54 protein-coding genes (1 of these 54 running past the window's edge) are annotated in these 57,671 nt (G+C 61.3%); 30 read left to right on the top strand and 24 right to left on the bottom strand.

The window, feature by feature from the left end; genetic code table 11:
* Positions 1–640 (top strand): GNAT family N-acetyltransferase (locus FEF26_RS06390; RefSeq protein ID WP_341805140.1); only part of this gene is annotated, 640 nt, incomplete at its 5' end.
* A 15-nt stretch (positions 641–655) separates the two neighbouring features.
* On the opposite strand, the gene FEF26_RS06395 is transcribed toward FEF26_RS06390, so the two are convergent.
* Positions 656–1,498 (bottom strand): NAD-dependent epimerase/dehydratase family protein, encoded by an 843-nt coding sequence (locus tag FEF26_RS06395; RefSeq protein ID WP_138252715.1) that lies wholly within the window; start codon positions 1,496–1,498, stop codon positions 656–658.
* Between the two features lie 120 nt (positions 1,499–1,618).
* Between FEF26_RS06395 and FEF26_RS06400 the strand changes: the two genes are divergently transcribed.
* Both FEF26_RS06400 and FEF26_RS06405 read left to right on the top strand, forming a co-directional pair.
* Positions 1,619–5,692 carry an ExeM/NucH family extracellular endonuclease gene (locus tag FEF26_RS06400; protein ID WP_138252716.1) on the top strand — a complete coding sequence of 1,358 codons (4,074 nt, stop codon included), beginning with the start codon at positions 1,619–1,621 and terminating at the stop codon, positions 5,690–5,692.
* A gap of 84 nt (positions 5,693–5,776) precedes the next feature.
* Entirely contained in the window at positions 5,777–6,988 is a 1,212-nt protein-coding gene (locus FEF26_RS06405) for a hypothetical protein (RefSeq protein WP_138252717.1), read from the top strand.
* Between the two features lie 8 nt (positions 6,989–6,996).
* Here FEF26_RS06405 and FEF26_RS06410 read toward each other — a convergent pair whose 3' ends face one another.
* Both FEF26_RS06410 and guaB read right to left on the bottom strand, forming a co-directional pair.
* Positions 6,997–8,130 carry a GuaB3 family IMP dehydrogenase-related protein gene (locus FEF26_RS06410; RefSeq protein WP_138252718.1) on the bottom strand — a complete coding sequence of 378 codons (1,134 nt, stop codon included), beginning with the start codon at positions 8,128–8,130 and terminating at the stop codon, positions 6,997–6,999.
* Positions 8,131–8,142: 12 nt separating this feature from the next.
* A complete protein-coding gene (gene guaB, locus FEF26_RS06415; protein ID WP_138252719.1) occupies positions 8,143–9,690 on the bottom strand; it encodes an IMP dehydrogenase in 1,548 nt (515 codons plus the stop codon).
* A gap of 354 nt (positions 9,691–10,044) precedes the next feature.
* Between guaB and FEF26_RS06420 the strand changes: the two genes are divergently transcribed.
* Both FEF26_RS06420 and FEF26_RS06425 read left to right on the top strand, forming a co-directional pair.
* Complete coding sequence (locus FEF26_RS06420) at positions 10,045–11,226, top strand: sulfurtransferase (protein WP_138252720.1); 1,182 nt, start codon at positions 10,045–10,047, stop codon at positions 11,224–11,226.
* Between the two features lie 77 nt (positions 11,227–11,303).
* Positions 11,304–12,551: a YeeE/YedE family protein gene (locus FEF26_RS06425; RefSeq protein ID WP_138252721.1), complete on the top strand. Its 1,248-nt coding sequence runs from the start codon at positions 11,304–11,306 to the stop codon at positions 12,549–12,551.
* A 90-nt stretch (positions 12,552–12,641) separates the two neighbouring features.
* On the opposite strand, the gene FEF26_RS06430 is transcribed toward FEF26_RS06425, so the two are convergent.
* Entirely contained in the window at positions 12,642–13,388 is a 747-nt protein-coding gene (locus FEF26_RS06430; protein WP_166432940.1) for a FadR/GntR family transcriptional regulator, read from the bottom strand.
* Between the two features lie 146 nt (positions 13,389–13,534).
* Here FEF26_RS06430 and FEF26_RS06435 point away from each other — a divergent pair, with 146 nt between their 5' ends.
* The 6 genes from FEF26_RS06435 to FEF26_RS16255 all read left to right on the top strand — a co-directional run bounded on the left by FEF26_RS06435 (position 13,535) and on the right by FEF26_RS16255 (position 19,506).
* Complete coding sequence (locus FEF26_RS06435; RefSeq protein ID WP_138252723.1) at positions 13,535–14,539, top strand: DctP family TRAP transporter solute-binding subunit; 1,005 nt, start codon at positions 13,535–13,537, stop codon at positions 14,537–14,539.
* A gap of 3 nt (positions 14,540–14,542) precedes the next feature.
* Positions 14,543–15,031, top strand: a complete 489-nt coding sequence (locus tag FEF26_RS06440; protein WP_138252724.1) for a TRAP transporter small permease — start codon at positions 14,543–14,545, stop codon at positions 15,029–15,031.
* Positions 15,031–16,509 (top strand): TRAP transporter large permease, encoded by a 1,479-nt coding sequence (locus tag FEF26_RS06445; protein ID WP_138252725.1) that lies wholly within the window; start codon positions 15,031–15,033, stop codon positions 16,507–16,509. Before FEF26_RS06440 ends, FEF26_RS06445 begins: the two co-directional genes overlap by 1 nt.
* Before the next feature lie 5 nt (positions 16,510–16,514).
* Positions 16,515–17,294 carry an SDR family NAD(P)-dependent oxidoreductase gene (locus tag FEF26_RS06450; RefSeq protein ID WP_138252726.1) on the top strand — a complete coding sequence of 260 codons (780 nt, stop codon included), beginning with the start codon at positions 16,515–16,517 and terminating at the stop codon, positions 17,292–17,294.
* A gap of 134 nt (positions 17,295–17,428) precedes the next feature.
* Positions 17,429–18,214 carry a PCC domain-containing protein gene (locus FEF26_RS06455; protein ID WP_166432941.1) on the top strand — a complete coding sequence of 262 codons (786 nt, stop codon included), beginning with the start codon at positions 17,429–17,431 and terminating at the stop codon, positions 18,212–18,214.
* Complete coding sequence (locus FEF26_RS16255; RefSeq protein WP_138252728.1) at positions 18,214–19,506, top strand: PucR family transcriptional regulator; 1,293 nt, start codon at positions 18,214–18,216, stop codon at positions 19,504–19,506. Before FEF26_RS06455 ends, FEF26_RS16255 begins: the two co-directional genes overlap by 1 nt.
* Here FEF26_RS16255 and FEF26_RS06465 read toward each other — a convergent pair.
* A complete protein-coding gene (locus FEF26_RS06465; protein WP_424991726.1) occupies positions 19,496–22,279 on the bottom strand; it encodes an FAD-binding and (Fe-S)-binding domain-containing protein in 2,784 nt (927 codons plus the stop codon). The two genes, FEF26_RS16255 and FEF26_RS06465, sit on opposite strands and share 11 nt — an antisense overlap.
* Positions 22,280–22,650: 371 nt before the next feature.
* On the opposite strand from FEF26_RS06465, the gene FEF26_RS06470 reads away from it, so the two are divergent.
* The 7 genes from FEF26_RS06470 to FEF26_RS06500 all read left to right on the top strand — a co-directional run bounded on the left by FEF26_RS06470 (position 22,651) and on the right by FEF26_RS06500 (position 30,372).
* Complete coding sequence (locus FEF26_RS06470) at positions 22,651–23,820, top strand: thiolase domain-containing protein (protein WP_138252729.1); 1,170 nt, start codon at positions 22,651–22,653, stop codon at positions 23,818–23,820.
* Positions 23,817–25,406 carry an AMP-binding protein gene (locus FEF26_RS06475; protein ID WP_208012854.1) on the top strand — a complete coding sequence of 530 codons (1,590 nt, stop codon included), beginning with the start codon at positions 23,817–23,819 and terminating at the stop codon, positions 25,404–25,406. Before FEF26_RS06470 ends, FEF26_RS06475 begins: the two co-directional genes overlap by 4 nt.
* Before the next feature lie 143 nt (positions 25,407–25,549).
* The gene (locus FEF26_RS06480; RefSeq protein WP_166432942.1) at positions 25,550–26,464 is read left to right on the top strand and encodes a PCC domain-containing protein; all 915 of its coding nucleotides are present in this window, start codon (positions 25,550–25,552) and stop codon (positions 26,462–26,464) included.
* Between the two features lie 38 nt (positions 26,465–26,502).
* Complete coding sequence (locus FEF26_RS06485) at positions 26,503–27,309, top strand: SDR family NAD(P)-dependent oxidoreductase (RefSeq protein WP_138252731.1); 807 nt, start codon at positions 26,503–26,505, stop codon at positions 27,307–27,309.
* Positions 27,310–27,576: 267 nt separating this feature from the next.
* On the top strand, positions 27,577–27,873 hold the full coding sequence (gene groES, locus FEF26_RS06490; protein ID WP_119901963.1) for a co-chaperone GroES: 297 nt from the start codon (positions 27,577–27,579) through the stop codon (positions 27,871–27,873).
* A 36-nt stretch (positions 27,874–27,909) separates the two neighbouring features.
* Positions 27,910–29,508 (top strand): chaperonin GroEL, encoded by a 1,599-nt coding sequence (groL, locus tag FEF26_RS06495; protein ID WP_138252732.1) that lies wholly within the window; start codon positions 27,910–27,912, stop codon positions 29,506–29,508.
* Between the two features lie 72 nt (positions 29,509–29,580).
* Positions 29,581–30,372, top strand: a complete 792-nt coding sequence (locus tag FEF26_RS06500) for a CPBP family intramembrane glutamic endopeptidase (RefSeq protein ID WP_138252733.1) — start codon at positions 29,581–29,583, stop codon at positions 30,370–30,372.
* Here FEF26_RS06500 and FEF26_RS06505 read toward each other — a convergent pair.
* Positions 30,364–30,948, bottom strand: a complete 585-nt coding sequence (locus FEF26_RS06505) for an arsenate reductase/protein-tyrosine-phosphatase family protein (RefSeq protein WP_138252734.1) — start codon at positions 30,946–30,948, stop codon at positions 30,364–30,366. The two genes, FEF26_RS06500 and FEF26_RS06505, sit on opposite strands and share 9 nt — an antisense overlap.
* A 7-nt stretch (positions 30,949–30,955) precedes the next feature.
* Entirely contained in the window at positions 30,956–31,474 is a 519-nt protein-coding gene (locus FEF26_RS06510) for a GNAT family N-acetyltransferase (RefSeq protein WP_138252735.1), read from the bottom strand.
* A gap of 183 nt (positions 31,475–31,657) precedes the next feature.
* On the opposite strand from FEF26_RS06510, the gene FEF26_RS06515 reads away from it, so the two are divergent.
* From FEF26_RS06515 to FEF26_RS06530, 4 genes are read left to right on the top strand one after another with little or no spacing between them, the layout of a single operon-like run.
* A complete protein-coding gene (locus tag FEF26_RS06515) occupies positions 31,658–32,503 on the top strand; it encodes an ABC transporter ATP-binding protein (RefSeq protein WP_208012855.1) in 846 nt (281 codons plus the stop codon).
* 12 nt (positions 32,504–32,515) lie between these two features.
* Complete coding sequence (locus tag FEF26_RS06520) at positions 32,516–33,157, top strand: ABC transporter permease (protein ID WP_138252736.1); 642 nt, start codon at positions 32,516–32,518, stop codon at positions 33,155–33,157.
* The gene (locus FEF26_RS06525) at positions 33,154–33,816 is read left to right on the top strand and encodes an ABC transporter permease (protein ID WP_243730454.1); all 663 of its coding nucleotides are present in this window, start codon (positions 33,154–33,156) and stop codon (positions 33,814–33,816) included. Before FEF26_RS06520 ends, FEF26_RS06525 begins: the two co-directional genes overlap by 4 nt.
* A 29-nt stretch (positions 33,817–33,845) precedes the next feature.
* Positions 33,846–34,763 carry an ABC transporter substrate-binding protein gene (locus FEF26_RS06530; protein WP_243730455.1) on the top strand — a complete coding sequence of 306 codons (918 nt, stop codon included), beginning with the start codon at positions 33,846–33,848 and terminating at the stop codon, positions 34,761–34,763.
* A 25-nt stretch (positions 34,764–34,788) separates the two neighbouring features.
* Here the strand turns inward: FEF26_RS06530 and FEF26_RS06535 are convergent, their stop codons facing one another.
* The 4 genes from FEF26_RS06535 to FEF26_RS06550 all read right to left on the bottom strand — a co-directional run bounded on the left by FEF26_RS06535 (position 34,789) and on the right by FEF26_RS06550 (position 38,165).
* Positions 34,789–36,303: a DEAD/DEAH box helicase gene (locus FEF26_RS06535; protein WP_138252738.1), complete on the bottom strand. Its 1,515-nt coding sequence runs from the start codon at positions 36,301–36,303 to the stop codon at positions 34,789–34,791.
* Positions 36,304–36,311: 8 nt separating this feature from the next.
* On the bottom strand, positions 36,312–36,545 hold the full coding sequence (locus FEF26_RS06540; protein WP_138252739.1) for a DUF3107 domain-containing protein: 234 nt from the start codon (positions 36,543–36,545) through the stop codon (positions 36,312–36,314).
* 89 nt (positions 36,546–36,634) lie between these two features.
* Positions 36,635–37,267: a TetR/AcrR family transcriptional regulator gene (locus FEF26_RS06545; RefSeq protein ID WP_138252740.1), complete on the bottom strand. Its 633-nt coding sequence runs from the start codon at positions 37,265–37,267 to the stop codon at positions 36,635–36,637.
* 40 nt (positions 37,268–37,307) lie between these two features.
* Positions 37,308–38,165: a PHP domain-containing protein gene (locus FEF26_RS06550; RefSeq protein WP_138252741.1), complete on the bottom strand. Its 858-nt coding sequence runs from the start codon at positions 38,163–38,165 to the stop codon at positions 37,308–37,310.
* A 64-nt stretch (positions 38,166–38,229) separates the two neighbouring features.
* Here FEF26_RS06550 and FEF26_RS06555 point away from each other — a divergent pair, with 64 nt between their 5' ends.
* Entirely contained in the window at positions 38,230–39,774 is a 1,545-nt protein-coding gene (locus FEF26_RS06555; protein WP_138252742.1) for an aminopeptidase P family protein, read from the top strand.
* 77 nt (positions 39,775–39,851) lie between these two features.
* On the opposite strand, the gene FEF26_RS06560 is transcribed toward FEF26_RS06555, so the two are convergent.
* Positions 39,852–40,793, bottom strand: coding sequence for a YflT domain-containing protein (locus FEF26_RS06560; protein WP_138252743.1), 942 nt, complete (start codon positions 40,791–40,793; stop codon positions 39,852–39,854).
* Between the two features lie 33 nt (positions 40,794–40,826).
* Here FEF26_RS06560 and FEF26_RS06565 point away from each other — a divergent pair, with 33 nt between their 5' ends.
* The 5 genes from FEF26_RS06565 to FEF26_RS06585 all read left to right on the top strand — a co-directional run bounded on the left by FEF26_RS06565 (position 40,827) and on the right by FEF26_RS06585 (position 46,407).
* The gene (locus tag FEF26_RS06565) at positions 40,827–41,957 is read left to right on the top strand and encodes an Mrp/NBP35 family ATP-binding protein (protein WP_243730456.1); all 1,131 of its coding nucleotides are present in this window, start codon (positions 40,827–40,829) and stop codon (positions 41,955–41,957) included.
* A gap of 50 nt (positions 41,958–42,007) precedes the next feature.
* Entirely contained in the window at positions 42,008–43,036 is a 1,029-nt protein-coding gene (locus FEF26_RS06570; RefSeq protein WP_138252744.1) for a TAXI family TRAP transporter solute-binding subunit, read from the top strand.
* A gap of 5 nt (positions 43,037–43,041) precedes the next feature.
* On the top strand, positions 43,042–43,557 hold the full coding sequence (locus FEF26_RS06575; protein WP_138252745.1) for a DUF1850 domain-containing protein: 516 nt from the start codon (positions 43,042–43,044) through the stop codon (positions 43,555–43,557).
* Positions 43,557–45,566, top strand: coding sequence for a TRAP transporter permease (locus FEF26_RS06580; RefSeq protein WP_138252746.1), 2,010 nt, complete (start codon positions 43,557–43,559; stop codon positions 45,564–45,566). The genes FEF26_RS06575 and FEF26_RS06580 overlap by 1 nt, the downstream gene beginning before the upstream one ends.
* 85 nt (positions 45,567–45,651) lie before the next feature.
* Positions 45,652–46,407 (top strand): sulfite exporter TauE/SafE family protein, encoded by a 756-nt coding sequence (locus FEF26_RS06585; protein WP_138252747.1) that lies wholly within the window; start codon positions 45,652–45,654, stop codon positions 46,405–46,407.
* Between the two features lie 10 nt (positions 46,408–46,417).
* Here FEF26_RS06585 and FEF26_RS06590 read toward each other — a convergent pair whose 3' ends face one another.
* Positions 46,418–46,924: a twin-arginine translocase TatA/TatE family subunit gene (locus FEF26_RS06590; protein WP_208012856.1), complete on the bottom strand. Its 507-nt coding sequence runs from the start codon at positions 46,922–46,924 to the stop codon at positions 46,418–46,420.
* Positions 46,925–46,960: 36 nt separating this feature from the next.
* A complete protein-coding gene (locus tag FEF26_RS06595; protein WP_138252748.1) occupies positions 46,961–47,809 on the bottom strand; it encodes a hypothetical protein in 849 nt (282 codons plus the stop codon).
* 97 nt (positions 47,810–47,906) lie between these two features.
* Between FEF26_RS06595 and FEF26_RS06600 the strand changes: the two genes are divergently transcribed.
* Positions 47,907–48,548 carry an O-methyltransferase gene (locus tag FEF26_RS06600; RefSeq protein WP_138252749.1) on the top strand — a complete coding sequence of 214 codons (642 nt, stop codon included), beginning with the start codon at positions 47,907–47,909 and terminating at the stop codon, positions 48,546–48,548.
* Position 48,549: 1 nt separating this feature from the next.
* Here FEF26_RS06600 and FEF26_RS06605 read toward each other — a convergent pair whose 3' ends face one another.
* From FEF26_RS06605 to FEF26_RS06620, 4 genes are all read right to left on the bottom strand, one after another.
* Complete coding sequence (locus tag FEF26_RS06605; RefSeq protein WP_138252750.1) at positions 48,550–48,720, bottom strand: DUF3117 domain-containing protein; 171 nt, start codon at positions 48,718–48,720, stop codon at positions 48,550–48,552.
* Between the two features lie 56 nt (positions 48,721–48,776).
* Positions 48,777–49,097, bottom strand: a complete 321-nt coding sequence (locus FEF26_RS06610) for a DivIVA domain-containing protein (RefSeq protein ID WP_243730457.1) — start codon at positions 49,095–49,097, stop codon at positions 48,777–48,779.
* A 71-nt stretch (positions 49,098–49,168) separates the two neighbouring features.
* A complete protein-coding gene (locus tag FEF26_RS06615) occupies positions 49,169–50,101 on the bottom strand; it encodes an undecaprenyl-diphosphate phosphatase (RefSeq protein ID WP_138252752.1) in 933 nt (310 codons plus the stop codon).
* Positions 50,102–50,140: 39 nt separating this feature from the next.
* The gene (locus FEF26_RS06620; protein WP_208012857.1) at positions 50,141–50,923 is read right to left on the bottom strand and encodes an NAD-dependent deacylase; all 783 of its coding nucleotides are present in this window, start codon (positions 50,921–50,923) and stop codon (positions 50,141–50,143) included.
* Between the two features lie 189 nt (positions 50,924–51,112).
* On the opposite strand from FEF26_RS06620, the gene FEF26_RS06625 reads away from it, so the two are divergent.
* Positions 51,113–52,033, top strand: coding sequence for a hypothetical protein (locus FEF26_RS06625; RefSeq protein WP_138252753.1), 921 nt, complete (start codon positions 51,113–51,115; stop codon positions 52,031–52,033).
* 10 nt (positions 52,034–52,043) lie between these two features.
* Here the strand turns inward: FEF26_RS06625 and FEF26_RS06630 are convergent, their stop codons facing one another.
* The 6 genes from FEF26_RS06630 to FEF26_RS06655 all read right to left on the bottom strand — a co-directional run.
* Entirely contained in the window at positions 52,044–52,721 is a 678-nt protein-coding gene (locus FEF26_RS06630; RefSeq protein WP_138252754.1) for a response regulator, read from the bottom strand.
* 22 nt (positions 52,722–52,743) lie between these two features.
* Positions 52,744–54,066, bottom strand: a complete 1,323-nt coding sequence (locus tag FEF26_RS06635; protein ID WP_138252755.1) for a sensor histidine kinase — start codon at positions 54,064–54,066, stop codon at positions 52,744–52,746.
* 43 nt (positions 54,067–54,109) lie between these two features.
* On the bottom strand, positions 54,110–54,298 hold the full coding sequence (locus FEF26_RS06640) for a hypothetical protein (protein WP_138252756.1): 189 nt from the start codon (positions 54,296–54,298) through the stop codon (positions 54,110–54,112).
* Positions 54,299–54,403: 105 nt separating this feature from the next.
* Positions 54,404–55,288: an ABC transporter permease gene (locus tag FEF26_RS06645; RefSeq protein WP_138252757.1), complete on the bottom strand. Its 885-nt coding sequence runs from the start codon at positions 55,286–55,288 to the stop codon at positions 54,404–54,406.
* Positions 55,288–56,283, bottom strand: coding sequence for an ATP-binding cassette domain-containing protein (locus FEF26_RS06650; RefSeq protein WP_138252758.1), 996 nt, complete (start codon positions 56,281–56,283; stop codon positions 55,288–55,290). The genes FEF26_RS06645 and FEF26_RS06650 overlap by 1 nt, the downstream gene beginning before the upstream one ends.
* A 79-nt stretch (positions 56,284–56,362) precedes the next feature.
* Positions 56,363–57,671, bottom strand: partial view of a prolyl oligopeptidase family serine peptidase gene (locus tag FEF26_RS06655; protein ID WP_138252759.1) — the 3' portion only. It continues 890 nt past the right edge of the window; only the last 1,309 of its 2,199 coding nucleotides appear in the window; its start codon lies beyond the right edge, outside the window; it ends in the stop codon at positions 56,363–56,365.

Below are 57,671 nucleotides of genomic sequence, written 5' to 3' on the forward strand. Positions count from 1 at the left end.
GACCCTACATCGGCGTCAGATCAAGGATCCGGGGCCAACGTGTACACACATTCTTGCCTATAACCCGGAAAGAAGGACACTGCTCATGGAGGCCTCGGTCCGCCACGCCACAGCACTCGATGTAGCCCCAGCGGCTGACACTCTTGCTGCGGCCTTCCAGGACTACCCGTGGACACGCTGGGTGATACCGGAAGACGGCTACATGGGCCGGCTGCATCGGCTGCAGAGTCTGTGCCTGGAGCATGCCCGGCAACACGGGGTCGTGATGGTCGCTGAGAGTTGCCGCGGAGTCCTCGCCCTGCTTCCCCCAGATGCGCCCGAACCTGACAGCACTGTCACGCAGGAGATTGTGGAACTGCACGGCTCACGAATCAACCGGCTCACCGAGAGCACACCGGTGCCAGGGGCGTGGGTGCTCGCCACCCTCGGGGTGGACCCACGCCATCAAGGTAGAGGCTTGGGATGCGTCCTGATCAGGCAGGGAATCGATGCTGTTACCGCTCAGGGCGCGCAAGCTGTTGTGCTCCAGACCTCGGACCAGCGCAACGTCGACCTCTACCACCGGCACGGTTTTCACACCGTCAGTCACAACAGCGACGGCCCAGGTCCGCACATCTGGTCCATGGAGCGACGACTCTAGCGGTTGCCTAGCACCTCAGGAGTCGCGCCATGAGTACTGCGGGTTGTAGCCCAACTCGCGGCGAGCTTTGTCAATGGAGAGTAACGTCTCATTGACCCCGAGCTCACCGCGCAGAGGGACGTCCGGGAAGACCTCAGCCACGAGTTCTGTATTGGGTCGCGACATCACTGTGTCAGCCGCAGCGATGATGTAGCGCTCAAAGCCTGGTCCAGCGACGTCCAGGGTTCGCTCGATGGCCTGGGCTCCGTCTCGGGCGTCGATGTAGCCCCAGAGGTTCCATTTGCGGAGCCTTGCGTCCGCATCGAAATCGGGGAAGGCCGCGTAGTCTTCGGGGTTCATGACATTTGAGAAGCGCAGCGCAGTGATGGACAAATCGGGGTTCCACCTCACGAGCTCGATCGCCATCTGCTCCTCAAGGTGCTTCACCAGCGAGTACGTTGACTCAGGGCGAGCAGGGTACTCCTCGTCCACCGGAATATACGGCGGAGGCGTGTCGAAGGGCAGGCCGAGAACAGTTTCACTTGAGGCATAGACAATGCGGTCAATGCCCAGACGCGTAGCCGCCCAGAACACATTGAAGCTAGCAGTGATGTTGTTGTGGAAAGTTGAAACATCCGGGCGAATGCCCGGCGCCGGGACTGCAGCAAGGTGAACCAGCGCGTCGACGCCGTCGTGCCGATCACCGACACCACCGAGGGCGTCAATCACCTCCCCGTAGTCCGTCAGGTCCACCTTCACGAAACCCGCTCCACGGACACCCTGAACGTCCAGACCGATCACCTCGTGACCAGCTGCGCGCAGCTCACGCGCCACAACGGTGCCCAATTTTCCTGTTGATCCTGTCACTGCGATCCGCATGCTGTCTCATCCTGTCCATTGCGCTCAGAATCTCGTGACACCACCATACTGTGGCTCTCTGGGACAGCATTCAGGTTGTTGTCGCACAGCGTTCACGTTGATCTGGCTAAGGTAGGACCTGTGCTCTTCCAGACAAAAGCCTTCACACTCAGTAGCCTGACACTCGCCTTCCTTGGTGTCTCCACCGCAACTGCGGGGGCAGAAACCGAAGAAACCCAAGACGGCGTCGTCGAACTTCAGCTCATCAACACCAATGACTTTCACGGCCGTTTGGAAGAGTCCGCCTCCACCATGTCCTGCACCGTGGACGCCTACCGGGAGCAGAACCCCAACACCGTGTTCACCGGGTCAGGCGACCAGGTCGGTGCCTCCACCTTCACCAGTTTCATCCAGGAGGACGAGCCCACTATTGATGCGTTCAACGCCATGGGCTTAGACGTCACCAGCTTGGGAAACCACGAGTTCGACCAGGGTGCTGAAGACTTCGATGACCGGATTGTGCCGCTGTCAGACTTCCCCTGGCTCGGCGCCAACGCTCGGGACGTCGCTACTGGTGAGCACCTCTACGCCCCCTATGAAGTGATCGAAGTCGACGGTGTGCGCATCGGCTTCATCGGCCTGAACACTGAAGACATGCCGCGGCTGGTCAACCCGGAGGGCATATCCCATATTGAGTGGACTTCCATGTCAGAGGAAGCCAACTACTACGCTGACTACCTCACCGAGAACGATCTCGCTGACGTAGTCACCGTCCTGGTGCACGAAGGTCTGCCAGGTTCCAGCCTGGACTCCGCCTCCGGAAGCGCGTTCGGAGACCTGATCTTCAATGCGCATCCAGAGATTGACGCCATGTTCTCCGGGCACACCCACCAGACGTATGTGCATGATGTCGACGGCATGCATCTGCTCCAGGCGGGCGAGTACGGCGAGAACCTCTCCCTGGTGGAGATCTCCTATGACACCGACACCGGAGAGGTCGTCGATTCCCAGGCTCGGCTGATCGACCTGGACTCCGATGAACTCGCCTGCGACTCCCACCCAGAGGTAGACCAGATCGTCGCCGACGCCGAAGCCGTGGCTGACGAGCTGGGATCCGAAGTGGTCGCCAATGTTCCAGGAGACATTCCGTTCGCCCGGGCCCAGAACGGTGACGGTTCAGAGAACCGTGGGGCAGCCTCCTCCGTGGGTGAGCTGGTCGCTGACGCGCAGCTCTGGGCGGCCCAGACCACCAACCCTGATGTGGACTTCGCCATCACCAACTCCGGCGGTCTACGCGCTGACCTACCGCTGGGCGATGTCACCGTCCGCGACTTGGGAACCGTCCAGCCCTTCGCCAACACCCTGGTTAACCTCACCTTCAGCGGTGAGCAGATCTACACCCTGTTTGAACAGCAGTGGCGCGATGATCAGGGCCGCTTCTCCCGGCACGGGCAATCCAGCAACGTGTTCTACACCTACGACCCCGAGGCCGCGTCCGGCCAGCGGATCACCGATGTGTGGATCGACGGCGAACCAGTAGACCCTGAAGGCACCTACGAGGTGACCATGAACAGCTATATGGCGGCCGGTGGTGGCGGACTCACGGTCACCGAAGACGCGGCGCAGGCCAACGACACCGGACAGAACGACCTCGAAGCCATCGTCGAATACGGTCGCGAGGCCGGTACCCTGGAGCCCGGCACCGAACGCGGCAGTATGGGCATCGAATGGGTCACTGATGACGACGCCGTCTACTCCCCTGGTGATGAACTCGCCCTGAACATCTCATCGCTCGCCTTCTCCCACCCGGATATGCCTATCGGTGAGACGCTGCAGGTTGAGCTGGGCGAATCGGTCGCTGAAGAGTTTGACATTGACGACAGCTACGTCGACGAAACTGATGAGCGCGGCCAGGCGGAGGTGCGTCTCGAGGTTCCGAACGAGACCGGCAACAGCGGGGAACTGCCACTGGTGCTCACTGAGCCTGTCACGAGCACTGAGGTGGAGCTGTCCATCCAAGTCAGCGCCGAAGCCCAGGAGGCAGAAGAGGCTGACATTGCTGAGGTCGTCGACCTCTTGGATGAGCATGAATCCACCGGCGATGTGCCAGTGACCACCCGTGGAGTGGTGACCGCCGTCTACCCCAATGAGCGAAGCCGCTCCGGGTTCTACATCCAAGCCGAGGGCACCGGCGGTAACCTGGATCTGGAGACCCATGAAAGCTCAGAGGCGATCTTCGTCTACTCCCCACCCACCGTGGGCGATGAACCCGGTGATGCTGAGGTAGAGATCGGCGACTACGTGGAGCTCACCGGCGATGCCACCGTGCACGAGGCCAGTGGCCAGAAACAGATCAGCCTCTTCCCGGACTCGGATCAGACACCGCATCACGAGCTGATGGTGCTCGATGATGAAGACTTTGACCCGGTCACTCCGGCGCAGATCCAAGTCCCAGAGACCGCAGATGAACGCGATGCTCTCCTAGGAATGCTCATCGCCCCGCAGGGCGACTACACGGTCACCGATCACTACACACTCAACCGATTCGGTGAGATCGGCATTGTCGCCGGCGCTGACCCGCTGTTCAACCCCACCTCAGTGGTCGAGCCTGGCGAACCGGCCGTGCAGCTCGCGGAGGAGAACCGGGAACGTCTGCTCTATCTGGACGATGGCGCGACCAACGACTTCCAGACCTCAGATCTGGAACTGCCCTACATCACCGCTGAAGATCCGGTGCGGGTGGGAGCTGGGGTCGAGTTCGAGCAACCGGTGATCCTGCACTACGACTTCGACGAATACCGGCTGCAGCCCACCACACGACTCGACGGCCCGGAGGACCCAGCCACACCGGCGAGCTTCGAGAACACTCGCACCGGCAATGAAACACCCGGCGAGCCACAAGCTGACCTGCGCATCGCCGGGTTCAACGTGCTGAACTACTTTGTGAGTCTGGGTGAGGATGAGCCCGGCTGCGAGTTCAACGCCGACCGCGAGGGCAACCCCACCACCGCCGACTGGTGTGAGGTGCGCGGGGCATGGAGCCAGGAGTCCTTCGAACGCCAAGAAGCCAAGATCGTAGCTGCGATCAACGCCATGGACGCCGATATGGTCGCACTGCAAGAAATGGAGAACTCCGGACACTTCCACTCGGACGGCAACCGGGACTTCGCCCACGCGGAGCTCGTGGACGCGCTCAACGAGGACCTCGGCTACGAGGCCTGGGACTTCGTCGCCGAACCCGACGCAGTCCCGGACCTGGAGACAGAGGACGTCATCCGCAACGGCTATATCTACAAACCCGAGGCGCTCGAGGTGGTCGACAGCTGGATACTGTTCGATGACGGTATCTCCGAGCTCAACGCCGAGTACTTCGATGCGCTCGACCGCGACTTGGACGACATCTACTCCAATGCCCGCGAACCCTTCGCCGTTCAGTTCCAGCCGGTCGATGGAAGCCAGGAGGACCAGTTCATCGCGATCGTCAACCACTTCAAGTCCAAAGGCGCCTCCGGCGTCGAGGATGATGATCCCAATGCTGATCAGGGTGACGGCCAGTCCCCCTGGAATGTGGACCGAATTGCACAAGCTGAGGGGGTGCAGGCTTTCGCTGATGCCTTAGTAGACTCCACCGGCACGGAGAACGTGCACCTGATGGGCGACTTCAACTCTTACGAGAATGAGGACCCGCTGCAGGTGTTCACCGACGCCGCCTACAGCAACCTCTCTGCCGCCTCAGGTGACTTCAGCTACATGTTCCAGGCTGAGGTGGGTTCACTGGATCATCTGATCTCCTCCCCCAGTGCCGCAGAGTCTGTCACCAGCACCGAAATTTGGCAGATCAATGCGGTCGAGCCGATCGCACTGGAGTACTCACGCTTCAACTACACTGCCAGCGATATCTTCCGCGAGGACCAGTGGCGGTCCTCCGACCATGACCCGATCGTGGCGGATATCGCCTTCGCCAGCAGCCAGTCTCCCCCAGCTGAAGGTGAGACCCCTGCTGAAGAAGGCGACGACTCTGCAGAGGATGACGGCGCCGGGGCCGGAGACCCGGACGCCAGCGAAACTCCCAGCGCTGAGGACTCAGGCATCAGCACCGGATTGGCCATCACCGGTGCGACCATCGGAGCCATTGTATTGGCCGCGCTCATGCTGCTCGGGGTAGGCGCTGTGATCCTCCGCGCCTCCCGCCACGACCTGGAATCGATCGACTAACTAGATCACCTCACAGCCCTAGCGGACCGACCGGGGTATTGCTAGTGTCAAGACGAAAAGGTCCCTGACAAGGAGCTCTTCAGCATGGCACACAGGCAGCTACTCGGTGGTCTAGGTGCGGCGGGCGTCGTCGTTCTGATCTCACCCGCGTCGGCCCACGCCGACGAACAGGACCACGAGCAGGTGGCCCTGAGCTCCGATGTTTACGGCGGGGTCCTGCTGGCGGAAGGAGTCAGTGCGTTTCCCACCGACGAACCCCTGGACCTGATGATCGCAGCGGAGCCTTACGAGATCCCCGACAGCGTCGAGGTCTGGGTCTACTCCCCTGAGGAGGACAACCCGGTGCTCATCGGCTCCGGAGAGACGGAATCGGACATCTACACCAATCCCGGCGCAGAGACCGCCACCGATTGGGAGGTCGAACTGATCGAGGTCACCCTGCCGCGGGCAGAGGTTCCAGCCACAGGGTGGTACGCGTTCCTCGCCCTGGACGAGTCCACCGGAGACCTCATCACGTGGAGCAGCTACCCGGTGCTCACACCAGACGGAGGCGACCTTGCAGGCGGCCCCGGCGAACACTGGCCCCTCCCGGATATCGCAGAGAACCTGGAACCCAGTACTGAGCCACCCACCCTGGATTCGCTGACGGAGCAGGGCTACGGACTGGTGAGCATCAATCAGGAGGATCCGGTCCTCCCGCTGGATGAGACCTTCACTCTGCAGATCGACGGTGTGGAGGGGCGAGCAGACCTCTGGCTGCTTCCGCCCGACGGTGAGGACGCGAGATTCCTGGCAACAGAACCGGCAGGCGACGGAGCGTTCGTGCGCCCTGGAGACACCCCCTGGCGCACCATGGTGGACAGCGACGGCGCCGACTACAACGGCATCTACGGGCTGGTCGCCACACATGAGGACGCCGGGGTCGTGGCGTGGACGCCGTTCGCCGTCAGCGCCGACGGCAACGCCCTGCAGACCGATGACCCTGGAGTCGATGACTCTGACCCCGCCTACTCCGACCGCAACATATGGCCGATCCCCGACTCAGTCCCCGGAGCCGACGGTGACCAGGACGATTCCGGAGAAGACGCCGACGACCCCGGCGCAGAAGAGAACTCCGAGACCAGTCCCACCGCTGACACCACAGACTCAGAAAATGAAGATTCAGAGGCAGCCGACGCCGAACAGACATCCGGCAGTGACCTCGGAAGTCCTTGGGCACTGATCACGGCCGTCATTGGCGGACTGGTGCTGATCGCTTCCGCAGCCTACGTGCTTTGGCGGCGCAACAGAGCCTAGGTAGGCCCTCAGATCTTGCCCAGGGGCGACACTGTCGCCGAGACGCGCTGGAAGGGTTTCAGCTCCACATACCCGCAGGAAGCCATGGCGTGCCGCAGACCACCCATGAGGTTTGAGGACCCGTCGGTGTGATGGCCCGGACCCAGCAGCACCTCTTCCAACGAACCCACAGTGCCCACTCGAGTGCGGTGCCCGCGCGGGAAGTTCGGGTGCACGGCCTCCAGTCCCCAGTGCCATCCCTGGCCGGGTGCCTCCTCAGCGCGGGCCAAACTGGCGCCGAGCATGACCGCGTCCGCGCCCATGGCAAGTGCCTTCACAATGTCACCGGAGGAACCCAGGCCGCCGTCGGCGATCACATGCACATACCGCCCACCGGACTCATCCAGGTAGTCCCGGCGAGCAGCCGCAATATCACTGATGGCGGTGGCCATCGGAACTCGAATGCCCAAGGCGCGGTGCGTCGTCGTCGCGCTGCCTCCGCCGAACCCGACCAGCACACCAGCAGCACCGGTGCGCATCAGGTGCAGCGCAGGGGTATACCCAGCGGCGCCGCCCACAATGACCGGAACATCGAGCTCATAGATAAAGTCCTTGAGGTTCAAGGGATTCTGCGACTCTGAGACATGCTCCGCAGACACGGTGGTGCCGCGAATGACGAACATATCCACCCCGGCGTCAACCACCGTCTGGTAGAACTCCTGAGTGTTCTGCGGAGTCAACGACCCAGAAACAACGACGCCGGCAGCGCGCATCTCCGCCAGCCGCGCCGTGATCAGTTCAGCCTTGATCGGCTCAGAGTACAGCTGCTGCAACCGGCGCGTGTTGGCCGGCGAAATCTCACGGGCGTCCAACTGCGCGATCTCTTCCAACACCGGCTCAGGATCCTCGTAGCGAGTCCACAGGCCTTCAAGGTTGAGTACCCCCAGACCACCGAGCTTGCCCAAGGCTATGGCCGTTGACGGTGACATCACCGAGTCCATCGGAGCCCCGATGACCGGCATGGAAAAGTTGTACGCATCAATCCGCCAGTCCAAGGAGACATCCTGCGGACTGCGCGTGCGGCGCGATGGGGTGATGTTGACGTCGTCGAGCGCCCAGGCCCGGCGTCCGGACTTGGCCAATCCGATAGGGATCTCGTTCACAGGTGTGCTTCCTTACTTACCCCGGTAGTTTGGAGATTCGACGGTCATCATCACGTCATGCGGGTGGGACTCCTTGAGCCCGGCCGTAGTGATGCGAACAAATTTGCCCTTGGCTTTGAGCTCAGGAATCGAGTGCGCGCCCACGTAGAACATGGTTTGACGCAACCCGCCGGTGAGCTGGTGCAGCACCGCTGAGAGCGGACCACGGTAGGGCACCTGACCTTCGATTCCCTCCGGGATGAGCTTCTCATCACTGGGCACATCCGCCTGGAAGTAACGGTCCTTGGAATAGCTGGTGTTCTTCCCGCGCGTCTGCATGGCGCCCAAAGACCCCATGCCGCGGTAGGCCTTGAACTGTTTGCCGTTGTAGAACACCAGGTCACCCGGTGATTCCGCCGCGCCAGCCAGAAGTGAACCCAGCATCACCGAATCCGCGCCAGCCAGCAGGGCCTTGCCGATATCACCAGGGTGCTGCAGGCCGCCGTCGGCGATCACCGGCACTCCCGCTGGGATCGCGGCTTTGGCAGACTCATAGATCGCCGTCACCTGAGGCACGCCAACACCAGCCACCACGCGGGTGGTGCAGATGGAGCCTGGTCCTACGCCGACTTTGATCGCATCTGCGCCGGCCTCGACCAGTGCAGCCGCCCCTTGGCGGGTAGCAGCCTGGCCACCGATGACGTCGGTGCCCTTGGCGGCCGGATCGGACTTCAGCTTGGAGATCATCTCCAGCACGCCTCGGGTATGACCGTTGGCGGTGTCCACCACCAGCACGTCCACGCCAGCCTCGATCAGACTCATGGCGCGCTCATAGCCGTCGCCGAAGAAACCGACGGCGGCTCCCACACGGAGGCGGCCTTCCTCATCCTTGGTCGCCTGAGGGTACTTGTCAGCCTTATCAAAGTCTTTGATGGTGATCAGTCCGGTGAGGCGGCCGTCGTCGTCCACCAGCGGCAGCTTCTCAATCCGGTGCTCACTGAAGATCCGCAGAACCTCATCATTGGAGATGCCCTCTTTGGCGGTCACCAGCGGCACACGTGTCATCTTCTCGCGCACGGTGAGGGTGGAGTAGTCGGCATCTGGGATGAAGCGAATGTCGCGGTTGGTGATGATGCCGACCAGGGTGCCGTTGTCATCGACCACCGGCAGGCCGGAGATGCGGTAGTGGCCGCAGATCTCGTCCAGCTCAGCGATGGTGGCGTCTGGGCGGATCGTCACCGGATCGGAGATCATCCCGGACTCGGAGCGTTTGACCTGATCAACTTGTTTGACCTGATCCTCAATGGAGAGGTTCCGGTGGATGATGCCGATGCCGCCCAGCCGTGCCAGACCGATCGCCATGGGCGCCTCAGTGACGGTGTCCATCGCGGCCGAGACCACCGGTGCTGAGAGCTGAATGTTGCGGGTCAGCCTGGTGGAGGTGTCCGCATCGGACGGCAGGACGTCAGTCTCACCCGGCAGCAGCAGCACGTCATCATAGGTCAGACCGACCAGGGCGAAGGGGTCGTGTCCCTCGTCATGGATGTGGCTCAAAGTGGGGCCTCTCGGAGTCGTTCGCATCGGCTCGGTACCGAGCCTGTGCCAGTCTACTCGGCACCGGATTCCTGGCCATAACGCAGAACCCCAGAACGCGGAACGCCAGCCCCGGACGGCGCCCCACCGGACATCCTCCCACTCCAGACGGCGCCCCCACCGGAAAATGCGTCTCGGGATGTGGGGAACTCAACCGATGTGAGCGCGAGTTTCCCACATTCCGAGACGCGGGATGCAGCAACGGGTGGTGTGTGCGGATCAGGAAGCCGAACTCGGGCCTTGAACACTGAATATGAACATATATGAACTTATCTTCTATGCTCTTGAAGATATTCCCGCATAGTGGGGACAAACACACCACAGAATGTGAAAGGCAGACCCATGAGCACTGAAGAGAGCACCTCCCCCACGCCCACCGGCACAGGTCCGGGTACCGCAGGCAAGACGGCAATCGCGGTGATCGCCACAGCCGCTCTGGCGGGCACCGCCGGATTCGTTGTGGCCAACTCGACCGCAGACAACGACGCCGAGACCACCACCGGTGGCTCCGGAACCACCGCAGGGGAAGCCGCCACGACGGTCACCGAGGCCGAAATCCCAGGTGAGAACCGCGGGTTCGAGGACGTCCACACCGATGAGCCGCTTGCCACCACCGAGTGGCTCGCCGAGCGTCTCGACGAGGGAGACCTCCACGAACAGGACATTGTGCTGCTGGATGTCTCGGAGAACCTACCGTCCTCAGAACTCACCCCCTACTCCGAGGCGCATATCCCCCAAGCCCAGTACGTGGAGTGGTCAGAGGAATTCACCCAGCCCAACACCCGGGAGTTCATCTCAGCAGATGAGTTCACCGAACTCGCCCAGTCGCTCGGCATCAACGATGACAGCACGGTGGTCCTCTACGGCGATAACAACAACTGGTTCGCCGCATATGCCTCCTGGGTGTTCAACCTCTACGGGGTGGAAGACGTCAAGCTGCTCGACGGCGGGCTGCACAAATGGGAGCTCTACGATGAGCGCGAGCTGGTGGAGGATGTGCCCTCCGTTCCGGAAGGGAACTTCGAGGCTGAGACGCAGAACCACGATATTCGCGCCTTCCAGCCCGAAGTTCTGGAAATTGCCGAAGAGAACGCAGCATCCGACGGCGAGTCCACGGCCGGGGTCAACCTGGTCGACATTCGCTCCGCTGAGGAACACACCGGAGAAATCGGCGTGGATCCAGATATTTTCCAGGGCGAAGGGGCCGCCATCTGGGGTCATATCCCCGGCTCGGTCAATGTCACCTGGACGCAGATCGTTGACGAGGAGACCGGTGAGTTCCTCCCAGCCGAGGAGATCCGCGCCATCTACGAAGACGCCGGCGTGGACTTCAACAACCCCACCATCGCTTACTGCCGCATCGGCGAGCGTGCCTCCCACACTTGGTACGCCCTGAGCCAAATCCTCGGTGAAGAAGTCAAGGTCTACGACGGATCCTGGTCCGAATGGGGCAACAGCGTAGGCGTTCCGGTGGCCAACACATCAGGCGAGCGGGCAGGCCTCTGGGGCCAGTCCGGCGACTGAGCTGCTCACATCACACCGTCGAGTGAACCGGGTCTGCTTCGGCAGGCCCGGTTCCTGCGCGCACCGAAAGGATTTCCATGACTGTTGAGGTGAAGGCTGACAGAGAACTCGGCTGGACGAGGGCGGACACAGTTCGCACTTCGATCGCCGTGTCCGTGGCCGCAGCCCTGCTCGGACTCGCTGGGTATCTCGCCGCTACCGATGGGGAAGGCCTCGGCGGGTCTAACGCCGCGCTGATGCTGCTGATCGGTGCTGGTCTCGGCATCCTGTTCGAGCGAGGCCGATACTGCTTCTTCTGCATCTTCCGGGACCTGTTCGAGAAGAAGAACAGTCGCGGAATGTACGCCATTCTGGTCTCCATCGCGGTAGGCATGATCGGCTATGCGGCCATCTTCTCCACCCGGATACCCACCCCCAGTGCTGACAACGTTCCATCTGATGCGCATATCGCGCCGGTCTCGATTGCCCTGGTGGTCGCCGGGCTCGCCTTCGGTGTGGGAATGGTGATCTCCGGGGGGTGCATAGCAGGCCACCTGTACCGACTGCCGGAAGGACACCTGCGATCCATCCCGGCCCTGGGTGGCGTAGTGGTCGGCTTTGGCCTGGGCTTCCTGAGTTGGGACTTCATGTACTCCCACTTCATTCTGGGTGCGCCGGTCCCGTGGTTGCCTGCCGGTAACGGGTACGCACTTGCGGTGCTGGTCCAACTCGGGGTGCTGGCAGCGATCGGTGTATGGCTGCTGCGTTGGAATCCCCGCGTGCAGGGCCGTGCAGACCGCACCGTGGACGCCACCGAGCTGCGCAGACTGGTGTTCTTCAAACGCTGGCCAGCGCTCACCACGGGGGTCGCCGTAGGCCTGCTGGCGATTTTGGCCTACTACAAGGACCAGCCTCTGGGCGTCACTCAGCAGATTTCCTCACTGACCAGGACCGGCATGACAGAGGTTGGTTGGCTGGATCAGTTCATGCCGGGCCTAGATGAACGGCTGGCCGGATGTGTGGCTGTGGTGACGCACACCATCACCACCAATGGCTGGCTGATTCTGGGCATCGTCTTGGCCTCCCTGGCGGCGGCCCTGCCTGGGCGCAGATTCCGAGTGGAGAAGGCCACAGCCTTCAACTCCAGCACGGCATTCGCTGGTGGCATCCTGCTCGGTTGGGGCTCGATGATTGGCCTTGGCTGCACTATTGGTGTGCTGCTGTCCGGAACTCACGCGTTTGCGCTCTCCGGCTGGGTGTTCGGCGCAGCAATTCTGGTGGCATCCGGGCTGGGATTCCGCTTCGGCCTTCACCGCAAGGCCGCCCCCGGCGCGTTCCCGGACTGAAGGGCCGGAGCAACGAACATCGTCACGCGTATCAAACTGCCCGGACTCTCTCCTTCTCTCGTGCCTCCGGTAGGTCACCGCAGTCGAAGATCACTGCTCCAGGGCACGGTGGCGGGCATCTTTCTCGAACAGCACCTCAAGCTGTTCGAAATGCCGATCTATGGCAAGGCGGGCCGCCTCAGGGTCGCGTGCATCAATGGCAGCAAGAATGTCGCTGTGCAGCTGCCGCACCATGTCGCGCTCCTCAGCGAGCGTCACAAACCTGAGAGTGCCCTGGAGAACAGCACGGAGCACACGGGCAAGGAAGATCAGGCCAGACGAGTTTGAAGCCACAAAAAGACCCTCATGAAATTCAACATCTGCGGAGAAAATATCTGATCCATGCTGGCTTTGATGCATCTCAAGCAGCGCATTTCTCATACTTTCTATTCCAGATAAATCTGGTCTTGTTGCAGCAAGAATAGCAGCTTCACGCTCCAGCGCGTGGCGGACAGCGCTCAACGATTCTACGTGAATCTCCGAAGAGATAAGGCCAAGGATCAAGACCTCGCCCATTTTCTCCGGACGGAGCCCAGTATAGATTGCGCCCTCCCTTTCGCGTCTTTCCAGGACCCCAAAAGCTTCGAGCTGCCCTATGCGATCACGCAGAGCCGTACGACTCACACCCAACCTCGCAGCCAACTCACGTTCACTCGGCATCCGGTCTCCAGGCTCCTTGGTTCGCAGCAATTCAACGAGGTCGCCGAGTATCGGATCACTGAAATGGGCGGCAGTAAAAGGCTCGCCTCGAGTTTTTTGGTCTCGACCGTTGGAGGAAACATCGGGCATCTGTTTCATGCATCGATCGTAGGGCAATAACCAGCGAGTCGTAACCAAAGGGGCCATTCATCCCCTCAAGTTGACTGGTATTACCAGACAGTGACACACTTCACACAGTCTTCATGCTGTGACTCAGGACACTTATTCCAAACAAAGGAGAGACCGTGAAACGTTTCGCCCCACTCGCCCTACTGCCTCTTACTACGCTCGCGCTCAGCGCGTGCGGCGGAGACGGAGGTGATGACGACGGTGAAGAGAGCTACACGTGGGACTTCACCGTCACTACCAGTGAGAATTCCACCTGGTACGAGGCAGCTGAGCTGTTCGCCGATCGACTCAACGAGGACTCCGATGGGCGCATGGAAATAAACATCCACGCCAATGAGCAGCTTTCCGGCGGGGACCCTGCAACCGGCGTAGAGCAGCTGATGAACGGGGACAAGGCCTTCTCCTACAACTCCACGATTATCTACGACGGGCTGGATTCCCGGTTCAGCGCGATCAACGCCCCATTCCTGTACTCAGACTACGAGGAGGCCGAGGCAACTATTGAGGCTTCAGCGGGAGATGCCTACGCCGAACTGAGCCGCGAGATTGGGGTCGAGATGCTCGGGTTCGGCGAGTCGGGCTTTCGGCAGCTAACCACTACCGACACCGCGGTCACCACCCCGGAGGATCTGCAGAACCTCGTTGTGCGCGTCCCTGGTTCCAGCCTATTCCTCAACATATTCAACGAACTCGGTGCGGATCCCACCACCATGAACTTTGCCGAGGTCTACACATCACTTGAGACCGGGACCATTGACGGCCAGGAGAATCCCTACGATGTGATCTACTCGAGCGGTCTCGATGAGGTCCAAGGCCACCTGACCGTATGGAATTACGTTTACGATCCGCTCATCTTGGGCATGAATGCGGACCTCTACGAATCTCTAAGCGAAGACGATCAGCAGATTATCCAAGACGCTGCCGCTGAGGCCAATGCTCACCAGATCGAACAGAATCGTGCGCGCGAAGAGGAGCAGCTCGCTGAACTGAGCGAAGACATGGAGGTCGTGGAACTATCCGAAGATCAGGTAGAGGAATTCCGCGAGGCCATGGAACCTGTCTATGACACTCACGAGGACGACTGGACAGAAGATCTGTTCGAGGCCGTCCAGCCGGAGTAAAACATGTTCGACAGGATCCTCACAAGTGTGGAGAACACTGTCATCGTGGCCGCGTTTGCCACGATGACAGTGGTCTACTTCGCCAACGTCGTCAGCCGTTATCTGCTTCACGGCTCTCTCGCGTTCACCACTGAGATAGTAGTCAACCTGGCAGTGCTACTGACTATGGTCGGGGCCGCCGCAGGCGTCCGACTCGGCAGCCACCCCAGCTTCGACCTTCTGCCGTCCGTTTCCAAAGGGCTGGTCCGGACGATCCTTATCAGTCTCGTGGCCGCGGCAACTCTCTCATTCTTTCTGCTCTTCTTGTGGTTGGGCTGGGAGATGACTTCTCGACAATTTGTCCAGGGTCGTGTGACGCCGGCGCTGGGAGTTCCCCAGTGGATCTTCTCAATGGCTCTGCCAGTCGGAGCGGCGTTGGGGGCCATCCGCGCGGTGCAAGCTGGTTTTTCCCAGATCCGTATGGCCGCCCTCAAACAGGAGGCTAGTGTTTAATGATCGAACTCATCCTGGTCGGTAGTTTCCTGATCCTGGTGTGTGTAGGAATCCCAATCGCGTTTTCGATGGGCCTGTCAGCTGCGATCACCATTCTCTATGCCAGCGGCACCCACGCCCTCAATCCGGCGTCGGGGGTCATGTTTGCTTCCATGTCGTCTGAGACTCTTCTGGCAATTCCGTTCTTCATCCTCGCCGGGGTCATTATGGAGCTCACAGGCATCTCGACGCGCCTGGTGGAGTTGGCCGACAAGTGCGTAGGACACCACAAGAGCGGTCTCGCGCTGACCGCCATCATCGCAGCGCTTCTCTTCGCTGCAATTTCAGGCTCTGGACCCGCGACGGTCGCCGCCCTAGGTGCCGTCTTGATTCCGGCTCTCGTCCGGCATGGCTATTCCAAACGACATGCCGCCTCACTCTTGGCAAGCGCCGGTGGTATGGGAATCGTCATTCCACCGAGCATCGCGTTCATCGTGTTCGCGGTCGTGGCAAGTGACCATCAGCGAGTCTCCATCAGCCGACTGTTCATGGCGGGTGTCGTGCCGGGCATCCTCATGGGCCTGGCGTTCTACATTGTGGCGCGCTACCTTCCGCGTCAGCTGGAGCAGCTCACCACCAATGCGAATCTCAACGTCAGCAAAGGATTGGGGCGCCTGGGGCTTGGTGCGTCATCACCCAGCGCCGCGTCAGGAGGTGATACTCCGAACTCGGGCGTCGGCCCACAGAGTGAGACCGCCACCAAAGGCATCATCACCCTTGATGACACCGTGGATCCGGATGCAGAGGTGGGCAATCGTTCACGAAGAGCGCCGTGGCGTGAGATTCTCCGAGCGCTGCTGCGCGCCATTCCGGGACTCTTAGTGCCGGTGATCATCCTGGGCGGAATCTACGGCGGCATATTCACGCCCACAGAGTCGGCGGCGGTGGCATCGATCTACGCACTGTTGGTAGGTCTGCTCACGAACCGTGAACTGAAGTTCGGCGGACTGTGGAAAGTCTTCACCACCGCTGGAGTGCAGTCGTCCCGCATTATGATCATCGTGGCGGCAGCATCCCTATACGCCTACGTCATCACCAGCAACCAGATTGCGGCACGCGTTTCAGACGCTCTGCTCTCCCTGACGGAGAGCACGCTACTGCTGATCCTGTTGATCAACTTGATCCTTCTCATCGCAGGAATGTTCTTGGATGCTGTGTCAGCGTTCTACCTCCTTGTCCCCCTGTTGGTGCCGGTGCTGCTCGAACTTGGCATGGACATCACAACCATTGGCGTCATGATGACCATCAACCTGGCCCTAGGACTGGTAACACCACCGGTGGGAGTCAACCTGCTCGTTGCTGGAAGCATTGCCAAGATTTCCTACGCCGAAGCTACACGCGGCATCTGGCCATTCCTCCTGGCCGGGCTCGTGGTGCTGATGCTCGTCACCTTCATACCGCAGCTCAGCAACGGGTTGCCGAACCTCTTAGGAGCATGACACCCATGACGACCCCCAACGCCGAGCCGACCTCCTCAGCGAAGGACTTCACCGGACAGGTATGCCTGGTCACTGGAGCGGCCCGAGGAATCGGCTATGCGATTTCGCAGGAGCTGATTGCCCTTGGAGCTAAGGTGGCCCTCGTCGACATCGAAGGAGCGGCCGAAGCTGCCGCTCGATTGGGCAAAAACGCCGAATCGTGGACCGTCGATGTCCGCCGCCGCTCTCAGGTGCGCCAATGTGTCCACGACGTCGTGGAGCATTTCGGCCGTCTGGATGTGCTAGTGAACAATGCGGGCACCGCCGCCCGAATCACTCTGGAAACCATGGACGATGAGACCTGGGAAAGGGACATCGCTACCAACTTGAAGGGCACATACCTGTTCACACAAGCGGCCATCTACCCCTACATGCGAGACCAGAGCTACGGGCGGATCGTCAACGTGAGCTCAATCTCCGGGATCATGGGGGGACCACTCTCATCAGGCGAGGGCGGCGGCCGCTCCGGACCGGCCTATGCCGCTTCGAAGGGCGGGATCATTGCATTCACCAAATGGGTGGCCAAGGACGTAGGATCCCTCGGAATCACGATCAACTCTGTCGCTCCAGGTCCGGTGGCCACTCCGCTGACCGCGGACGTGAATTACGCAATGGGCAACCAAGCGATCAAACGAATGGGAGACCCGGAGGACATCTCTGCCGCTGTGGCCTACCTCGCCTCCCCCCGGGCCGGCTTCGTCACGGGTGAGACCCTCAAGGTCTGTGGAGGATCTGCCATTGGGTAAGTCGGCCAACCATGACTGAGCAGCCCATCAGGCCACCTTGGCTTCAACGGCGGCTCCAACATCCGGGACCTCGCAGCTCGCAGCGTCTGGTCGTTCACGCAACGTCGGCAGTCCACCTCAGAGAAAAAATGAGAGTGGGCTCCCGCCTGAACGATGAACTAATCCGACTCACTACCTCACTCGGAACCGACTCGGCTTCAGTGGTTCTGACCGGCGGCGTCTTAACACCTCTGCACTACTGCTTTCCTGCGGAGGGCGACGGTCATCGTGCGGCGTGGTTCTCAGACGAGCACATCAGCAGTCATGCTCACATCACCGCAGGTTCAGCCACTGTCGGGCTGCGTGATGGTGAGCCCTTCGTCCATGCACATCTGAGCTGGAACGACGAAAAGGGCAAAGTTCGCGGCGGCCACATCTGGCCCCAGACCGTCGTCGGCAGCCCTGCCCCGGAAGTGTTGCTCTTCGGCTTCGCGAATACTCAGTGGGAAAGCCACCTGGATGAAGAGACGACCCTGCCGACATTCTCCCCCTCAGCGCTCGTGGAAGGCCCCGGCGGTCCTGCCTGGCAGAATCGGGCGGAATTCGCAGTAGCGCGGATCCTGCCTGACGAGGACATCACTGACGCTGTTTTCAGGACAGCACGTGAGGCCGGTTTCGCCCAGGCGAAAGTCTGCGCAGCACTGGGAAGTCTGATCGGTGGCGTGCTGCTCGACGACGAAACAGGCCGTCTCAGCTTTGTCGAAGGCCCTGCAACGGAGGTGATAAGCGTGACTGGCACCATTGACACCGCTTCAGGCTCCGAAAATGCGGCACTGTACTGCAGTCTCGTGGATCGCCACGGGACAGTTCACAAAGGTCTGCTCGTCCCGGGAGAGAACCCCGTCGCTGTCACCTTTGAACTCACGTTGGCTGCTCTCTGATGCAGGCCGAGCGCACTGGCTATGCCGAGGCGATTCAGTCAGCAGTGGATGCTCTTGCTCACCGCCTTCGGAGGTCGGTGCTGGTCAACGACCCGATGGTGCGCATCCTGTACCGCAGTGTTCACTTCGGCGATGAAGATCCGCTGCGTATCAGGGCGCTGCTCCAACGAGAGACAGGCGATGATGTTGTGAGCTACATCCTCGACCAGGGCGTCGCCGATTGGCTCGGGCCGGGACGGATTCCCCCGCACAAAGCCCTGGGCATGGTGCATCCAAGAGTCTGCACTCCCATTCGGCACCCGGCAAGAGGGGGTGGAGAAATGATCGGGATGATCATGATGGTGGATCCTGAGGACTCACTGTCAGACCCTGATCTCCAACTGATCAGGGAAACCGCAGCTGAAATAGCACCACTTCTCTTCACGGGCCACGGCGGCGACGACCAGTGGGCCCTCAGAGATCTGCTCTCGAGACACTCAGAGGTGCGGCGCGAAGCGCTCGCTGAGCTGAGCCGCTACAAGCGGAAGCAGGGCTTCGAGCACGTCACCGCCGTCCAATTGGCTGTTCGCTCGCATGACCACGAGACTGAGAGCGTGCTGTCGGCCGGGGAGCGCATGACACTGCACGAGACTCTCAGCCTCCTGCCCGGTCCCCGGATTAGCGCTACACTGCATGCGCTCTCCGGCACCGGCGCTTCTGTAGTTCTAGGGTGCCGCAAACCGCCCCCACTTGGAGCGCTAACCACGGAGATTGAGCGGACCATCAGTCGATTCCGTGAGGCGACGTCGGGCACTTCCGAGCTCATCGCAGGTATCGGATCACCGCAGCGTGAACTGCCGAGCGCTCACGTGTCAGCGAGACAGGCCGAGGTGGCGTTGGATGCCGTCCGCAGAGGCCTTTCCACGCGCGCAGCAGTTCTGTGGAGGGACTTGGGCCCCATGGGAGTGCTACTGCAACTGCCACGTGACGTTCTGGTGCGGTCATCGCTGCCCCACGAAATGCAGACCGTGGTTGCGACCGTTCCGTTCGATGAGCTCCGACGAACACTTCGTGTCTACCTCGACCACGGCGGCAACGGGCCCGCCGCCTCGGAGGCTCTGCACATCCACCGGACTACGTTGTACTACAGGTTGGGGCGCATATCTGAGCTCACTGGCCTCGATCTCGCAGACGGCGGCACCCGACTCAGCCTGCACCTGGGCCTGGCCATGTTGGAGCTCATCGAGACGGAGGAAGCTAGGCTCGACCACAGTCTGGACGGTTGGATGCCTCAAGATCAGCTCAGCGAGTAGCGCGCTCAAGGTGCTGAAGGATGTGCCGGAAGGTCCTACCAGTCGCCTCAGTCATACCCTGTTCGCAAGTGCGATTCAGTGAAGCGTAGGCCTCGTAGGACCGACTCAGCACCTCATCGGCCTCCGCCCGAGTCGCTGAAGCGGTGAATTCGGGATGCAGCATGCCGCGATCCCCGGCATATGCGCAGCAGCCCCAAGCCTCGGGCACCACGACGTCATGCGACATTGCGTGGGCCAGCGCTTCGAAGGCTCCGTTGATTCCGAGCTGCACCGAAGAACAGGTCGGGTGCAGAACCATCGACCCGACCGGACTGGTCACCGAAAGGTCAGCCAGCACGTGTTCAGACACGAACTCGACCGAATCCACGAATCGCAGAGCTCCGAACTGCGGAGAGTCTGTGGCTGCATCCCGCATCGTGGTCAGTCCCTCAGTGCAGGAGGACGCATCGCAGACTACAGGCAGGCGACCATGTTCGGTCGCCTGCCACAGCACATCCAGGGTCCGGTGGCTGATGGTGGAGTAACCGGAGGGAAGCCCTTTCGACTTCCAGGGGGTGCCGCAACATGTGCCATCGATCTCCGCTGGGACAGTCACCGCGACACCCGCTCGCTCACAGACTGCGAGAAACGCCTCGGCGGCCGAAAGCTCGGGGCCCTTACCATCATCGAGAGCCTGATCCCGGATCTCTCCGGTTCCGAACATAGTGGAGACACACGCTGGGAAGAAGACCGCCCGTGGGTTCTCACGATGAGCCCGCGGCCGGCGCCGTCCACCTCGGGGGAGGCGTTTCTGATATGTCGGAACATGCTCGGCTCCCACCGCAGCGCGACCTGCTGCGGCGGCAGCTTGTGGCAGAGCAGCCGGCAGAGTCTTGGCGGCGGTGAGGCCGGCGCTTACTATTCCGGTGGTCACGCCCCAGGACTTGGCTGCCGCTCCCCAGGCCTGGTCAGCCACTATGGAATGGTTCTCCTGGCGAAGACGGCGAACCAGGTCTCCGGTGTTGATGTTGACCGGGCACGCGGTCGCGCACATTCCATCAACGGCGCACGTCTGCAGCGCCTCATAGTCGTACTCGCGGCGAAGCCGATCGGCCAAAGCTCCATCACCCAGGCGTTCGGCTTCAGCTATGGCACGCCTTCCTACAATGCGTTGACGCGGAGTCAGGGTGAGATCCTTGGAGGGGCAAACCGGTTCGCAGTAGCCGCACTCCACACAGCGGTCAACCTCTTCTTCCACCTCGGGCGCGGACTTGAGGTCCTTGAGGTACGAGCGTGGGTCCTCGTTAATGAGAACTCCGGGGTTGAACACGCCCCTCGGGTCGAGCAGAGCCTTGACTTGGAGCATCACTTCATAGAGTTCATCTCCATACTGACGCCTGACAAAGGGCGCCATGATGCGGCCAGTCCCGTGCTCGGCCTTCAGCGACCCTCCCCGGTCCAGGATCAGGTCAACCATCTCTTCGGTGAACTGCTCGTACCGCTTCAAAGAGAGGGGGTCGTCGAAGGTCTCATTGAGCATGAAGTGTATGTTGCCGTCCTTGGCATGACCGAAGATCACGGAGTCTTGGTAGCCATGAGAGCTGAACATCGAAGTGAGCTCACGGCAGGTGCCCCCAAGATCATGGACAGGAACAACGACGTCCTCCAGGAGCGCGTTTGAACCAGTGGGGCGGTTCCCCGCGACCGCAGCGTAGAGGCCCTTGCGAACTTTCCACAGGGCGGCACGGGATGCGGAATCCTGGGTCAGCTCAGCGGGCGCGCTGAGAGCGAGTCGGCTGAACAGCTCCCCGGCGATATCAGCGCGTTGCTGAAGCTCTGCATCTGTTCGGCCCTGGTACTCCACCAACAGCGCGGCATGCTCACGGACCTTTATCTTGGCGATCTGCGTTGGGGCCTGTCCCGACCGTTGAGAAACACGCAGTGAGGTGGCATCCATCAGCTCTACTGTCGCCGAGTTCACGCCTATCAACTCGGGCACTGCATCCGTCGCCGACATGAGGTCAGGAAAGACCAACAGTCCCGTGGCCACCCGGGGCATGATCTCCACCGTTCGAAAGACTGCCTCTGCAATGAAGCCAAGTGTGCCCTCGGAACCGATCATGAGGTGCTCGAGAATCTTCACCGGATCCTCATAATCGATGAATGAGTTCAACCCGTACCCCATAGTGTTCTTCATGGAGAACTGCTGACGGATTGTTCTCACAGAGGCTGGGCTGCTCACGATACGCTCACGCAGCTGGGCCAATCCCGCGTGGAGTGCTGGCTCCTTAAGTCTCAGCACCTGGTCTGCCTCGGGTGCCCCAGTGTCCACTACAGTTCCTGAAGGTGTCACCAGGACCATTGATTCCAGCGTCTGGTAGGTATTGAGCTCAGTGCCGCAGTGCATTCCTGACGAATTATTGGCGACCACGCCACCGATGGTGCATGCGACCTCACTGGCCGGGTCCGGACCCAGCTTGCGGCCGAAGCGGGCCAACCGTTGATTGACCTGACGGATCGTAGCTCCCGGTTGAACCCGCACACGAGCACCATCGTCCAAAATATTGATCAGCCGAAAGTTCCGGCGTGTATCCACAAGCACCTGATCTGACACGGACTGACCCGAAAGAGATGTTCCGCCCGAACGAAAAGTCAGCCCCACCTCATGCTGGTCAACAATCCGGAAAAGCTCCGCCATCTGTGACGCCGATTCTGGGCGGACCACAGCTTGAGGCTGCAGAAGATAGCAGGAAGCGTCGTGAGCCATTGTGCGCCGCTCCAGCTCAGACTGCACCAGTCCGGTCCCACCACCCCATTCGCGAAGGTCACGGAGAAGATCCTTCTGAGCATCCTCCTCCGTCCAGGGCTCTTCACCACTGCCGCTCACTGAGCGAGGCGTTCGGCGGAGAATAGACACAAGGACTCCTGATCGATCGAGGACACTATTGAGCGCTCTCTCTACTGTGCCCCTCAGTGACCCAGCTCACCAGCTCTGGAAGACGAAAAAGCACATCATCTTTTGCTCGCTGTGTCGAAAGCCATGAAGCACCTTAGACAGAATGAGCAAAGTTCGGCCTCAGGTTTCGTCTCAAGTTGGTTCCGGGAACACGCAACAGCTGGGATTGTGAGTTAAAGCACAGATTCGCTCGAGAGGAAAAGATCCAGATGAACGGCACACCGCACATAGTCGGCTGGGCGCACACTCCCTTCGGCAAACAGCCGCATGAAGATGTGGAAGCCCTGATGGCTGATGTCTCGGGGAAGGCGATTGCCGATGCAGGCATAGGCCCTGAGGACATCGATACCATCAGCGTAGGCGTGTACAACAACGGCTTCTCCCGACAGGGTTTCGAAGCCGCTTTGGTCGGCGCGGGCAACCCAGCGCTCGCGACTCTGCCTGCAACGCGCTTTGAGAATGCCTGCTCCACTGGTTCCGCAGCACTGTTCGGCGCCTTGGACCGGCTGGAAGCCGGAAGAGCGAAAGCAGTGCTTGTGGTCGGCGCGGAGAAGATGACGGCCGTCTCCGGACCCGAGGTCAATGACATTCTGCTCAGCGCCTCTCATCGGAAGACCGAGGAGTCCGTCGGAAGCTTCGCCGGAGTCTTCGCGCAGCTGGCAGAACTCTATGCGGAACGCTACGGCGACCCCCGTGAGGCTATGTCTCGGGTCGCAGCGAAGAACCACAGAAACGGCGTCGACAATCCCTACGCTCACTTGAAGAAGGACCTGGGATACGAATTCTGCTCAACCCCCTCGGATGCGAATCCCTATGTGGTGGGCAAGCTGCTGCGCACTGACTGCTCGATGGTCTCCGACGGTGCGGCGGCCTTGGTCGTCACCACAGCGGACCTTGCGCGCTCGTCACGTCGATCGGTGGCAATCCGCGGACGGGGCCAGGCCAACGACCACCTTGCGCTGGCTACTCGCCGTGACCCGCTGGAGTTCGCCGGGGCTCGAGAAGCTTTCCACAGCGCTCTCACGGAAGCGTCAGTGACGCTGAAAGACCTCGACCTGTTAGAGACCCACGACTGCTTCACGATTGCCGAGATGCTGCAGTATGAGGCCTTCGGCCTCGCCGAGCCAGGCAGGGCAGCAGAAGTTCTGGCGGCTGGTGAGACCGAGTCCGGTGGACGTCTCCCGGTGAATCGTTCGGGCGGATTGAAGGCGAAGGGCCACCCTATCGGCGCTACCGGCGTCTCCCAGCATGTGATGGCGGCTATGCAGCTGACGGGCGAGGCTGGCGCCATGCAGGTTGGAACAGCAGGCCGGGCCGCAGTCTTCAATATGGGTGGCTCTGCAGTCGCGAACTACGCGACAGTATTGGAGGCCACGTGAGTATCTCTGCACCGCAGAACTGCCTCCAGAGCCCTCCCCTCAAGGCGGTCAACCTAGCACAGACGCTCACTCAAACGGCACGTCGAAGTCCGCACGGGTTGGCAGTTATCCATGGTGACGTCAGATGGACGTGGAGGGAGCTTGACCTTCGCGCCTCAGCGCTCGCTGAGGAGCTCCTGGAGCGAGGCCTTCAGCCCCATCAGTGCGTCATGCTGGACGGACCCAACAGTCCCGAGTTCATTCAGGCGATGTTTGGGGTCTGGCGTGCGGGTGCCGTGATTGCTCCTGTGAACTCCAGACTGCACGCCAGCGACATCGCGCAGCTGTCCGAACTCTGCCAACCCGCCGTGATGATCGCACACAGCACCACTGAGTCCCATGCCCAGGCATCAGCTGATTCGGTGCCGTTCGACCAACCGACCTTGTGGTTGGACGGTGAGGGCGAAGGCTCCGTGGGGCACTACACCGAACCTGTGCATACCGTCCGTGACTACCCGGTATGGCGCGGAGACCACGCGTGGTACTTCTTCACCTCTGGCACCAGCGGTCGGTCCAAAGCATCTGTTCTGACTCATGATCAGATGGGATTCGTTGTCACCAACCATCTGGCAGATCTCATGGCGGACACCGGGGACACGCACCGCTCAATTGTGGTCGCGCCGCTCTCCCACGGCGCCGGCATCCATATGCTGCCGCAGGTCGCGCGAGGGGCTGCCACCGTCATACCCACCTCGTCCGGCCTAGCACCGGCTGAGGTGTGGGAGCTGGTCGAACGGGAGCGGGTCACCAATATCTTTGTTGTGCCCACAATCTTGAAGCGACTGGTAGAAGACTCCTCCGTCGAGAAGTACGACCACTCCACTCTGCGATACGTCATCTACGCCGGCGCTCCGATGCCCAACGCAGACACCCGTCGAGCGCGCCAGGTGCTGGGAGATGTGCTCGTTCAGTACTACGGTCTCGGCGAGGTCACCGGCAATATCACCGTACTGCCTCCGCATCACCACGATCACCCGTCTCCCCCAGAAGTGCCGTTCAGCACCTGCGGCTACCCACGAACTGGGATGCAGATAAGTGTCCAGGACGACAAGGGTAAGGAAGTCCCAAGTCTTTGCACTGGCGAGATCTGTGTGGCAGGACCCGCGGTGTTCTCCGGATATCTGAATAATGAACAGGCCAACGCGGAGTCCTTTCGTGACGGCTGGTTCCGCACTGGCGATATCGGCCTGGTGGACGAACACGGTTACCTCTTCATCACGGGACGCGTCTCGGATATGTATATCTCAGGGGGGTCCAACATTCATCCGCGCGAAATCGAGGAGAAGATTCTGGACCATCCCGCGGTCAAAGAAGTTCTTGTCCTAGGCATGCCCGACCCAGAATGGGGAGAGATAGGGGCAGCCGTCTGCGTGCTCGAACCAGGAGTCACAGTCCAAGAGGATGAGATTCGCGACTGGCTCAAGACACGAATGGCTCGATACAAAGTCCCTCGCAGCATCAGATTCTGGGACGAGCTGCCGCGTTCAGGCTACGGCAAGATTGTCCGACGCACGGTTCGGGAAATGCTTCTCGAACAGACCGCCTAACGCAGCAAAGGTCTCCGCCCACCCGCTTGAATGGGCCCTTGAGCCAGCATGGAACACCCTCCGGATGCTGGTATCACCCAAGGATGAAGCGCTACCACCCCAGCGCGGAACCTCCTCCGTTTATCCAACCAAGGAGAAACACTGTGTCCGAACCTTCAACGCAACAAGTCAGCGCGAAGCCCCCGCCGATGCTGAATCATTGGGGCCCCCACGGCTGGCCCCGAATCAAGGCGCACAAAAGTCGAACCATCGGCGCACTCCAGAGCCTCCGCAGCGGCGCTCTTCTCAGCGAAGAGCTGCTGCGCATCACCTCGGGCCTCAATGTCACGGCTGGCTTCGCCGAGCTGTTCTCAGGGGTCCTCTCCCCTCTGCACTACTGCGTACCTGCCGCGGAGGACGGTCAGCGCTGTGTGTCCTTCTCTGAGGACCGTGCCACCGAGCAAGGCCATCTTCTCTACGGATCAGCGACTATCGGCACTCGCGACCAACGGCCATTCGTCCATAGCCACCTGCACTGGACTGATGCGTCAGGTCGTCTACTGGCTGGACACATCTGGCCAGAAACCGTAGTCGGCTCACCGGCCCCGGTAGCCGCGGTCTTCGGGCTTCTCGACGTGGACTGGACGAGCCTCGACGATCCAGAAACGAGTATGCCGACCTTCGAGCCCAGCCGATCCCTTACGAAAGAGCCCCTCATGACTGACCAGCACAGCTCCGCCACCGTGGCCCGCGTTCTGCCCAATCAAGACATCACCGAGGCTGTGCTCACGGTCTCTCGCGAAGCGGGGTACACCAAGGCCGTGGTGCGGGCGGGCCTCGGCAGCCTGATCGGCGCAACACTCACGGACCAGCGCACGGGAGAAGTTCGCTATGTCACCGGCCCTGGCACAGAGGTGATCACTCTGACAGGGTTTGTGAGAATGGGAGCTGAGGGTCTCGAGACTCAGCTGACCACGACTCTCGTCGACAGAAACGGTCAGGTCCACTCCGGTCTCCTGGTGCCTGGGAAGAATCCAGTCGCCGTCACGTTCGAACTCACCATCCAAACCGCGCTCTAGTAGAGACAGCTGCAAACCACCACATAGGAGTCAGACACATGAACCTCACAGGCAGGACCGCAGCAGTGTTCGGCGGTGGCTCAACGGATGGCGAAATAACCAATGGGCTAGCCAGCGCCCTTGCATACGCAGGGGCGGGAGCCAGCATCGCAATTGTTGATCTTCACGCAGAATCCGCGGAGAGAGCCCGCGACACGGTTCTGGATAGGTTCCCAGAGGCTGACGTGCTCACACTCCAGGGAGATGTCACAGATACGGAATCAGTCGCGGACTGCGTAGGTCAGATCCTCAGCTTGAAGGAGAGAATCGATGTCCTGCACAACAACGTAGGGGTCGCGACGATGGGCGGTCCACTAGAGCTGGAGGTCGAGGAATGGGAACGCGCCCTCAGCCTGAACCTCACCAGCGCCTTCATCACCGTCAAACACGTGCTCCCAGGGATGCTCGATCAGGGCCGCGGCTCGATCATCAACATAGCGTCGGTGGGAGGTATGCGCTACGTGGGATACAACTATCCTGCATACGCCGCCGCCAAAGCCGGGCTCATCCAGTTCACCTCCCACTTGGCAGTGCAGTACGGACGCCAGGGTATTCGCGCGAACTCCATCTCTCCGGGCTTCATCGCCTCACCTATGATGTTCCAACAGATCACTGGAAACTACTCATCTGCGGAGGAGATGGTGGACGCACGGAACCAACTCTCTCCTACCGGCGCCATGGGCACTCCCACTGATATAGGCACCGCTTCGGTATTCTTGGCATCAGATGGGGCCAGGTACATCAACGGCGTATGCCTGCCTGTGGATGGCGGTTTCATTGAACAGGCCTCCCTGCCGATGGTGTGAGAGCAGAATGACCACGACATGTTTCTAGCACTCTGCTTGATTGAGTGCTAATGCGCGTTCTATAGTGCTGTTAGCACTCGAAGTACTCGGGTGCTAAGTTCTGGACGGCCGTCAACCGACTAGGACCATGAAGCCTGAAGGAGACCTCCGGCTCCCGCGACGACGGTTGGTCACTCCCAAGGCGAGCAACAAGAAGACCGAGTGCGGCGTCGTCGTGCTCGGTATCAGCCAAGAGAAGATTCAACTTCAGCAAAGGAGAGAACTGACGTGTCAGTCTCCATTAAGCCCCTCGAGGATCGTATTGTTGTCCGCCCCCTGGAAGCTGAGCAGACCACCGCTTCCGGTCTGGTCATCCCGGACACCGCTAAGGAAAAGCCCCAGGAGGGCGAAGTTGTCGCAGTAGGCCCGGGCAAAGTGTCCGACGCCGGCGAGCGCCTGCCAGTTGACGTTGCAGAAGGTGACGTAGTCATCTACTCCAAGTTCGGTGGCACCGAGGTCAAAGTCGGCGGCGAAGAGTACCTGGTGCTCAACGCTCGCGACGTCCTGGCCAAGGTCGAGAAGTAAAAACCCACCGCTCGACTCTCTAAGGAGTAAGAACATATGGCAAAAGAGCTGCTTTATGATGATGCCGCCCGCAAGGCACTGGAAACAGGCATCAACAAGCTCGCCGACACCGTCAAGGTGACGTTGGGCCCCCGTGGCCGCAACGTCGTGCTCGACAAGTCCTGGGGCGCGCCCACCATCACAAACGACGGCGTCACCATCGCCCGTGAGGTGGAGCTCGACGACCCCTATGAAAACCTCGGCGCCCAGCTGGCCAAAGAGGTCGCGACCAAGACCAACGACGTCGCCGGAGACGGCACCACCACCGCCACTGTGCTCGCACAGGCGCTAGTGAAGGAAGGCCTCCGCAATGTGGCCGCCGGCGCGGCACCAAGCGAGATCAAGCGCGGTATTGAGGTCTCTGTCGACGCCGTCACACGGCGCCTGCGGGAGAACTCACGTGAGGTCTCCGGACAGCAAGAGGTCGCCTATGTAGGCGCAATCTCCGCTCAGAACGATGAGGTCGGCGATCTGCTGGCCCGCGCGTTCGATGCTGTCGGTGCCGATGGTGTCATCACCATCGAAGAAGGCTCCACCACATCCACGGAGCTAGACATCACCGAAGGTATGCAGTTCGACAAGGGCTTCCTCTCCCCACACTTCGTCACTGACGCTGAGCGTCAGGAAGCTGTGCTGGAAGACCCGCTGATCCTGATCCACCAGGGCAAGATCTCCAATATGCAGGAGTTCCTCCCCGTGCTGGAGAAGGTGCTGCAGTCCAAGAAGCCACTGTTCATCATCGCTGAGGACGTTGAGGGCGAAGCTCTCTCCACCCTGGTGGTCAACAAGCTGCGCGGCACGCTCAACGCTGTGGCCGTCAAGGCTCCCGGCTTCGGCGACCGCCGCAAGGCCATGCTGGAAGACATTGCCACCCTCACCGGTGCCACTGTCATCACCCAGGACCTCGGTCTGAAGCTGGACCAGGTCGGCCTCGATGACTTGGGCACCGCCCGCCGTGTGACCGTCACCAAGGATGAGACCACGATCGTGGACGGCGCCGGTTCCAAGGACGACGTCGACTCCCGCGTTGCGCTGATCAAGTCCCAGGTGGAGGCAAGTGACTCCGAGTGGGACCGCGAGAAGCTGCAGGAGCGGCTGGCCAAACTGGCCGGCGGCGTCAGCGTCATCCGCGTCGGTGCTGCCACTGAGGTGGAGCTGAAGGAGCGCAAGCACCGGATTGAGGACGCCGTGTCCTCCACCCGTGCCGCTCTGGAGGAAGGCATTGTTGCTGGTGGCGGTACCGCCCTCATCAACGCTCTCTCCGTCCTGGACGAGGATGCCGACGTCACCGCACTAACCGGCGACGCCGCTGCTGCAGTGGGCATCGTCAAGCGGGCCCTGATTCAGCCCCTGCGTTGGATCGCTCAGAACGCCGGCGAGGACGGGTTCGTTGTGGCCTCCAAGGTCGCCGAGCTTGAGCCCAACCACGGCTTCAACGCCAAGACGGGCGAATACGGTGACCTGATCAGCGATGGCGTCATCGACCCGGTGAAGGTGACCCGCTCTGCCCTGCAGAACGCCGCCTCCATCGCAGCCCTGGTGCTGACCACCGAAACACTGGTGGTGGAGAAGAAAGACAAGGACGAGGACCACTGATCCTCTGATCCACACCTAGAGAAGCCGGTCCGTGTTAACGGGCCGGCTTCTCTGTTCTCTACACTTCTTTCCATGACACACGCCCCCGACCGCCGCTTCTATGCGTGGGAGGTGGGGATCGTACTGGCGCTGTCCCTGGGGCGCAGTGCCACCTACGCGGTACTTCAACTCGCGGAACGGCTGAGCATTGCCCCACTGGCGGACCAAACCGCAACGGTTCAGCGGTCCCGTTCCCGGGAGGAGTTCTACGACTTCAGTTTTCAGGTACTGGACTCAGTGTTCGCCCTAGCCCCTGTCGCGCTGGTGGTGTACCTGGTGTTCCTCCACGGAGACAATCCGTTCCGCCGCTGGGGACTGGACTTCCGGCGCCCCGGGAAGGATTGGGCCATTGGTGCCGGCCTGTTCGCGCTGATCGGGCTCGGCACGCTGGGGGTGTACTTCGCCGGACGTACCCTGGGGCTCACCACACAGATCGTCCCGGCCGATGTCACAGAGTACTGGTGGACTTCCCCGGTGCTGCTGCTGGCCGCACTGCGGCACTCGCTGCTGGAGGAGGTCATCATGATCGCCTACCTCTTTGACCGGGCACGCCGGATCTGGCCTCAGTTGACGGGCCCAGCCGGAAGCGCCCGGATCGGGATCTGGATCTTGGTGCTTGCCACGGCCGTCCTGCGCGGCGCATACCATCTGTATCAGGGCTTCGGCCCAGGGATCGGCAATGCGCTGATGGGAGTCATCTTTGCAGCCGTCTACCTGAAGTACGGGCGGGTGATGCCACTGGTCATCGCGCATTTCCTGCTCGACGCCGTGGCGTTCCTCGCCTTTCCCCTGGTGCTGCAGCTGTTCGGGCTCAGCTCACTCTGAGAGCCGCAGAGCCTGGGCCATTGCCTCCACCGAATCGCGAATCTGACCGAATGAGGTGTCATACACCGACTCCGGGAGCATGTAGGGATCGACGACGTCGTCCTCCCGCGTGGCGGCTCCGGCGCTGCGCCGTGAATGGTCCAGTTGAGGAACGAGGGCTGCCAAGGTCTGCGCTGGTGATCTGTCTCCACCTGCGGCGTCGTCGAGACCTGCACGGTCCATAGACTGCAGCAGGCGTGCGAACTCAGGGAGGGTGAACATCCGCTCACGCGCCTCGGGCACCTCGGCTGCCATATCCTCAATATGCACCCGGGTGGCGGACAGAATCAGGTCCGCGCTCCTGATAGCTGCGGGAGTGACCTGCTGGGCTGAGAAGCCGTCCACATCGGCGCCGTAGTCCGCCACACGTTGCTTCATGGGCTCCTGCATATCCTCACCATCGTGGGCGTAGGTCCCTCCGGAGGTCACAGCAATATCCGGCTGATCGTGGAACAGTTGGACCAGTAGCCTCTCCATAGCTGGTGAACGGCAGATATTGCCTGTGCAGACGGCGAAGACTGTAAACGTCGTGGACACCGTGGAATCACACCTCTCTGATGAAAAACGGGAACGTGTCGCGTTTGGCTGGGATGTCCAGCACAAAGTCGCGGTCCGGAACCCTGATGAAACCTTCTGATTCGTACAGCGCGTGGGCAGCGGTCATGGACCGCAGGCTGCACAGGGACACTGCCCGGATCTCTGGCCGTACCGCCGCCTCCGCCACAATATGGCGCACCAGTGCGCGGGCAATGCCGCGACCCTGAGCCTCAGGTGCGACCGCCAACATACGGAACTCCAACTCCCCCGGCCGCGAAACCTCGGCGAAGGGGCCATCATGGTCCGTCACGGTGGCGGTGCCTGCGACTCGACCGTCAAGCTCAGCAACCAGAAGCTTCGCATTCTCAGCCCGCTCGGAGACCCGCATCAGGTGCTGGACGTAGAAGTCTCCGGCCTGCAGGTGACCGCCGTCAACGTAGGCCGCTACGGTGAGATCCCCTACTCGCTGATACTCCTCGGGGTGAGCTGTGCGGATCAAAACCGTACCTGACGTCGTCGTTCTCATAAGTCACTATCTTTTCACAGCGCCCAGCCTGCACCAGACGCTGCGTCTCAACATAAGTGTTCGGCTTCCACAAAACCTCTCATCAGGATCTAGAGTGGTCTTATGGAAGGCTTCAACATCACCTGGTGTGGACCTATCAGCGGACTCAGTCCGCCACATCTTCGTGGAAAGCGAGCCTGACCCGTGGCCATCGACTTCCAGAATGTCACCAAAACCTACCCCGACGGCACGGTCGCAGTCGACGATTTCAGTCTGCACGTCCCATCCCATACCTGCACTGTCCTGCTGGGGTCCTCAGGCTGTGGCAAGTCCACTCTGATCCGCATGGTCAACCGCATGGTCGATCCCAGCTCAGGGTCGATCCTCATTGACGATGCCGACGTTGCCACCACCGAACCGGTCGCTCTGCGCCGGCGCATCGGTTACGTCATGCAGGACTCGGGGCTGCTGCCGCACCGGCGGGTGATCGACAACATTGCCACCGTGCCCCGGCTGAACGGGGAGTCCAAAGCTGATGCACACCGGCGGGCGCACGAACTGATGGACATCGTGGGGCTCGACTCCGCACTGGCGCGCCGGTACCCGAAGCAGCTCTCCGGTGGTCAGCAGCAGCGGGTGGGGGTGGCGCGCGGACTGGCCGCAGACCCCAATATTCTGCTGATGGATGAGCCGTTCGGCGCCGTAGACCCTCTGGTGCGGGTGGAGCTGCAACGTGAACTCCAACGCATCCAGACGGACCTGCGGAAGACCATCATCTTTGTCACCCACGATATTGATGAGGCGTTGACCCTCGGTGACCAGATTGTGGTGCTGAAGAAGGGCGGCGAGGTCGCCCAAATCGGCACCCCGGAGAACATTGTGGAAGCGCCGGCCAATGACTTCGTCGCCCAGTTTCTGGGGCTGGACTCAGCACGCCGGTCGCTCAGCGCCGCGCCCCGTGAAGGCGGCGGCTGGCTCGTCAGCGATGGGCGGGGCCGACCGCTCGGTGTGGTCAACGCCGCACCTGACCAGCGCAGCGAAACTGACTGAGCCAATCCTGCCATGGAGTGGATCCTCAACAACCTGCCCCGCATCACTGACCTGACACTCGCCCACCTGCTGCTCGCCCTTCCCGCGGTGGCCTCCGCCTTCCTCATCGCCCTCCCCATTGCCTGGGCGGCGAACCGGGTGCGTCCGCTGCGCGAGGTGGTGGTCTCCGGAACCGGGCTGCTCTATGCCATACCGTCGCTTCCGCTGTTCATTGTCCTGCCGATTATTCTGGGCACCGGGGTCAGGGACACGTTCAATGTCATCGTTGCGCTGACCATCTTTGGGCTGGCGCTGATGGTCCGCTCCGCAGCCGATGCGCTGGACTCCGTGGACAGCGGAGTAAGACTCGCCTCCACCGCAGTCGGGTATTCTCCGGCGAAGCGGTTTTTCTCCGTGGAGCTGCCGCTGGCGGGCCCTGCATTGCTGGCGGGGCTACGTGTGGTGTCCGTCAGCACGATCTCGCTGGTGTCCGTCAGCGCCGTGCTGGGTGTGCAGTCTTTGGGTTCGCTGTTCACTGACGGGTTCGAGCGCGGCATCGTCCCGTCCATCGCAGCCGGGATACTCATGACCGCGCTACTGGCACTTCTGCTGGACGTGCTGCTCATTGCTGCCGGCCGCGTCATCATGCCGTGGGCACGAGGGGGTGGCAGGTGAATCATCTGGTGGAGGCTTTCGACCTGCTGCTGGACGCCGAGTCTTGGAGTGGCCCCGGCGGATTCGGGGCGCGCATGCTGGAGCACCTCTGGTACACCGCACTGGCCCTGATCATCTCTTCGGCTATCGCCCTGCCGGTGGGACTCGCGGTGGGTCACACCGGGCGCGGGCGGGCCCTGGCGGTCATCAGCAGTGGGCTGGTGCGCGCACTGCCCACCCTGGGACTGATCACTTTGGCCGCGCTGTTCGTGGGGATCGGGCTGACGGCGCCGATGATCGCGTTCGTGGTGCTCGCGGTTCCGTCGATCCTGGCCGGGGCGTACGCCGGTGTGGAATCGGTGAGTCCCGCCACCACAGATGCCGCGAAGGCTCAAGGGATGAGCGGCTGGCAGGTGCTGATCAAGGTGGAGATACCGCTGGGTCTGCCGCTGATTATCGGAGGGCTGCGCAACGCGACCCTGCAGGTGGTTGCCACAGCTACTCTGGCGGCCTATGTCGGAGCCGGCGGTCTCGGCAGGCAGCTATTCCTGGGCCTGCGCACCCAGGACTATCCGCTGATGCTTGCAGCCTCCCTTGCCGTGATCCTGCTGGCCATCATCCTTGATGCATGTTTCGAATTCTCCCAGCGGCTGCTCCGGCGGCTACTGGGTCTTGTGTAGTCACCCAAAGAATGAAGAGGAAAACGATCATGAGAATGTACTCCGCCGCCTGTGCCGGCATCGCCCTGCTGACTCTCAGCGCCTGCGGCGGTGGTGGCGATCCCCTGGAGACCGATGACGACGACGCCGCAACCGATGGTGACTCCGCAGAGTTGGTCGTCGGTTCCCAGCAGTACTACTCCAATACGATCATCGCTGAGATCTACGCCCAGGTGCTTGAGCACGAGGGCCATGAGGTCCAACGCGAGTTCGAGATCGGTCAGCGGGAGGTCTACATCCCGGAGCTGGAGTCCGGGGCGATCGATGTCTTCCCCGAATACACCGGCAACCTTGCGGCATACATTGACCCGGACACCGATTCCGGAGACCCTGACTCAGTCCACGCTGCCCTGGTAGACGTGCTGCCAGAGGGCTTGGAAGCCCTGGACTACGCTGCTGCCACTGACCAGGACAGCTACGTGGTGACCGCAGAGTTCGCAGAGGAGAACAACCTCACCACTGTTGCGGATCTCGATGATGTGGACGAGGACTTGAGCATCGCGGCCAATTCGGAGTTCGAAACGCGCCCCTACGGCATCGGCGGCCTCGCCGATACCTACGGCGTGGAACTGACCCTGGTGCCGGTCGAAGACTCCGGCGGGCCGCTGACATTGCGCGCATTGCTCGACGGTGACGTGGAGGTCGCCAATATCTACAGCGCAGACCCAGCGATCGAGGATAACGACCTCGTCATCCTCGAGGACACCGAGTCTCTAGTGCTGCCGCAGAATGTGGTTCCTGTGGTCTCCGAGAATGTGGACGACCAGGCCCGGGACGCCATCAATGAGGTGCAGTCTGTGCTGGACCAGCAGGCACTGCTGGACATCAACGCCTACTCCCAGTCCACCCAGGACAGCCCCGCTGATGTCGCCCAGTGGTGGCTGGACGACCAGGGCATGCTCGACTAGAGCACAACCCCTTCAACGGGTGTGGTCAGTCGCCGCCCTCTGAGCCGGAGACTTTTCTGCGGCGACGGCGGCGGCGCTGGCCGCTTCCTGAGCCCTCAGCGGACTCCTTCTTCTGCTGGGGGGCCTTGTCACTGCTGGCCTCCGGAGAGCGTTTTTCCGGACCGCCGCGGTTGCTGCGACCCCGGCCCCTGGAACGGGCGCCGGATTTTCCATCACGGCCGCGTCCGCCCTTGGACTGGGCTCCACCCGGGCCACCGATGTCTTCGATCTCTTCGCCCTCAAGGCCCTCCTTGGAGCGCTGATGCCGAGGCAGCCGCCCTTTGGTTCCCTTAGGGATGTCCAGATCTGCGAACAGGTGCGGCGAGGATGAGTAGGTTTCCACCGGTTCCGGGATGTCCAGCCCCACAGCCTTATTGATCAGGCTCCAGCGGGGCATATCCTCCCAGTCAACAAAGGTCACCGCGGTGCCCTTCTGCCCAGCTCGCCCGGTGCGCCCAATGCGGTGGAGGTACGTGTTGTCATCCTCCGGGCACACGTAGTTGATGACGTGCGTGACATCTGTGACGTCAATACCGCGAGCGGCGACGTCGGTGGCCACCAGCACATCGACTTTGTCATTGCGGAACGCACGCAGCGCCTGCTCACGTGCGCCCTGGCCGAGGTCTCCGTGGATGGCGCCGGCGGCGAAACCGCGGGTCTTCAGCTCATCGGAAAGTTTGTCCGCTTGGCGCTTGGTGCGCGTGAAGATGATGGTCCGTCCGCGCCCATCAGCCTGCAGGATACGGGCGATCATCTCGTCCTTATCCATCTGGTGCGCCCGGTAGACCACCTGGCGGATGTCCTTCTTGGTCACGCCCATGTCGAACGGGTCAGCTGCGCTGATATGCGTGGGCTTCGTCATGAAACGCCGCGCCATTGAGACCACTGGGCCCGGCATGGTGGCCGAGAACAACATGGTTTGGCGGACATCTGGAACGTAGGAGAGGAGTTTCTCCACATCGGGCAGGAACCCAAGGTCGAGCATCTCATCAGCCTCATCCAGCACCACGATCTTCACGTTCTTCAGATTCAGGTGCTTCTGCCGGTGCAGGTCAATGAGACGGCCTGGGGTCCCGACAACAATCTCCACCCCGGCATTGAGCTGCTTGATCTGCGGTTCATAGTCACGGCCACCGTAGATCGTGGCGATGCGTGCGCTGAGCTTAGTGCCAGCTGCGGTGAGGTCCCCGGCCACCTGAACGGCAAGTTCGCGTGTCGGGGCGACGATCAGTGCCTGCGGGGCACCCGGGCTGGGCAGTTGGTCGAACGCCTCAGTGCCGGGGGCTACCACCCGCTGCAGCGCAGGGATGCCGAAACCCAGGGTCTTGCCCGTTCCGGTCTTCGCCTGGCCGATGATGTCATTACCGGCGAGCGCGATCGGAAGCGTCTCCGCCTGGATCGGGAAAGGAGCAGTGATGCCCTTCTCCGCCAAGGCGTCGACGATTTCGCTGCGGACAGCAAAGTCCGCGAAGGTCAACGTGTCTGTTGAAGTGTCTGTCATTCGTACTTTCACTCAGCGACGGCGGCGAAACCCACCGTCTTTTTTGTGTCCGAGCCGATCTCCACGTATCCGATGGAATTCACTGGAACCACCACGGTCTTATCGCGGCGGTCTGTGAGGCTCAACAGTGGCTTGGACTTCTCAACCGCTTCGGCGACGGCCTTCTGAACATCCTCCGCAGACTCGTCTGTCTCAATGAGAATTTCCCGGGCAACGTTCTGGACTCCGATGCGTACTTCCATGCCACTCCTTGGTTTGGGTTCGGCGCCGCAGCTCTCACAATGAAGGCACGACGACGCCGCAGTACAGGTCTGACTGCCAATCCTACCTTTTACCAGCCCTCAGACTCTTTAGGGAATCCGGAGATTCCTCTCCAGGCCAAACGCGCTGTCAGTTGGGCGGAGGTCTCCAGGTCGGGCCGTTCGGACAACTTCGACCAGTGCCGGGCCGCCGATGTTGCCATTCCGAGCAAGCCATGGCCGAGCATCGTAGCCTCAGCCATCGGCTGGCCGGTGTCATCGGCGATCACTTCAGCGATCGCCCCTGCCATGGCATCGTGGAAGCGCTCGAGACGCTCGGTGACGTCGTCGTCATTGTCCATCCCGGAGGAGAAGATCAGCCGGTAGGCCTCATCCTTACGGGCAATGAACTCATAGAACGCGGTGACTGTTCCGGAGACTCGCTCCTTATTGGTGACCGACCGGGCGAGGACAGTAGTGAGCTCATACTGAAGCTGACCCAGGTGCGTGTCCAGCAGATCCAGGAACAGTTCATGTTTCCCCGGAAAGTGCTGATAGAGGACTGGTTTGGAGACCTCAGCGGATTCCGCAATGTCATCCATGGAGGCAGCATGGAATCCCTTAGCCACAAAGACTTGGAGCGCACACTCCAACAGCTGGAGCCGACGCTGCTCTCGTGGGAGCCGCTTAGCTCTAGCGGGTTCGGGTGCCGGTGCGGTGGTCATGGGTGAAAAGTCTAGAGCACCATGTGAAGCAGGGCACATGCTAGCTGGGCAGCGGCCCGCTGGCTGAGCACCCGGTGCCCAATTCGAGGATGCGAACGACCTGCTCATCGGCCGTGGTGTTCTCCCCCAGCCGGTTCGGTTTGCCTCGGGTGCCGTGATAATCGGAAGACCCCGTCACAATGAGGTCGTGCCGGTCGGCGAGGTCCAGCAAGAGTTGGCGTCCCTGCTGCGGATTGTCCCGGTGGTACACCTCCACACCGCACATTCCCGCCTCCACGAGCTCTTCCAACTCTTCAAGTGTCAATGTGCCTCCGCGGGCCCCGGCCATGGCATGGGCGATGATCGGCACCCCGCCGGCGTCCCGAATGCGTTGGACGACCTCCGCAGGGTGGGGGTTGTCCTGATCCACGAAGTACTTGGTCCTGCGGTGCAGGTACTTCGCAAAAGCCTCACTGCGGTCCGAGACCACACCCACGGACACCAGAGCGTCAGCCAGATGCGGGCGCCCAATGGACGTTCCAGGTTGAACGTGTTCGAGTACGACATCCCACGTGATCGGGAAATCTTCCGCCAAACTATCACAGATCCGCTTGGCCCGCTCCACCCGACCCCCGCGGGCCGCAGCGTTGATCTCCAACATTCCAGGATGTTCAGGGTCATGAAGATAGCTGAGCATATGAACGCTGACATGCGCCGTCTTGGAAGTGACCTCCATACCGGGAATGAAGCCGATCCCGTGCGCGGCCGCTGACCTGCGCGCCTCATCCCACCCAGCGTTGGAATCGTGGTCGGTCAGCGCCAGGCCGGTCACCTCGGCGCGGGCAGCTTCGGCCACCACATGAGCAGGAGACTCGGTGCCGTCGGACACCGTGGAATGCGTGTGCAGGTCAAAGCTCATCCGTTTACTGTAACCAGCTCACCTCCGATATCACCGAGAATCGAGGGCACCTAGACTGAAACCCATGACTTCTGAACAACACACCTCCGAAGACTCCCAACAGCTCAAAGACCGAGTCAACAATCGTTCACAGCGCCCACAATCCGCGGCGTTCAAGCAGTTCATGGCCTCGCACTGGGCCGATTCCGAGGCGAGCACGCACTCAGCTGACGCTGTCGCCGAGTACTCCCCGGGGCGGCGTCGTGCTGTGTCTGAGCGGTTCTCCGGCGAGCGAGTGGTGGTGCCGGCCGGGCCGTTGAAAGTGCGGTCCAACGACACCGACTACCGTTTCCGTCCGCACTCTGCCTTCGCGCATCTGACCGGGCTGGGCGTCGACCATGAGCCCAACGCGGTCCTGGTGTTCGAACCGGTGGAGCCCGGAACAGGTGACGACGGCGGTGACCATGAGATCACCCTGTACTTCAAGCCCATGGCCGGGCGTGACACCGAAGAGTTCTATTCGGACTCACGCCACGGCGAGTTCTGGATTGGGCCGCGGCCAGGCCTGGAGGAGTTCCAGCAGCGGCTCGGAATCCGCACCAAGGACTTGGGTGAGCTCGAGCCGGCCGTGACCAAGAACGCCGGTGCCGTGGAGATCGGCGGAACTCGGATCCGGCTGCTCCGCGAGGTGGACCTGAACGTGGAAGCACTTGTGGACACCTCCCGAGTCAACACCGGGGTGGACCTGGAGGCTTCTGATGCACTCGATGCTGAGCTGACGGAGTTCTGCTCCGAGCTTCGCCTGGTCAAGGACGACTGGGAGATCCAGCAGATGCGGCACTCGGTGGAGTCGACCATCGCCGGGTTCGAAGATGTGGTCCGCGCCCTCCCCCGCGCAGTGGGCCATGACCGCGGTGAGCGGATCGTTGAAGGTGCATTCTTTGCCCGTGCCCGGCTGGAAGGCAATGACCTCGGCTACGACACCATCGCAGCCTCAGGCAACAACGCCACCATCCTGCATTGGATCCGCAACCACGACCGGATCGAGCCGGGCGAGCTGCTGCTGCTGGATGCCGGAGTGGAGGCTGATTCGCTGTACACCGCGGACCTGACCCGCACCATTCCGGTCTCCGGGACGTTCACCCCGGTGCAGCGGAAGGTCTACGAGGCAGTTCTGGCCGCCGCTGATGCAGGATTTGAGGTGGTGAAGCCCGGGATCCGGTTCCGGGACATCCACCAGGCCGCGGTGACCGTGCTTGCGGAGCACTTGGACGCCTGGGGGCTGCTTCCCGTGCCGCTTGAGGAGGCGCTCTCGCCTGAGGGGCAGCACCACCGGCGGTGGATGCCCCATGGAACCAGCCACCACTTGGGGTTAGATGTTCATGACTGCGCCCAGGCCAAGCGGGACCTTTACCTGGACGGCATCCTGGAGCCGGGCATGGTGTTCACCATTGAGCCGGGACTGTACTTCAAGAACGAGGACCTCGCGGTGCCGGAGGAGTACCGCGGCATTGGCATCCGGATTGAGGATGATGTGCTGGTCACCGAGGACGGCGCTGAGAACCTGTCAACGTCACTCCCCCGCACCCCGGACGCCGTGGAAGCGTGGATCGCTCGCCTGCAGAGCTGAGCTGGCCCGCTACGGCCGCCTGGCACACCGGGTGGGACTTGCTGAGACCAATCCCAGAAGTCCTACCGCAATGCCCGCTAGCTGTGGGTGTTGTCCTGATGGGGCGCGGTCGTTTGCTCCGGCTCGTCCTGAGCTGATTTGTCGGGCGAACCCTCACTGTCGGGCTTGTCAACATCCGATAACCGGACACCGTAGCGTGGCTTGCCGCCTGGTTCTTGCCACTCCTGAGTGGCGCGGGTCCGCTCATCATGATCCGCCGTGGCTGAGGCGCCCTGTGATGCGGCGTTCTCCGAAGGCGCCGGCGTGACCTGTTGATTCTCAGGGTGGACCTGGCCGCCGTCTTGCTGGGGGCGGCGTGCCTGATAGTGGTCCTGCGCCTGCGGCTGGCTGTGGGTCTGGTTCTGCGCCTGCGGCTGGTGCTGAGCCGGCTGGCTCTGGTGTCCCTGAGGCGGGTTCTGCTGAAACTGCCGCTGGGCGGGCCCGGCTGAGGCTGGAGCCGGCCCTGCGGGGGGCTGCCCGGTGGGGTCATTCATCGCGTTGAGGCTGGTCACTCCTGCTCCGGGGACCAGCTGGCGTGCCTTCACCGCCACCTGGAAATCGCACACCACGTCATAGGTGGTCGCGGTCAGCTGGGAGGCGGAGACGAACCCGCGGGTACCACGCCGGGCGGCAAAGCTCACCACCCCGATGATCATCCAGATTGCCATACCCATCAGCACGGCCATGCCGAGGTTCAGCAGTGGCGCCTCTGGGGTGAACAGCATGAGCAGCAAACCCATGAACGCGCCGAAAAGGGCGCCCTGCAACGCACCAGTGCCGGCCACCCGTGGATAGCTCAGCCGGCCGCGAACCTTCTCCACGGACCGCAGATCATTGCCGACGATCGTCAGCATCTTGACGTCAAAGTCTTCATCCGCGGCCAGGTGGTCCACGACCTTCTGTGCGTCCTCGTAGGTGCGGTAGCGGCCGAGCAGTTCGCCTCGTGGCAGTGCGCCGGTGTGCAGGGGAAGAGTTGCCATAGATCCTATTGTGCCCCCAACTACACTGGTGACGTGTCCGAATCAGCTGCTGCCGAACGAGTCCGACGCCGACTCGACGAAGTCCTTGACCCTGAACTTCGGGTGCCCATTACCCAGATCGGCATGGTCGGGGCGGTGGAAGTCACCGACACCGGAACCGCCGAGATCACCGTGAAACTCACCACCGAAGCCTGTCCTATGCGCAGCCGGATTGTTGAAGATGTCAGCTCAGCCGCGGTGCGCGCAGAGGGGATCCGGACAGCTCAGGTGCGGCTTGACGTCATGACGCCCCAGGAGCGGGCCGACCTCAAAGAGCAGCTGCGTGATGGCCACGGCGCCAAAGTCAACAGGTTCGCCCAGCCTGATTCACTCACCAAGGTCTACGCTGTGGCCTCCGGCAAGGGCGGTGTCGGCAAGTCCACCGTGACGGTGAACCTGGCCTGCGCACTTGCCGCTCGGGGTCTGAAAGTGGGGATCGTCGACGCAGATGTACACGGGTTCTCCATCCCCGGACTGATGGGCATCACCGATAAACCCACCCGTATTGATGAAATGATCCTTCCTCCGGTGGCCTACGAGGTGAAGACCATCTCCATCGGGATGTTCATCGACGGCAACCAGGCGGTGGCCTGGCGTGGCCCGATGCTGCATCGAGCAGTGGAGCAGTTCCTCACAGATGTGCACTTCGGTGACCTCGATGTTCTGCTCCTAGACCTCCCCCCAGGCACCGGTGATATTGCCATCTCTGTGGCACAGCTTCTGCCCGGTGCGGAACTGCTTGTGGTGACCACACCGCAGAACGCCGCAGCGGAGGTCGCCGAACGCGCCGGAGCGTTGAGCACACAGACCGAGCAGCGGGTTGCCGGAGTAGTCGAAAATATGGGACCGATGACTCTGCCTGATGGCACGGTGCTCGACCTCTTCGGTTCCGGCGGCGGGCAACTCGTCGCAGACCGGCTCAGTGCGCAGTTGGAGAGCGAGGTGCCGCTATTGGGTTCCGTCCCTCTGGACACCGCCCTTCGGCAGGCCGGGGACGACGGCGCCCCAGCGGTGATCTCCGCTCCGGACTCTCCCTCCGCACAAGCTCTGCAGGGCATCGCTGACCGCCTCGCGAGCCGCTCACGCGGCATTACCGGACGTCAACTGCCCCTGAACGTGGCGTGAACCGTTAGGATTGTCCCGCACATCACATCACCACCTTGGAGGAATTCACGATGACGTGGAGCAGTCAAGCATTTAAGTTCACCGCCGCAGCTTCCGCAGCGGCCCTGTTTCTGACAGCGTGCAATGGCGACGATGACACCGCTAACGGAGCCGATACTGACGCCGAGGCCGGGGAGGCGGTCGACGAGTCAGCAGTTGGAGATATGGATGCCGAGTTCCTCACCATCGCAACCGGTGGATCCTCAGGTGTCTACTACCAAATCGGTGCGACCATGACCGATATTCTGGCCGATGAGCTCGACTCTGACACCTCAGTCCAGGCCTCCGGTGCTTCGGCGGAGAACATCAATATGCTCACCGACGGTGACGCTGAACTCGCTTTCACCATGGGGGATGCCACCGTTCAGGCTATGGAGGGAACCGGCCCATTCGAAGATGATGCCCGCGATAACCTCATGGCCATCGCCACCCTCTACCCGAACACCGTCCAACTGGTGGCCCTGGCCGACTCCGGTATTGAATCCGTTGAGGATCTGGAAGGTCAGAACGTCGCCGTAGGTGATGTGGGCTCCGGCGTGGAGCTCAACGCGCAGATGATCCTCGGCGCCTATGACATGGACTATGACGACATCAGTGAGGACTACCTCTCCTACGCAGAGGCCACAGATCAGATGGCCAACGGTCATATCCAAGCAGCGTTCGTCACCTCAGGTCTCCCCAACCCCACCCTGGTGGAGCTGGGAACCAGCACAGACTTCGTGGTGATCCCCATCGACGGTGAGGGTCGCGACAACTTGCTCGATGAGTACGAGTTCTTCGCCGAAGACGTGATCCCTGGTGGCACTTACGTTGACGATGAGGACGTAGAGACCGTAGGCGTGACGAACCACCTCATGGTTTCCTCCGAGTTGTCAGAGGACGCCGTCTATGACATCACCGCCGCACTGTTCGACAACTTGGACCGCATCCACAGCTCCCACGCCGCGGCCGAGCAGATCACCCTCGACACCATTGACGAAGGAATCGTTGTGCCACTGCACCCCGGTGCAGCCCGGTACTTCGATGAGCAGGACTCCTAGGTGACGTGGACGGTTCGAAGCCTCTAGCAGGCTCACCGTGGCGGCGACTGATCTCTCTGGGTTCAGCCGCCGCCACGGTTGCCGTTGGAGGCACTGTCGGATGCGCCGACCCAGATCAGGGGCATCAGGCAGTCATCTCTCACCAACGCACCGATGAGGTGTTGGCTGAGACTCCTGTCACTAACGGGACAGTGATCTCCCAGAGCTGGATTCACTCCATTGAACAGTCACCCTGGACAGACACGTACCGGACGGTGATTGAGCCGGACGACGACGCTCACCTGTTGTTGGAATCCACAGAATTCTCTGAGTACGGAGCAGGGATGCCCCTGGATGAAGGGGACGTCAGCTTCGATGACGGGGTCATTCGCATCCAGAACATCGACCGCGAGTTTGAGTCACTGACGTGGTTCCACTCACACAACGCAGATTTTGAATTCACCATCGACGGCGAGGTCACGATCTCCGCTGACGACCTTCCGGACCGCGAGCCACTACAGCTGAGGATTGAGACCCAGTGATGACCACCAAGCGAAGTAATGAAACCCAAGGGGACGTCGTCGAACTTTCCCCTGGTGAGTCCGATGCCCGCGATGTGCTGCAGGATGAGGCCGCTGAGGCCGTTGCCAAATATGACGCCGAGTCAAGGGTACGCACCACCGATTGGAAGCCGCTTGCTTATCTGATCTCAGCGGTCGCGGTCTTCACTGCTCTCTACCACTTGTGGACTGCCTACGCGGGGCCGCCGGCGACCATGGTGCACCGCTCCATCCACGTATCAGCCATGCTGTTCCTGACATTCATGATCTACCCACCGTTCAGGAAAGCGCAGAACTGGTGGCGTATCCCGGATGCCGCCCTGGCCCTGCTGGCACTCGTCCCCACGGTCTACCTGATCGTCAACTACGAAAACATCGTCCTCCAAGCAGGCCGGTTCTCTACTACCGATGTGCTGGTCGGCGCACTGCTCGTAGTTCTGGTACTGGAAGCTGCGCGGCGCGTCACCGGCTGGGCGCTGCCGATCCTGGCTGTGCTGTTCATCCTCTTCGGTGTCTACGGCCGCGACCTGCCTGGGCTCTTCCGCCACCGCGGGTACGATCTGGACACCCTGTTCTACAACTTCTACGCCACCACCGAGGGTGTCTTCTCCACCGCTATCGGTGTCTCAGCGACCTATATCTTCCTGTTCATCCTGTTCGGCGCTTTTCTGGCCAAATCAGGCATGAGTCAGCTGTTCAACGACCTGGCTCTGGCGATCGCCGGCCAAACGCGTGGCGGTCCAGCGAAGGTAGCGACCGTAGCGTCAGGGTTCATGGGCTCAATCAATGGTGCCGCTATCGCCAACGTGGTCTCCACCGGTGCGTTCACCATTCCGCTGATGAAAAAGATCGGTTACACGCGCACCTTTGCCGGGGCTGTGGAATCCACCGCAAGTGTGGGTGGGCAGATCCTTCCACCGATCATGGGTGCGGCGGCCTTCATTATGGCCGAGACCATCGGCGTTCCCTACACCACGGTGGCCCTGGCTGCGATCGTCCCCGCGCTGCTGTACTACCTCAGCCTGATTGCGCAGATTCATCTGCGGGCCACACGTATGGGGCTCAAGGGCATTTCCAAGGAGAACCTCCCGGATATTCTCCAGGTGTTGAAGGAGCGGGGGCATATGCTCCTGCCGCTGGTCTTCCTTGTCTACATGCTGTTCTTCACCGGCTACACGATCCTGTACTCAGCGCTGTTTACCATCCTGGTCACTGTGGGAATCTCCATGATCCGCAAGACCACCAGGATGGGCCCTGTGGACATTATTCAAGCGTTGGATCAGGGCACCCGCTCAGCAATCTCCGTTGCGGTCGCCTGCGCGTCTGTGGGTGTTGTGGTCGGCGTCGTCACCATTACCGGTTTCGGAGTCATTCTGGCCAGCGCTATTGTGGACCTCTCGGGCGGCGTCCTGTTCTGGACTCTTGTGATGTCCATGTTCGCCTGCCTGGTGCTCGGTATGGGCCTGCCCTCCATCCCTGCATACATTGTCACCGCAACTATGGCCGCACCTGCTCTGGTGGAACTCGGGGTAGAACCACTTGTTGCACACCTGTTCGTGTTCTACTTTGGCCTCTTCGCGAACATCACTCCCCCAGTGGCTCTGGCTTCCTTCGCGGCTGCGGGCATATCTGGAGGCCGACCCATGCGCACAGGGGTCGCTTCTATGAAGCTGGCCGCCGCCGGGTACGTGATTCCCTTCATCTTTGTGTACAACCCTGATCTGTTGCTGCGCGATGTCGACTTTGTCACCGGTGTCCAAGTCGTCGGATCGGCCGTTTTGGCCATTCTTCTGCTGGCCACCGCTCTTGAAGGACATTTCATGGTAGATATGTCCTGGTACTTGCGTCCGGTGATCGCCGTCGGTGCGGTGATGATGCTCTCGGCAGATCTGACCTATGATCTGATTGGCATCGGACTGGTGGCAGCGGTCTTGGCCATTCAGCTGATTCGGGCCAAGTCCCAGGACCGGCTCCACTTCAAGTCGATCTAGAGCACATACCGCTGCCCAGGTGGCGGAAAAGCGGCTGGAGCGTCAGAGTGAGGCCTTCGGGGTAGGCATGGGGAAAGGAAGCTGATTGGCGGAGCTGACGTGGATATCCCTAGCGATTCTTGCCCTGGTGTTCGCCACCTCGGGTATCCAGCGGGTTACCGGATCCGGCTTCGGTCTCATCCTCTCGCCCTTCGTGGTGCTGCTCATCGGAGCTCACGAGGGTGTGATGCTGGCGAACTTCCTGTCCATTTTTGCGCCGATCTTCATCATGTGGCGGACCTGGCGGCTCATCGAGTGGAAGCGGCTGGCCTGGATCCTGATTCCCGCCCTGGCGGTCATGCCTCCGGCCGCCTGGGTCTCTGTCAACGCCCATGAGGGTGTGCTGTATGTGGCAGTCGGCTCACTGGTCATCTTCGGGATTCTGGTCTCTTTTGTGGTGCACCGCATTCGGTTGAGTATCGACGGGCCCTTCACTCGCGCAGCCACAGGTGCAGCGGTGGGGGCAGGTACAGTTCTGGCCGCAGTGGGAGCACCGGCTACAGCCATCTACACCGTGGTTTCACGGTGGTCGATCCCCGCCATGATCGCCACAGTGCAGCCGCTGTGGATGATCGTCTCCATCGTCTCCTTCGGCACCAAATGGGCGATCGACGACGGTCAGCTCCCCGGCCTACCGTGGTGGGCGTGGCTTGGATCTGTGATCGCGATCATTGGTGGAATGTACGCCGGGGAGTGGGTGCAGCGGCATATGAACGACGCCGCAATGCGACGTGCCGTCAGCGCTGTTGCCCTCTTGGGCGGCGTCCTGGCCCTGTCCATGGGGATTCGGGTCCTGGTCTGAGGCCTCAGCCTTATGTGGCGTCAGCGTCGAATGGCGCCGGATCCCCCTGCCCAGTTTTGGCATCCACGGCATCTGAAGGCTCCTGCGCAGTGTGTGCACCTGCCGCGGCAGCTCCGGCAACTCCTGCGGCCAGGGCACCCTTGCCGCCGGAGTTGCCTCCTCCGAACAGTTCCAAAGGATCCACGGGCTTAGCACTGCTGCGGGCACCCGAACGCTGACTCTGAAGAGGTCTCTTCGCGGGACCGCTCAGCGAAACATCGTCGAGCTCGTCAGCCAAAGCATCGCGGATTATTCGGCGAGGGTCGTACTGCCGGGGGTCGTATTTCTGCCAATCGACATCGTCGAAATCTGCTCCTGTTTCTTCTTTGAAACGGACCTTCGCATCATCGGCCCACAGACGCGCCTTCTTCACCCAACGGGCCAATGATTGTGCATACTGGGGAAGTCTCTCGGGACCCAGAAGTACCAGGGCCAGCACGATGAGGATGAAGATCTCGTAGATGTTGAAGCCAGGCACAGCTCAACTTTACCGTGATGATTTCTCTAGGAAGCGCTATTCAGCGTCAAACCAGGTGAGCATCTCATCGAAGCCGCGCTCCAGCCTGTCTGCCGGACCGGGCGCCGAATGTGACAGGTGAACGCGGGATCTGTCGGTGACCATCACCCAGGAGGCTACTTCTGCAGCGGATTCGGCAGGCAGGCTGGTCGTGACGACGTACTGGACATGGGGTGTTTCGATCGCCGCCGTCCAGACGTCTGAATCATCGGAGAGAAAGACCGTGGCTTCATGTCCGGTATCCAGTGCAATCACCTCGGCGCTGACTCGAGTCACGTCCACCAGACTGTCGAGCTTCTCGCGCAGCGGGTGAAGCTCTGCCTCCGCGACTTCAGCCCGGGTCTCTGCGACATTGATGAAATCCACACCATCGGAGAGTCGCGCTTGGATAGTCCGCTCGCTGTTGGCGGAGCTGGTTTCCACGAAATCATGACTGAACCCAGCACGGTCCAGAAAAGGCAGGGCCCATCCGAGCGACTTCAGGTCGCTGAGTCTCTCGACGGGAATCTCTTTGACCGTCGCGCTTTCCAATGCGCCTGGAAGGATCCCAGCAGCCTCACCAATGACGTAGTCCTCCTCCACCGCTACAGGGGGCTGCAGAGCTGATACTGAAGTGGCTTCATTCTCACCAGAGGTAATGGCGGGGCTCTGACGGGGTTCCGGCGGCAGGAGCTCATGGACAGACGACGTCGTAGGTGCTGCCCGTCCACCAATCACCCAAGCAGCGGCTACTATCACACAGGCCACAATCGCCAGCGAAGTCACAACCACCGCGACCACCCAGCCCACGGAGAAGTGAGAGGGTGCGCGTGTTGGGCGCACAGCGCTTAGGGGCATCCGAGACATCGCCCATAGTGTGCCGAGGTTTTCTGTGAATAAGCTTATTTTTTTCTGAGAATGTTGGCTCACCTGGGGGTTCGTTGCAGCACTATATGCTTCACATATGAGTACGCCGGAAAAGAACAAGTACGCCAGTTGGGCCTACGCCGAGGAACATTCCGGACAGGACAGCCTGCTGGAGCAGGCCCGCCACCGGAGCGCCGATGTGGGCACGGAACCTATCTCTGATGGGACGGCGGCAGCGCTGACGACCTTTGCTGCTGCATGTGGTGCCCGGAACATCGTGGGCATCGGCCTAGGAGCTGGTCTGGCCGGAGCCGCCCTCATGCGTGGAGCCACTTCAGACGCTGTGCTCACCGGAATCGACGCTGATGTTGACTCTGTAGGCGCGACGCGACAGCTGCTTCGGAGCATCGGTGTGCAGTCCTCACGGACGAGGCTGATCTCCGGCAAGGCCGCTGAGGTGCTCCCTCGGCTGACACCACGGGGCTATGACTTGGTGTTCATCGATGCAGCGGGCGAATCAGCAGCCGACTACGTGCAGCACGGATTACGCCTACTCCACTCTGGGGGAACGCTCATCCTCAATGACGCTCTTGACGCAGACCGAGTGCCCAAACCCGCTGTGAGAGAGACCTCGACTCAGGCCATGCGACGGGTGGAGGCGATGCTACGGGAAGACGACAATGTGGTGAGCGCCCTGTTCAGCACAGGTACTGGCCTACTTGTTGCGGTCAAGCGCTGAACTACTCCCCGACGGCTCGGATCAGGCACTGCTTGAGCGACTCAGCTTCTTCCTTGTTGATTTCGAGCACCAGGCGACCGCCACCATCAATCGGCACACGCATAATCAAGCTACGCCCTTCCTGAGAGACCTCCATCGGACCGTCACCTGTACGCGGTTTCATTGCAGCCATCTGGATTTTCCTCTTTCCGTCGTCGTGCCCGTCAGTTCTTACTCCCCTATTATCTCTCACTCAGGGGTGATGTCACGACGTTCGCCCGAATCCGATCCACTGTGCGGGGCTTCAGATTGACGTAACTGCTGGGCGAGCGCGTCGAGGAGCTGGTCCACCTGGTCCATGCGGTAGCCGCGCACAGCGGTGTCGAACTCCACCTGTTCAAGGTCATTGGCGCTCACTCGACGCTCAGAGCGTTGGTCCAGAAGCGCCTGGAGGGATTGCTGGGCACCTGCCGGAGGCTCTTCGTCGGGAGCCGCGGCTCCCTCCCACTTTCCAACGAGCAGCACCACGATGACGCTCAGAACTATGACAGCAATGACATAGAGCCACATCACGATTGTCTGTTTCCCGTCTGATCGCTCGCTGTACCTTGGGCCGACTGCCGGCCCAGACGACTCCCAGCCTAGTCGGAGAGCCCGGTCTGCTGGGCTTCGGCGTCCTGCTCCTCCTGGATCGGCGTTTCGTCCAGCGGCGGCGGATCGGACAGGTCGGGCTGGAAGATGAGGATAAAGATCCCGAAGAGCACCACATAGACCGCGAAGATCCGGAACTTTGCCTTGTACAGCAGGGTCAGCACCATCCACAGGGCAAGGGCTCCCACCACGGCGGCCACAATGAACGCTGCCCAGTACGCCTCGGCCCCGATGCTGAAGCCACCCTGATGCCCGACCAAGCTGCGGGACTGGACTGCGGTGGCGGAGATGATCGTCGGAATCGCGACGAAGAAGCTGAACTGGGCGGCGATTCTTCGGTGCATGCCGAGTGCTAGGGCGGCGGCGATGGTGATCCCGGACCGTGATATTCCTGGGAAGAGGGCCAGGGCTTGGGCAAGACCGATCACGACGGCGACCGCGATGGTCATTTGCGCGGCACCGCGCCAGGTGTAGGTGACGCTGTCGGTCCACCACAAAATGCCCGCGGTGATGAACAAGAAGACCGCCACGATCCATGGTGTCGCGAAAACCTCAGCTCCGTATTCGCGGATGACCAGTCCGAGCACCCCGGTGATACCTACGACGATCACGCCCAGCAGCATCATTTTCAGGTGAATCATGTGCCGCAGGGTCCTGCGCCGCCACACCCAACCCACCTCACGAACGGTGCCGGAGAGCAGTTTGATCAGCGGCCGCCACATCACCACCACGACCGAGACCATTGTGCCGAGATGCACCACGAGGTTGAAGAAGATCATTTCCGGCGTGTCGGGAGCCGGGATCATAGACCCGGTGTCCATCAGCCAGTGTTCTGCAATCACCAGGTGTGATGATGAGCTCACCGGAATGAACATGAATAGGCCCTGGATCGCGCCCAGGAGTACGGCTTCCCACAACGTCACAGACGAATCCTTACTCTTACGGGTCGATGCGCTGCAAAGTCAGAGCGCAGCATCAGCAAGTGCCGGCAGCATTGTCCCTGAGGGTCCGCGCAGACAATAATCCATGGCATCACTGATGTCAGTCTCTTCAGGGTTGACCTCGACCAACGGGGTGCCCCTCTCCAGCGCGAGGAGAGGCAGGGATGCTGCCGGCTGAACAATACCCGATGTTCCTGCCACCACGACCAGATCTGCAGAACGGATGGTCGCCGCGGCACTGTCAAAGGCGTCCACCGGCAACATCTCCCCGAACCACACCACACCAGGCCGAAGGGTTCCACCGCACTCGCCGCAGCTCGGGGGGTCTGTGGGCTCAGGCGGGAGTACCAACCCGTCGTAATCGGGTTCCGGCAGGTCAGCCAGCTGCGAGCACTCTGCACAACGGTGGTCGAAGATAGAACCGTGCAAATGCGCCAGGACCTGGGCGCCTGCACGTTCGTGGAGGTCATCCACGTTTTGCGTGGTGATGCTGAGGTCTCCGCCGGCTGCGCCCAATTGGCGCTGCCACCTGGCCAAGGCCGTATGTCCCGGGTTGGGATCAACCTGCAGGATGAGCGCCTGCCTCCAGCGGTACCACGTCCACACCAGTGCCGGTGCCTGATGGAACGCCTCTGGGGTAGCGAGGTCCTCAGCTGAGAACTGCTCCCACAGCCCAGTCTGGGCCTCCCGAAAGGTGGGCACGCCGGACTCCGCAGAAATTCCCGCACCTGTCAGCACTGCAACCCGGGACGCGGACCGCACCACCTCGGCCAGCTCCTCCGTCACCTCGTCAAGAACCTGCACACCACCAAGGGTAAAGCTCGTAGGTTTTGGGAGGCGAATTCGCGCCCCGTCAAGTGTCCGCCCACCTCAGCGGGCGCTGGTGGGCGAACTTTCGGCTCGTTCAATTCTGTACTCAAGTACAGCAGTGCACGTGCGGATTCCGCATAACGTGTAGATGTCAACGGAGGAATGACCATCTGAGGAGCACACGTGACTACCATCTCCAGGACCCGCCCCCTCGTCGTAGCCGATCAGCGGTCGGTCTTCACCTTGGTCGCTGTGCACTGGCGTATCCAAACGGACCAATACGTGGAGGGTCACCTCATATCCCTGATGCAGCAAGTGGAAGCACACAGCGGCGTCACCCCCCTCGCGCTGGAATGGTGTTCGGGAGAGGGTTTTCTCGGTGCGGTGGTCAGTCTTCCTCCGGGCGAAGCCGCTCAGTGGACTCAAGCTCTTCGGTCCGCATCCACAGAGAATTTCCTCCTGCCCGATCCTTTTCTCGCCTGTGTGGGACCGTCTCATGAGCTCATCGAGATGGAGGGCCTTGTCTCAACTGCGGGTGAGGCAGACTTCTCAGCTCCTGAAGAGCCGGAGCCCAGCACTCTTCGACGTTCAGAGGTCAGCGGCTTTGAGCAGCTGTTCGTCTCCGGTGAGGATCCCGGGCCGACCGCAGGTCAGGCCGCAACATTCCTCGGAATCTGCTTGCTCGCGGCGGGGCCGGGGACGATCCTTCCCGATTCGGTGACGTCGGCTCACCACAGCGCCCTGCTGCAGGTAAGCCGGACGTTGTCGCGTGGCGCACCCCGCATCAACTGGCAGCTGATCGTCGCTGGCCAGGGAGGGCTTCCGATTATGGCCACAGCCCTGTCACGAGCAGAGGAACTTCTTGAGCGGTGTGAAGCGGACCGACTGCACCGAGCCAGACGGTATGGGCTCGCCAACCTGCGCCGGCCCTGGTGCTCACCTCAGCAATTGGTGCGCTCCCTCGCCCAATATGAGACAGCAGGGTGGGGGGCACAGCTCCTGTTGGAACCTGATGAGGTGCTCAACGCCGTACCCGATGCCGACGTGATTCAGGCTGCGGAGTCTCTCCTGCGTCCGCTGCGCGAGGTCCTGGGACGCTCCTGAGCCGGACACCTCAGCGCGGGGGCCGGCTTCCGGGGGAAAGATCCACCAGTCCCCGTTCAACGGCAGTGACGAGAATCTGCACTCGATCTCTCACCCCGAGCTTCTCCATGACCCTGACGAAACGCGCTTTGATAGTGGACTCCGTCAGGAACAGCTCTTCCGCCATTTCACGATTGCTCATACCGCGGCTGAGTAGGCGGATCACTTCAAGTTCCTTCTCGCTAAGCGTGGCGAGTAGTTCCTTATCGGGAGAAATTTCCGCCGGCACGGAACGCTCAAGACCGCTGACCACATGCCGGGTCACCTGTGCTGAAAGGACAGATTCTCCTGCCATGACTTTATGGATCGCCGATCGGATCTCTTCAGGCGCAGAGTCTTTGACAAGGTAGCCCGATGCCCCGGACCGCAGCAGGTCAACCACGTAGCGGTCCGTTGAGAAGGTGCTCAGTCCCAGAATGCTGATACGTGGGTCTTGGGCGTGTATCTCGGCAGTAGCTTTCACTCCATCCATCACGGGCATCTGCATATCCATGAGGATGACATGCGGTTTCAGTGCCGTCGCCTGAACGACTGCGGAATGGCCGTCGGAGGCTTCCCCGACAACCTCGAGCTCCGCGTCCACAGACAAGTACTCCCGCAGGATTTCACGGGTGAGTGGTTCATCATCCACCAGCAGTACACGAGCCATCCGGCCCCACTCTCTCAAAATATCAGTCGACGCGGCTGCCGATCCCCGGATCCTCCCGGGGCAGACGCATGAGGCTCATTTTGCCACGCTCACCCGGTGGGCTGGAATGCAGTCCTTCCAGCGGCATCACGATCGTGGTCATCCACCGACCCTGTGCTTCCCTGACTACCACGTGTCCGCCGAAGGCGTCGCAACGCGCGCGCATGGCTTCAAGTCCCGTATGCGACGACATGATGGGCTGAGCGGTGGAGACCTCGTTGTGGGCGCAGAGCGTGACCTGGTGCGTTTCGACTCGGAGCAGGAGCTCAGCCTCACTGCCAGGCTGAGCGTGCTTGAGAATGTTGGTCCCCAGCTCACGCACAGTTCGACGCAACGCCTGCCGCATACTGGTCGGAACGCGCGCAGGCTTCCCCTCAATGGTGAGGCTGACTTGGAAGCCGGAGCGCTTCAAGGCGTCGACCACACCGTCAATGTCATGGACGAACCCCACCGCGGTGGCTGTCTCGCCAGACATGGCCCCCGCGTCGAGGAGCTCAACGTCCTCTGAGGCGGTCGGTGCTTCCTTGGCATCAGGTGCGCGCTGCTCTCTTTCATCCTCTTTCAGCAGTGCGACGAGACTGCGGAGGTCTTGGAGGGTCTGGCGCGCGGTGCCGCCGATCCCATGGAGGATCTCCTTGAGCTTCTCCGGGTCTTTGACATAGTCCACGCGGCGTGCCTGCATGGCCATAACGGTGACGTCGTGGGCGACGATGTCATGCAGTTCGTACGCCAGGCGGGTTCGTTCCTCCGCACGGACCAGCGCCTGGTGCTTTTCCAGGTCTCGTATACGGTGTGCGCTACGTTCCTGGCCTCGGCGGTAGACGTTCAAGCTCAGACCAGCAATGGCGGCCAGGAGCACAGCCACTCCGAGGAGGATGACCGGGTCAACAGCTCGTTCTTCGGGCAGCACCAGAGTGGGTACCAGCAGTAGAGACGCGCCGGTAAAGGCAAGGGCTGGCCGCCACGGCAGGAGGAAGCAGCAGAATGCCACCACGATCAGGTTTGGGAATATCAGCCAGATGATGACGAACGAGGGAGCACCGAGCAGTAGAACACCTAAGAGTGCAAGAAACCACACGGGAACCGCGAACTTGGCTCCGCCGAGCGCTAAGGCCAGCAGGGGAAGGAACGGCACCACCATCTCAGTGATGCCCCGTGCAGAACTCAGGTCATATGTGCCCGCGAGGACGTCGCTGCCCATAACGACAATACAGACTGCGAGCAACACCGCGGAGAGTTTTTTACCCCCGGGAAGAGGGCGAATGTCATGAACCCATTGACCAAAGGTTTTTTCGGGCTCAGACATAAGGTTAGTCTATAGACCCGCTACGCCCCAGGGGCAGAAGTGATCAGCAGGTGCGCGTCACCCGGCAAAAGACTCCGCTGATGAATCCTACTTGGGAGAGTTCGGATGCCTCTGCTGCGGCAACTGTGATGGCAGTTTCTTGCGTCGCTTCGAAAGCAGCACCTGCGTCAGCGTGCGATCCGCCGAAGACGCTGGAAGCGGTGAAGGCCACTGCGGCAAACAAACGGATCATGATTCTCTCCAAGCAATACCCGGAAGGTTCCTCGTGAACTCTTCCTGCGATACAACTAAGAATTCCGCAGTTTCTGCCCGATGCACCTGTACAAAAGACCAGACTTTAGGACTTCCGGTTGTAGATGTACATAGAAATCGGAGCGAAGATGACGACGAGGATCGCGCAGTAGATGAGCACAGCAACGATGCTTCCGGCGTCTACCGTCCCATCCATGAGCTCCCGGATAGCTGAGACAAGAACGCTCACCGGGTTTGCCTCCACGACGCCGCTCAACCAGCTCGGCATGGTCTCAGTGGGCACGAAAATATTTGAGGCAAACGTCAGCGGGAAGATGATCGTCATGGACACCCCCATGACGGCTTCCTCATTAGGCATCAGCAACGAAACCATGGTCCACACCCAAGACAGGCAGAAACTGAACACCAAAAGCAACGCGAAGCCGGCCAACACACCGAACAGCCCACCCTCAGGCCTGAACCCAACGATAAAGCCAACTGTCAGAATGATGGTGCCAGCCAGGCCATAGCGCACCTGGTCCCCCAGCAGTGCGCCGACCAATTGAGCTGGTCTCCAGATCGGAAGTGACCGGAAGCGGTCGAAAATTCCCTTGGAGATGTCCTTATTGAGGGTGATGCCGGTGTACATGGTGATCATGATCAGGGTCTGGACGAAGATCCCCGGAATGAAGAACTGGACGTACTCGCTGACTGCCGGGCCACCGGTTTGGCCGGTTCCCGAAACCACAGCACCCATAGCGCCACCGAAGATGAAGGTGAACATTACCGTCATCATGATCGGGAAGATCGTGACGTCGAACAGTTGCATGGGGATGTGCTTGATCTTCAGCAGTGCACGCCAGCCGAATGTGAATGAGCCACTGATCGGACCCGATGGGGATGGTCGCTGGTCGGCTGGCAGCAGCACCCGCTGAATTTTGGCGGCTTCTGCGGAACCCTCTGGATCGGTTCTGGTGGTGGTCTGGCTCATCAGGCAACTTTCTCGGAGTCTGAAGCGGCGGATGCGTCGTCGTTCTCGGTCTCAGCCGGTTTCCCCGTCAGTGCCAGGAACACTTCATCGAGGCTGGGCTGACCGTAGGAGAAGGTCTCCACTGCTACGCCTACTTCTTCTAGGGCTCTCATCGCTGGCGATGCCCCGGCACCTTCGCCCAACCGGATGGTCAGGGCCGCGGTGTCTTTCTCCCGCACCACTAAGCTGCCCAAGTTGCGTTCCAGGACCCCGGCTGCTTCTTCGCGCTGAGCTGGGTCAGCCAGACGGAGCTTCAACGCCCCAGCGCCCACCTGGGATTTCAACTGGCCCGGGGTGCCTTCAGCGATGACTCGCCCGTGGTCAATGACCGCGATCCGGTCCGCCAACTGGTCAGCTTCTTCCAGATACTGGGTAGTGAGCAGGATCGTGGTGCCCCCGGCCACCAGGGTTCGGATGATGTCCCACACTTGGTTCCGGCTGCGCGGATCGATTCCAGTTGTCGGTTCATCCAGGAACATCATGTCTGGGGTGACGATCAGCGACCCGGCGATGTCCAGGCGCCGGCGCATGCCGCCGGAGTACTTCTTGACCTGCCGGTCTGCGGCCTCGGCCAAACCGAATGCGCTGAGCAGGTCCTTACCGCGGCGCCGCGCGTCCTGCTTGGTGAAGCCGAGCAGCCTGCCGAGCAACATCAGGTTTTCGATGCCGGTGAGATCCTCATCGAGGGAGGCGAACTGTCCGGTCAGCGCAATGCGTTCCCGCACAGCTTTCGGTTCCGTGAAGATATCGTGGCCCAATATTCGGGCCTCCCCTGCATCTGGGCGCAGCAAAGTGGCGAGCATCCGGATGGCAGTGGTCTTGCCGGCACCATTGGGCCCGAGCACCCCGTAGATACCTCCACGAGGGATAGTGAGGTCGATGCCGTCGACGGCTACGTTATCGCCAAAGGTTTTCACCAGGCCACGAGCCTCAACGGCGTAGGCAGAGTCAGACACAGATACCTCTCAACAGAACCGTCGGTACTCCAGAATATTACATCGCTTGTGGTGTGAACTGCCCGTGGTACCGGCCAGATCAGTCCAGGCCCAGACGTTGGGCTAGGAACCGGTAGATCAGGGCGTTCATGGTGGCCTGCTGATCAGGGTTCGCCGCTCCCCCATGCCCTCCCTGGGTGTTTTCCCAGTACGTGACATCGGCAGCGACCTGCTCGAGCGCCGCAGTCATTTTGCGTGCATGACCGGGATGGACTCGGTCATCCTTGGTACTGGTGGTCAGCAGAACTGGCGGGTAGTCCGCATCCTGCTGCAGCAGATGGTACGGGCTGAAGGTGTGGATGTAGTCCCAGTCGGTAGTGTCCGGATCACCGTATTCGGCACGCCAGGAGGCACCTGCCAGCAGGTGCGAGTAGCGCTTCATGTCCAGCAGGGGCACCTGGATGACCACAGCACCGAACAGTTCAGGGTATTGGGTGAGCATGTTTCCGGTCAGGAGACCACCGTTGGATCCGCCTCGACAGGCCAGTTGCTGAGTGCTGGTGACTCCGCTGGAGACCAGGTCTCGGGCCACCGCAGCGAAATCCTCATACGCCTTGTTTCGGTTCTCCTTGAGTGCGGCTTGGTGCCACCGCGGTCCGTACTCGCCGCCTCCACGGATGTTCGCCAGGGCGAAGACTCCTCCACGCTCCAGCCACGCCTTCCCCACCAGCGGAAGGTATCCAGGCTTTTGGGAGATTTCGAACCCACCGTAGCCGTAGAGGATTGTGGGCTGCGGTTCTGCGCCTGCGATGGATTCCCGAGGGGCCCCATCGGCCGCGAACTGGACGGTTTCAGCGGGCCCGATCAGGAAGTACGGGATGCGGGTGCCGTCGTCACTGGTGGCGAAGCTCTGCACAGCCGCCAGTCCTTCTGCGTTGAACCGCTCCGGCGCCTGCTTGATCAGTTCGTAGGTCTCCGGCTCCCCCTTCAGCAGCGGTGCCAAAGTCCCGAGGTACCGAGTGGTGGGGGTCAGGAAATCCTGCGCCGTGATCCAGATATCGTCAGTCTCACGTGAATCATAAGCTCCCACTGCGAGGGAGCCGGTGATGTCGCTCAACACGCGTTGGGATTGCCATTCGCCGTTCTCGTCGCGCCAATGCGCCTCGACGTGCTCGACGACGTCCTCCATCACGGTGAGCGCGAAGAGGTTCCTAGTAGCGGTGATGCCCTGCAGGGAGGTGGCTTCAGTAGGTGTGAACAGGGCGGTGAGCTGCCCGGCGTCGGGGTCGTCTTCGCTGCCGTGCAGGAACTCTGCGGCATCTGCCACATAGAGGCTGCCTGCCGGAAGCACGACGCCGCGGACAGTCGCCTCAGTGCGTGGGGCGAAGAAAATTAGATCACGGTGGAAG

The sequence above is a fragment of the Nesterenkonia salmonea genome (genome assembly GCF_005771525.1).
GTDB lineage: Bacteria > Actinomycetota > Actinomycetes > Actinomycetales > Micrococcaceae > Nesterenkonia > Nesterenkonia salmonea.

What these genes read in the sequence shown, in the direction of transcription:
- FEF26_RS06395 (WP_138252715.1), bottom strand. Translation starts at nt 1,498, where the DNA reads ATGCGGATCGCAGTGACAGGATCAACAGGAAAATTGGGCACCGTTGTG.
- FEF26_RS06405 (WP_138252717.1), top strand. Translation starts at nt 5,777, where the DNA reads ATGGCACACAGGCAGCTACTCGGTGGTCTAGGTGCGGCGGGCGTCGTC.
- guaB (WP_138252719.1), bottom strand. Translation starts at nt 9,690, where the DNA reads ATGCGAACGACTCCGAGAGGCCCCACTTTGAGCCACATCCATGACGAG.
- FEF26_RS06420 (WP_138252720.1), top strand. Translation starts at nt 10,045, where the DNA reads ATGAGCACTGAAGAGAGCACCTCCCCCACGCCCACCGGCACAGGTCCG.
- FEF26_RS06425 (WP_138252721.1), top strand. Translation starts at nt 11,304, where the DNA reads ATGACTGTTGAGGTGAAGGCTGACAGAGAACTCGGCTGGACGAGGGCG.
- FEF26_RS06430 (WP_166432940.1), bottom strand. Translation starts at nt 13,388, where the DNA reads ATGAAACAGATGCCCGATGTTTCCTCCAACGGTCGAGACCAAAAAACT.
- FEF26_RS06440 (WP_138252724.1), top strand. Translation starts at nt 14,543, where the DNA reads ATGTTCGACAGGATCCTCACAAGTGTGGAGAACACTGTCATCGTGGCC.
- FEF26_RS06445 (WP_138252725.1), top strand. Translation starts at nt 15,031, where the DNA reads ATGATCGAACTCATCCTGGTCGGTAGTTTCCTGATCCTGGTGTGTGTA.
- FEF26_RS06450 (WP_138252726.1), top strand. Translation starts at nt 16,515, where the DNA reads ATGACGACCCCCAACGCCGAGCCGACCTCCTCAGCGAAGGACTTCACC.
- FEF26_RS16255 (WP_138252728.1), top strand. Translation starts at nt 18,214, where the DNA reads ATGCAGGCCGAGCGCACTGGCTATGCCGAGGCGATTCAGTCAGCAGTG.
- FEF26_RS06470 (WP_138252729.1), top strand. Translation starts at nt 22,651, where the DNA reads ATGAACGGCACACCGCACATAGTCGGCTGGGCGCACACTCCCTTCGGC.
- FEF26_RS06485 (WP_138252731.1), top strand. Translation starts at nt 26,503, where the DNA reads ATGAACCTCACAGGCAGGACCGCAGCAGTGTTCGGCGGTGGCTCAACG.
- groL (WP_138252732.1), top strand. Translation starts at nt 27,910, where the DNA reads ATGGCAAAAGAGCTGCTTTATGATGATGCCGCCCGCAAGGCACTGGAA.
- FEF26_RS06500 (WP_138252733.1), top strand. Translation starts at nt 29,581, where the DNA reads ATGACACACGCCCCCGACCGCCGCTTCTATGCGTGGGAGGTGGGGATC.
- FEF26_RS06510 (WP_138252735.1), bottom strand. Translation starts at nt 31,474, where the DNA reads ATGAGAACGACGACGTCAGGTACGGTTTTGATCCGCACAGCTCACCCC.
- FEF26_RS06520 (WP_138252736.1), top strand. Translation starts at nt 32,516, where the DNA reads ATGGAGTGGATCCTCAACAACCTGCCCCGCATCACTGACCTGACACTC.
- FEF26_RS06530 (WP_243730455.1), top strand. Translation starts at nt 33,846, where the DNA reads ATGAGAATGTACTCCGCCGCCTGTGCCGGCATCGCCCTGCTGACTCTC.
- FEF26_RS06535 (WP_138252738.1), bottom strand. Translation starts at nt 36,303, where the DNA reads ATGACAGACACTTCAACAGACACGTTGACCTTCGCGGACTTTGCTGTC.
- FEF26_RS06540 (WP_138252739.1), bottom strand. Translation starts at nt 36,545, where the DNA reads ATGGAAGTACGCATCGGAGTCCAGAACGTTGCCCGGGAAATTCTCATT.
- FEF26_RS06545 (WP_138252740.1), bottom strand. Translation starts at nt 37,267, where the DNA reads ATGACCACCGCACCGGCACCCGAACCCGCTAGAGCTAAGCGGCTCCCA.
- FEF26_RS06550 (WP_138252741.1), bottom strand. Translation starts at nt 38,165, where the DNA reads ATGAGCTTTGACCTGCACACGCATTCCACGGTGTCCGACGGCACCGAG.
- FEF26_RS06555 (WP_138252742.1), top strand. Translation starts at nt 38,230, where the DNA reads ATGACTTCTGAACAACACACCTCCGAAGACTCCCAACAGCTCAAAGAC.
- FEF26_RS06560 (WP_138252743.1), bottom strand. Translation starts at nt 40,793, where the DNA reads ATGGCAACTCTTCCCCTGCACACCGGCGCACTGCCACGAGGCGAACTG.
- FEF26_RS06570 (WP_138252744.1), top strand. Translation starts at nt 42,008, where the DNA reads ATGACGTGGAGCAGTCAAGCATTTAAGTTCACCGCCGCAGCTTCCGCA.
- FEF26_RS06580 (WP_138252746.1), top strand. Translation starts at nt 43,557, where the DNA reads ATGACCACCAAGCGAAGTAATGAAACCCAAGGGGACGTCGTCGAACTT.
- FEF26_RS06595 (WP_138252748.1), bottom strand. Translation starts at nt 47,809, where the DNA reads ATGTCTCGGATGCCCCTAAGCGCTGTGCGCCCAACACGCGCACCCTCT.
- FEF26_RS06600 (WP_138252749.1), top strand. Translation starts at nt 47,907, where the DNA reads ATGAGTACGCCGGAAAAGAACAAGTACGCCAGTTGGGCCTACGCCGAG.
- FEF26_RS06605 (WP_138252750.1), bottom strand. Translation starts at nt 48,720, where the DNA reads ATGGCTGCAATGAAACCGCGTACAGGTGACGGTCCGATGGAGGTCTCT.
- FEF26_RS06610 (WP_243730457.1), bottom strand. Translation starts at nt 49,097, where the DNA reads ATGTGGCTCTATGTCATTGCTGTCATAGTTCTGAGCGTCATCGTGGTG.
- FEF26_RS06630 (WP_138252754.1), bottom strand. Translation starts at nt 52,721, where the DNA reads ATGGCTCGTGTACTGCTGGTGGATGATGAACCACTCACCCGTGAAATC.
- FEF26_RS06635 (WP_138252755.1), bottom strand. Translation starts at nt 54,066, where the DNA reads ATGTCTGAGCCCGAAAAAACCTTTGGTCAATGGGTTCATGACATTCGC.
- FEF26_RS06640 (WP_138252756.1), bottom strand. Translation starts at nt 54,298, where the DNA reads ATGATCCGTTTGTTTGCCGCAGTGGCCTTCACCGCTTCCAGCGTCTTC.
- FEF26_RS06645 (WP_138252757.1), bottom strand. Translation starts at nt 55,288, where the DNA reads ATGAGCCAGACCACCACCAGAACCGATCCAGAGGGTTCCGCAGAAGCC.